Here is a 55,840-nt window from a genome sequence, read left to right on the forward strand (position 1 = left end):
GACTCCGACCGGCACGCGGACTCCGACCGGCACGCGGACTCCGACCGGCACGCGGACTCCGACCGGCACGCGGACTCCGACCGGCACGCGGACTCCGACCGGCACGCGGACTCCGAACCGCACCTGGACTTGGACCAAAACCCGCACGCGGACTCCGACCGGCACCCGGACTCCGAACCGCACCCGGACCCGGACCATAACCCGCGCGCGGACTCCGACCGGCGCGCGGACTCCGAACCGCACCCGGACCAAGACCCGCACCCGCCCGCCCGGAAACCCGCTGCCACCGCGAACGACGCGGACCGAACCGACACCGTCTCCGCCTCCGACCTCGTCTCCTCCTCCGACCTCGTTTCAACCTCGGGCTCAACCTCGGGCTCAAGCTCCGGTTCCCACCCCCTCTCCCACGCCGCCGAAATCCCGGAGGCGCACCCGCCGACGGTCCTCGGCGACCGCGCGGGCGACGAGACGCCCACCCCCTCTGCCTCGGCCGACCCTGCCGACCCGACCGCCCCCTCCACACCCGCCCCCTTCGCCCCGACCCCCGACACCCGCCCCGCCGACCTCGCCCGCGAAGCACTGCGCGCCGCCCGGCGTGAACGGCAGGCGGAGGCGGAGGCGACGCGGGCGGAGGTACGCCGGTCCCGTGTGGACGCACGAGCGGGCGACGCCGAACCCTCGCGCCTCCCTTCGCCCTCGCCAACGCGCCGACCCGCGCCCGCGCCGTCGCCCGTGCCCTCGCCCGTGGCGGCGGCCCGCGCCGCGACGGCTGCCGCCCGCCCTCGCCGGGCCCCGACCGCCCGCGCGTCCGAAAGCAGGCGCTCGCGCACCGCGGGGGAGTCACGCGCCGACGTCGTGAGCACCCCGTCCTCCCCGGCCGCCCCCCATCGCGACGGCGACCTTCGCCGCACCTTCCCCGCCTTCCCGCCCCGCCGGAGGGAGGACGACGCCCGGTTCGCCACGACCTGGTGGGGCAACGCCTGGATCACGGCGCTGGAGGACGGCGCGCTGGACGCCAAGCGGCTGGCGCGCGGACGCCGTTACGCCGAGCAGGGCCATGTGGCCGCCATCACGGTCGAACCCGGCCTGGTGCTCGCCTACGTACACGGCAGCCGCCCCCGCCCGTACCGCGTCCAGGTGCGGCTGCGGACGCTGGACGACGCGGACTGGGAGCGGTTCCTGGACGCCGCGGCCGACCGGCCGGGGCACATCGCCGCGCTGCTGGACAAGGAGGTGCCCCACTCCCTCGCCGAGGGCGACGTGCCCCTGCTGCCCGGCCCCGGCGACCTGGACCCCCGGTGCAGCTGCCCCGACAGCGGCCACCCCTGCAAGCACGCCGCCGCCCTCTGCTACCAGACCGCGCGGCTGCTCGACGCCGACCCCTTCGTGCTGTTCCTGCTGCGCGGCCGGGGCGAACGCCCGCTGCTCGACGCGCTGTCCCGGCTCAGCGCCGCGCGCGCGGCCCGTGCCGCCCAGGACCGCGCCCCGGCCCAACTGCCCGGCGTACGCGCCACCGAGGCCCTCGCCCCCCGCGAACTCCCGCCGCTGCCGGCCCCGTCGCCCCTGCCCCCGCACCCGGGACAGCCGCCCGTCTACCCGGCGGCGCCGGGCGGCCCGGACCCCTTCGCGCTGGACCAGCTCGCCACCGACGCCGCGGCCCGCGCCCACGCACTGCTGGCCACCGGACGCGACCCGGTCGGCGAACTGACGCTGTGGCAGGACGCCGTACGCCTCGCCGCGGCCCGCCCCGGTTCCGGCCTCACCGCGGGCACCCGCACCCTGTACTCCTCGCTCGCCGCCGCGGCCGGCCGCACCCCGGCCGAGCTGGCACGGGCCGTCGCCGCCTGGCGGCAGGGCGGCCCCGAAGGGCTCGCCGTCCTCGAGGAGCCCTGGGACCCGCCGGCCGGCCGCTTCGACCGCGCCCGCCCGCTGCTGCTCGCCGCCGACCTCCCCGCCTTCCGCCCCTGGCGCAACCGCCTCACCCACCCCTTGGGCCACGTCCAGCTCAGACTCGGCCGCGACGGCCTCTGGTACGCGTACGAGTCCGACCCGGGCCAGGACGACTGGTGGCCCCGCGGCACTCCCGACACCGACCCGGTCGGCGCCCTGACCGGCCTCGGCGCTCCGGGGCCGTGACCACCGCGCGTCGCGGACCCCACCGGTAGGGGCGCGTGCGCGTGGGTACTCGCGGCGGCGTGGCGCTCATCCGCGCCCTCACCGGAGGAAGGACACGGAGGCACGATGACCACGCGCGCACGCACCCCCGACGCGACCCGCTCCGGGACGGCACTGTGGGCGGTCGCCGCGGGACTCGCCGCCGGGGCCGTCGTCGTCATGCGGCGTTCGCAGGCGGGCCCCGCGGACCCCTCGGCCGCGGACCGCTGGCTGACGGTGACGGTCAACCGCGACCCGGTCGACATCCGGCCCGGCACGCTCCCGCCGCCGCTGCGGGAGTACGGCGACCGGATCGAGACACGGATCGGCCCGGCACCCGGCGACCGGGGGACGGAACTGGCGATCCGGCTCAGGGAACCCCGGCAGGGCGCCGCGCACGGCTTGGCCGCACGTCTCGCCGGCCGGGACCCGCGCCAGGACCTGCGCCGAGCCCTGCGCGACGCGAAGTCGCTGCTGGAGACGGGCGAGGTGCTCGAACCCGACGCGCCGCCCACCACCCGCGAAACACCGGGCGGGAAGCTGGTCGGGCTGCTCACCCGACGCGCGGGCGGGGAGGGAGTGCTGTGAAGGCGCTGTGCTGGGAAGGCGTGAACAAACTGGCCGTGGAGGAGGTGCCCGATCCCGTCCTGCGCAACGACCAGGACATGATCGTACGACTCCTCGCGGGCACCACCTGCGGCTCCGACCTGCATCTCATCGGCGGCTACATCCCCTTCATGCGGGCCGGGGACGTCATCGGTCACGAGTTCCTCGGCGAGGTCGTCGAGGTCGGCCCCGAGGTGCGCCGGCACCGGGCGGGCGACCGGGTGGTGGTCTGCTCCTTCGTCGGCTGCGGCCGCTGCTGGTACTGCGCCAACGACCTGTGGTCGCTGTGCGACAACACCAACACCAACCCGGGCATCGGGCAGGCCCTCTACGGCTCCGACACCGGCGGCATCTTCGGCTACTCGCACGCGATGGGCGGACTGCGCGGCAGCCACGCCGAGTACGTGCGCGTGCCCTTCGCGGACTACGGCGCCTTCCCCGTCCCCGAGGGCGTGGACGACACGAGCGCCCTGTTCGTGTCGGACTCCGTGCCGACGGGCTGGATGGGCGCCGACCTGGCGGGCGTGAAGCCGGGTGACGTGGTCGCCGTGTGGGGGTGTGGCGCCGTCGGCCAGATGGCGGCCCGCGCGGCGATCCTGAAGGGCGCCGAACGGGTGATCTCGATCGACCGGATTCCCGAGCGGCTGGCGATGACCGAGCAGTACATCGGCAGCGAGGTCATCGACTACACGGCCACCGACGTCGGCGCCGAGCTGCGTGAGCGCACCGGCGGCCGGGGTCCGGACGTGTGCATCGAGGCGGTCGGGATGGAGGCGCACAGCGACACCCCGGTGCACCTGTACGACCAGGCCAAGCAGCAGCTGCGGCTGCAGACCGACCGCCCCACCGCCGTCCGCGAGGCCGTCCACGCCTGCCGCAAGGCCGGCACGGTCTTCGTCCTCGGCGTCTTCGCCGGCGCCGTCGACAAGTTCCCGCTCGGCGCGGTGGTCAACAAGGGCCTGACCGTGCGGGGCGCCCAGATGCACGGGCAGCGCTACATCCCGATGCTGCTGGAACGTCTGGCCGCCGGGGAGCTGAGCACGGCCCATCTGGCCACCCACGCCGTGCCGCTGGAGGAGGCGCCGCGGGCGTACGACATGTTCAAGAACAAGACGGACGGCTGCGTGCGCGCGGTCATCCGCCCGGGCGGCTGAGGGCCGGGGAGCGGGGAGACGGATGCGGGCGGAACGGCCGGCGCCACAGCCACAGGGCAGGCGGACGCGACCTGGACGGTGCGCGCGGCCGGGACGGTGGTCGCGGCCGGGACGGTGGTCGCGGCCGGGACGGCGGATGAAGGCGCCCGCACCGGGTACCCGGCGGGACATGATCGAGCGGGCAGTGTGGCAAGGACTGGTCGCCGGCGCCGCCGGCGCCGTCGTGATGACCCTCGGCGAGAAGATCGAGCAGGCCGTCACCGGCCGGCCCGACTCCCATGTGCCCGCCCGGGTGCTGCAGCGTCTGACCGGACTGCCCGAACGCCCAGGGGCCCAGCCGCTGCCGGTGAACTGGGCCATGCACCACGGCCAGGCCGCCCTTCTCGGCGTGCTGCGCTCCGCCATGGCCCAGGCCGGGCTGCGCGGACCGCTCGCCTCCGCCCAGTTCGCCGTCGTACGTCTCACCAACGACCAACTGCTGGAGAACGCGACCGGCGTCGGCGCCCCGCCCTCCACCTGGCCCCGCCGCGAACTCGTCGTGGACCTTCTGCACAAGGCCGTCTACGCCTTCGCCACCGGGGTCGTCGCCGACGCCCTCGCCGCCCGCGACGGACCAGGCCCGGGGCAGCGCCACGCAGCCCTGCGCCCGGGCCGCCGCACCGGAGTGGGGCCCCTTCCCCGCAAGGACGCGCACACCCGGTGAACCCGAAGGGAGCCGCCATGCCCGGCACCATCAAGGACCAGACCGTCGAACAGCTGGGCGGCCAGGGCAGCGTCCTGGCCCGCCAGCGCCGCGACCACGCCGAGATCGACCGGCTGATGGACCGCTATCACGCCGCCGACGGCGACGACGAGGAACGCGCACGCATCTTCGGGGAACTCACCCAGCTCGTCTTCAGCCACGCGTTCGCCGAGGAGACCGTGCTGTGGCCGGTGGTGCGGCGCTCGGTCGCCGACGGGGAGGAGCTGACCGCCCGCGTCGAGGAGGAGCACCAGCAGATCAACGACCTCGTCGCCGAGGTCGAGCGCCTCGACCCGGGCGACCCGCAGCGCGAGGAACGGGTGCGCCGGGTCTTCGCGCTGATCCGGGAGGACATCCGCGACGAGGAGGACTTCCTGCTGCCCCGGCTCCAGGAGGCCCTGGACCCCGCCGCCCTGCGCCGCCTCGGCACGGCCTGGGAGACGGTGCGCATGAGCGCCCCCACGCACCCGCACCCCGCCATCCCCCGGCGCCCGCCCGGCAACGCGCTCCTCGGCGTGCCCCTCAGCGTCTACGACCGCATCCGCGACGCCCTCCGCCTGCCCCTTCCCGCGGCCGCGATCCGGAAGGTCCTCGGCGCGCTGAGCGCGGTACTGCTCTCCGTGGCCGCGGCCGCCGTCCTGCGCAAACGGCGCTGAATCCCGGCATGAGCGGCGCACCCGCCGAGCCGCCCCCGGCGCCCGGCGCCCGGTCCGAGCCGCGCAGGTCGACGGCGGTGTGGGCGGTGATCGGCGCGGCGGTGACGGCCGCGGTCGACGAGATCGTCTTCCACCAGATTCTCGGCTGGCACCACTTCTACGACCGCTCCACCCCCGCCGTGGGCCTGCTGTCCGACGGGCTGCTGCACAGCGCCGAACTGCTGGCCCTGGTCGCGGGTTTCTTCCTCCACGCCGATCTGCGCCGCCGCCACGCCCTCGCCCCGGCCCATGCCCGCGCGGGGTTCTTCCTGGGCGCCGGGGGCTTCCAGCTGTTCGACGGGATCGTGGACCACAAACTGCTGCGCCTGCACCAGATCCGCTACGGCGTGGACGTCACGCCCTACGACTGGGCGTGGAACCTCGCCGGCCTCGCGCTGTTCCTGACCGGCGTGACCCTGGCCGTCCGCGCGACCCGCCGCGGCGGAGCGGGAGCGGGTCCTTGACGCTCGCGCACGCGCACCCCGGCCCCGCCGCGGGACCCGGCCTGTGGGAACCGGTCGCCGTGGCGGTCGCGATGGTCACGGTCGCCTGCTGGGCGGCGGGCGCGACCCGGCTGCGGCGGCGGGGAGACCACTGGCCCTGGTGGCGGGACGTCTCCTTCACCGCCGGGTGCACCGGCGCGGCCTGGGCGGTGGCGGGTCCGCTGCCGGGCGGGCCGTTCACCGCGCACATGGTCCAGCACGTGGCCGTCGGCATGGCGGCTCCGCTGCTGCTCGTCGTGGCCCGGCCGCTCACCCTGGCCCTGCGCGCCCTGCCACCCGGTCCGGCGCGCCGGGCGCTGCCCGCCCTGGCACACTCCCGCGTCGCGGGCCCGCTGCTCTTCCCGCCCCTGGCAGCCCTGCTCGACGTCGGCGGGCTGTGGCTGCTGTACCGCACGGACCTGTTCGCGGCCGTGCTGCACGAACCGTGGCTGCACGCCGCCGTGCACGCGCACGTCCTCGCCGCCGGGCTGCTGTTCGCCTTCACCGTCTGCGGGCTCGACCCGGTGCGCCGCCGCTGGGGCCTGCCGCTGCGCGGGGCGACCCTGCTGGCCGCCGGCGCCGCCCACGCCGTCCTCGCCAAGACCCTGTACGCGCAGCCGCCGCCCGGTACCGCCTTCGCCGCCGCGGACCTGCGCGTCGGGGCGCAGGTGATGTACTACGGCGGCGACCTGGCCGAGGCAGCCCTCGGCGCGGTGCTGGCCCTGACCTGGTACCGGGCGGGCGGCCGGGCCCGGCGCCGCCGCAGGCCGGCGACGGAGCGGTCCGGACCGCCAGCCGTGCACGGGCCGGGCAGGCCGACTCTGCGGGGAGCCGGGTAGTCCCTCCCCCATCCCCGGCGCCCGGGTCGCCGGCCCTCGCCGCGCCTCACGCGAACGGGTTCCTCGCGCAGGGATGTCGGGAAACGGCGGTGCCCGGCCGGCGCCGCGGTGCGGCCGGGTGAAGAGTTCAGTGATCACAACGAAAACGCTCATGTCCGCGACGTTAGCGCGGTCGCCGGGGTGGCGGTTGACGAATCGCGCACGGTTACCGGCCGGATCGGAAACGCGTTATCAGAGGTTTCGATTGATGTAGAGAACCGGCCTGCCGGCGTGTTCACATATCGAAGGACCAGCGGAGGAGCCGCATACCGGAGTCCCAATCATTCGGGGGGTTCGATGCAGCATGTCGATATGCCACGTTTCCGCCAGGAAACCCTCCTTGGGAGGGCGGCCTGCGAGCCGCAAAGCCGTTTGCACATCGTCCGGACCCACGACGAGGAAATGGAAGGGACCACATCCTCTCGGCAGTTCGGCCGGGTGCGGGTTTCCATTGTCGAGGGCGGGCCGTACGAACTGATCGGGAATGGCCGGATGATCGGGAACGGCGCCGAGCCGTTCGTCGGGGTGTGCCGGCCGCTCGTCGGTGAAGTGCAGGTGTTCCAGGACGGCCGGTGGTCGGTGGCCTCCGGATCGCGCATTGTCTGCTACGACAGCTCCCGTCCCTACCGGGTCCTCATGCCGGAGCCGTTCCGCATCGTGACGCTCCGGCTGCCGCACCAGCTGATCGGCCTCACCGCCAAGGAGGCCGAACTGCTCACCGCCAGGGCGTGGTACGGCTCCCAGGGCCTGGGGGCCCTGATGTCGGACCTGCTCGTCGGACTGGAGCGGTACGGCGAGGAGATCGAGACCGCGATCGACCTCCTGGGCGGCAGCGTGGCGGGTCTGGCCGCGGCCCTCTTCGCGGAGCGAATACGCGCGGTCGCCGCCGAACAGGGCGTCGACAGAAATGCCTTGATGCTCACCATTCAGGGCCATATTCGAGCGCGGCTCGCCGATCCGGATCTCAGTCCGCTGACCGTGGCGCGGCATCACAATGTGTCGCTGCGCTATCTCCAGAAACTGTTCCACGAGCGCGGTACCAGCCCGGCCCGGTGGATCAGAAGCGAAAGGCTGGCCCGATGTCGGTCCGAACTGGACGACCCGGGGCTCGACCATCTCTCCATCGCGTTGATCGGGGAGCGGTCGGGATTCTACGAGGCCTCCCATTTCAGCCGCCTGTTCCGGGAGGAGTACGGCATCAGCCCTCGAGAATATCGCAAGAACAAAAGGTCGGTCGCGTTCGCCGGCTGAATCATCGAGCGAAAGGTGATGCGTTGTCCAGTTTCGAATTCCCTGGTGAGTACTACGAGATCATACGGCGGAGTTTTCGCGATCTCGCCGCCGAAACCGATTTCCTCGCGTCGTACGTGCCGGACGGCGGCCGGGTGCTCGACCTCGGCTGCGGAACCGGTACCACTCTGCGCGAGCTCGGCGCCCGCGGATTCTCCTGCGTGGGCGTGGACCAGAGCGCCCGCTTCATCGACTACGCCCGGCGAGCGGGCGGCGAGGGCGTCGCGTACGTCCACGAACGCGCCGAGCGGTTCACCTCCGAGGAGGGGTTCCACCTCGTCTACAGCCTGTTCATGACGCTGAACCAGCTGCCGCGGACCGAGCTGCGCCAGGTCCTGCGCAAAACGGCGGAGCAACTGCTGCCGGGCGGCCATGTCGTCCTGGAGTTCGGGCACCTGCTCAACTTCGTGGAGAGCTACCAGCAGCACACGGTGGCCCATCACCGCGGCGACGGCGTGCTCATCACCCGGCTCGCCCGCCAGTCGGTCAACCCGCACGCGGCGACCTGGCGCAACGAGGAGACGCTGCTGGTGCGCGACGCCGACGGGCAGGTGTCGCTGTACGACAACTTCTTCGACCAGGCCGTCCTGACCGGACCGGAGGTCCGTGAACTGCTGGCGGACGCCGGGCTCGCGGTGACGGCCGAGTACGGCGGGTTCCGCAAGGAGCCGGCGCCCGGCCACGGGCGGGGCCCGCTGGTGATCGTGGCCTCCCGCGCGGGAGAGGGGTCGGCATGACGGGCACGGATCTTTCCCGGCTGGACGGCGGCCCGGCGGCCGAGCCCGACGTCCGGGACCTCGGCGAGGCCCTGGTGCGGGCGGCGACGGCGCCCGGACCCGACGGGGGGCTGCTCCTGATCGGGCCGGACGGCTCCGAGCGTGCGCTGACGTACCGGCAGCTGCTGGACGAGGCCTCGCGCCTGCTCCGCGGCATCCGCGCCGCCGGGGTCGCGCCGGGCGAGACGGTGATCCTGCAGACGGCCGACGACCGGGAGCTGCTGGCGGCGTTCTGGGGCTGCGTGCTGGGCGGTTTCGTCCCGATGCCCGTCAGCGCGGGGGCGACCGCGGACCAGCGCGCGGCGGCGCCCGAACTGCTGCGCCGGGTCTGGAACGGCCACGGCAAGCCGAAGGTGATCACCGGGACGGGGCAGCGGATCGTGCCCGAGGTCACGGCCGACCCGCTGTGGGCGTCCGCGTGGCTCGGCGACGTCGGCGGCCTGCTGTCCCACCCGCCCGACACCGCCCGGCACCGGGCCTCCCCCGACGACACCGCGGTGCTGCTGCTCACCTCCGGCAGCACCGGCGTGCCCAAGGCCGTGGTGCTCAGCCACCGCAACGTGCTCAGCCGCACCGCGGCCACGGTCCGGTCGAACCGGCTCGACGGCACGACGCGCAGCTTCAACTGGATGCCGCTGGACCACGTGGGCGGGCTGGTCATGTTCCACGCGCGGGACGTGTATCTGGGCTGCCACCAGGTCCACGCCCGGCTCGAGTGGGTCCTCCAGGACCCGCTGCGGTGGCTCGACGCCATGGACCGGCACCGGGTGGACACCACCTGGGCCCCCAACTTCGCCTTCGGCCTCATCAACGACCAGGCCGGCCGGCTCCACGGGCGGTCCTTCGACCTCGGCCGCCTGCGCTACATCATGAACGGCGGGGAGGCGGTCCGCAGCGGCGTGGTCCGCCGCTTCCTGGAGCTGCTGTCCCCGTTCGGCCTGCCGAGGGACGCGATGCACCCGGGCTGGGGCATGTCGGAGACGTCCTCCGGCGTGGCCGACTGCGAGTTCTGGTCGGTCGGCGCGAAGGACGACCGGCACGTGCCCGTGGGGCGGCCGCAGCCGGGGACGTCCGTGCGCGTGGTCGACGAGCGCGACACCCCCGTACCCGTCGGCGTCACCGGTCACCTCCAGGTCACGGGCGCCTGCGTGACCGCAGGCTACTACCGCAACAGCGAACAGAACCGGCGGTCCTTCACGGCCGACGGCTGGTTCCGCACCGGTGATCTGGCGTACGTCGAGAACGGCGTGCTGACGGTCACCGGACGGGCCGACGACGCGATCCGGCTGGGCGAGGTCACCTACCACGGCCATGAGATCGAGGCCCGGGTGGAGGAACTGGACTTCGTGACGCCGTCGTACACCGTGGCGTCCCTCGTGACGGGGGCGGACGGGCGGGGCGAGGAGCTGGCGGTCTTCTTCCACCCGCGCGGCGGGACCGAGGTGTCCGAGGCCTGCCGCCGGGTCCGCGACCGGGTGGCCGAAACGCTCGGGATCGCGGTCGGCCATGTGGTCCCGGTCCCCAAGGAGGACATCCCGAAGACCGGCATCGGCAAACTGCGCCGGGCCCAGCTGCGGGAGCGGTTCGAGGCGTCACGCACGGCGGCCTGAACCGACCCCCTCACTACTCATCCGCGAATCAGTGGTTGCACGGACGCTGTCCTAACCCCTAAAGTCTGGATCGCCAGTTACTCATGGGGGTTCAGTCACGTGCACCGGACCGCGCTGCGCCATGTACGGACGTACCAGATCGCGTGCGCGATCACGCGACGGCCACGGCGCGGTCGTCCCTAGCGTGAGGGCGCGTGGAGCGAGGGCGGAGGGCATCGGCCGCCCCGCACCGGACCGGCGGACGCCGGCGCACCCGACATCCGAACGACGAGAACACCGGCACGCATGAGGAGCCTTCCATGACGATCACCGAGACCCCCACCCCCGCCCCCGAGACCTTCACCCCGGAGACGATCCTGGCGCGTGCCCGCGCGGCAGCCCCCCTGCTGCGCGCGCGCTCCGAGGAGATCGCCCGCAACCGGCACCTGCCCCAGGACGCGGTGCAGCTGCTGCGCGACACCGGCGTCTTCCGCATCGGCATGCCGCGCGCCTGGAACGGCCCCGAACTCACCTTCGCCCAGCAGACCGAGGTCATCGAGGCGCTCTCCTACGGCGACGCCGCGGCCGGCTGGTGCGCCATGATCGGCATGGACACCTGGATCTACGCGGGATACCTCGACGAGGCGGTCGTCGAGGAGATGCTCGCCGACCCCGACGCCATCACCGCCGGCCTGATCTTCCCGGTCGGCCGCGCCGACCGCGTGCCGGGCGGCTACCGCGTCACCGGCCGCTGGCCGTTCGGCAGCGGCGTCACCCACGCCGACTGGGTCGTCGGCGGCTGCGTCGTCCACAGCGACGGCGAGCCCGAGCCCGGCGCGGACGGCGCCCCCGTCAACTGGCGGCTGATGCTCGTCCGCCGCGAGGACGTCGAGATCGTGGACACCTGGCACACCACGGGTCTCGCCGGCAGCGGCAGCATGGACTACCGGATGACCGACCTGTTCGTCCCCGAGGAGCGGTCGTTCGACTTCACCGCCCCGCGCGGCGTCGGCCCGTTCGCCGCCCCCGACGCCTTCCTCGGCAACGTGTCCGGCGTGCCCCTCGGCGTCGCCCGCGCCGCCCTCGACCACGTGCGGGAGCTGGCGGCCGAGCGGACCGAGAAGGCCACGGGCACGCCGTGGGCGGAGACCTACCGGGTGCAGACGGCCATCGGGGAGTGCGAGATGGAGCTGGCCGCCGCCCGCTACGCCGTCTACGGCACGCTCGAGGACCTGTGGGAGCGGCTGGAGTCCGGCACCGCGCCGACCCCGGACCAGCAGGTCTCCTCCGCGCTCGCGCGCGTCAACTCCTTCCGCACCGCGCGCAGGATCGTCACCCGCCTGTGCGACCTGGTCGGCACGGCGTCCATCTACCGCGGCTCACCGCTGGACCGCTGGATGCGCGACCTGCAGACCATGTGCCAGCACATCCTCGCCCAGGAGCAGATCGTGCAGTCCGCGGGCGCCCACCTGCTCGGCGGGACTCCCTACGCGCCCTTCCCCCTGGGACTCAAGGGCTAGCCCCGGCGTCGCGCCGAACCACCCGACCCCACTCAAGGAATCAGGACAGTTCATGGCAGCTTCCGGAGAAGTGCAAGTCGAACCGACGGTCCCGGACCGGAAGGAGGGCCAGGAGGCCACCGCATCCTGGGGATTCCGCCAGTGGGGCCTGCTGGTGAGCGTCTGCGCGGCGTTCTTCCTCGACGCGCTCGACAACATCATGGTCGGCATCGCCGTCCCGCCGATCCAGGCGGAACTCGGGATGTCCACGGCGTCGGTGCAGTGGGTGGTCAGTTCGTACGTCCTCGGATTCGGCGGCTTCCTGCTGCTCGGCGGACGCATGGCGGACCTCCTGGGCCGGCGGCGGATCTTCCTGATCGGCGTGGCCGTCTTCGCCCTGGGGTCGCTGATCGGCGGGGTGACCGACGAGGGCATCGTGGTGATCGCCGCGCGGTTCGTGATGGGCGTCGGCGCGGCGTTCACCGCGCCGGCGAGCCTCTCGATCATCGTCACCAGCTTCCCCGAGGGCTCCCAGCGCAACCGGGCCCTCGGCATCTACACGGCGTGCGGCGCCGTCGGCTACTCCACCGGCGTCATCGTCGGCGGCGCGCTCACCGAGATCAGCTGGCGCTGGACCTTCCTGCTCCCGGTCGCCGTGGCCGCCCTCGCGTTCGCCGGCGCCGTGGTGCTGGTGCCGCGGGACGTCCGCGCGCAGCGGGGCGAGGGCGGCTTCGACGTCGCCGGCGCCGTCACCATCACCGCCGCGATGCTGCTGCTCGTCTACGGCATCGTCGAGGCGCCGAACGCGGGCTGGCTCGCGGCGCGCACGCTGCTGGTCCTCGCCGCGGCCGCGGTGCTCCTGCTGGCCTTCGTCGTCATCGAGCGGCGGGCGGCGCAGCCCCTGCTCCGCCTGGGCCTGCTGCGCAACCGGGCGCTGGTGGGCGCGAGCCTGGTCGCCGCCGCGATCCTCGGCACGTACATGAGCTTCCAGTTCATCGGGGGCCTGTACCTCCAGTCGCTGCGCGGCTGGTCGCCGATGGAGATGGCGCTGGCCTTCCTGCCCATCGGCCTGCTCATCGCCACCATCGCGCCGCGGGCCGGCAAGCTCATCGGCAGGTTCGGCGTCCAGTGGATGATCTTCATGGGCTTCGTCGCCTACACCGCCTCGTACCTGCTGTTCCTGCGGATCGACGAGACGTCCTCCTACCTGTGGGTGATCCTGCCGAGCATCCTGCTCATCGGCGTGGCGTTCCCGTTCTCCTTCCCCGCCGCCAACGTGCAGGCCACCACCGGCGTGGACGACGGCGAACAGGGCGTGGCGGCCGGTGTGCTGCAGACCGGCTACCAGGTCGGCGCGGCGGTCGTGCTCGCCCTGGTGACCGCCGTGATGGCGGCGGACCACACCGGCGGCGGCGAGGCGGCCACCTCGCTGTCCGGCTACCACGACGGCCTGTGGGTCATCACCGGCCTGTCCGCGGTGACCGTGGTGCTCACCCTGGTGGCGGCGCTGCGCGCCTCGTCCCGCCGCAAGGCGGCCGTCGGGTAGCGGCCGCCGGCCCTCGGCACCGGGGCCCCGTCCCACTCCAGGCGCAGGAGTGGGACGGGGCCCCGGCTTTTCTGCGCCCGGTCACCGGCCGGATACCGGACCGCCGGCGGATTCCGGACCGTCGGCCGAAATTCCGGATCCGAATGGACCGAAGCACATTCCGGCCAGCGCCGGTGCGCGCCACAACAAATTGCGGGTGAAAGCAATCTGTAGAGTCGGCGATATCGGCCCGCCTCGGAGAGGATTCATGATGGGCGAGATATCCGCAACACATCCGGAAACAACGGCAGTGAAAAAGGACCTGCGTTCCGCCATGCGTCATTTCGCCACCGGAGTGTGCGTGGTGAGCACCTTCACCGATACGCCGTCCGGGCGGCGGCACAGCGCACTCACCGTCAACTCCCTGACCTCCCTCTCGCTGGAACCGCCCCTGGTGTCGCTGAGCATCCGCCGCGGGTCCGGGTTCCTCGACGACCTGATGGCGTCCCGGCTCTGGGCGGTCTCCGTACTCGACGCCGGCTCGGCCGACCTGGCCAGGATCTTCGCCCGGCCCGAAGCCGAGCGCAGGCGGGCGCTCGACAGCCTCCCGGCCGAACCGGGCCCGCACACCGGCGCGCTGCTGCTCGACTCGGTGGCCTGGCTGGAGTGCCGCTACTGGAACCACGTCCCGGCCGGCGACCACGAGCTCGTCATCGGAGAAGTCGTCGGCCTCGGCATCCGGGACTCCCTTTCGCCGCTCATATTCCTGCACGGCGGATTCCATCGACTCGTCGCCCCGACGACCGGCAACAGGTGACCCATGGCTGGAATATCCATTGGCGTGATAGGCGGCGGAGCGTCCGCGGTATGTCTGATCGACGCGCTCGCCCAGGCGAAAGGCGAGCCGGGCAGCATTACGGTTTTCGAGCCGTCGCCCCATTTGTGGCGGGGCCGCGCCTATCAAGTGGACAGTGAGTGCGTCAAGGTCAACGCGACCCCCGACGACATGTCGGTGCGCGCCGGCGACCCCGGCCACTTCGAGCGCTGGCTCGACGGCCGTACGCGCCTCGTCGGGGACGGCCCCGCCGCCGATCCCTTCTCCGGAGTGCGGTTCGCCCCACGGACCGTCTACGGCGAGTACCTGGAGCAGACGGCCTACGCGGCGCTCGCCGAACTGCGGCGGCAGGGCTGGCGGGTGGACCTCGTCGGCGCCGCCGTCACCACGGCGCGGCGGATCTCCGGCCGGGTGCTGCTGGGCACCGAGCACGGCGCCACCGACACCTTCGACTACGCCGTGCTCTGCGTGGGCGGCGACAGCCCCAAGGACGTCTACGGGCTGCGTGGCGCACCGGGCTTCGTCCCGGACCCGTACCCCGTCACGCAGAAGCTGCGGCCGGTGGGCCCGGACGAATCCGTTGCCGTCATCGGCAGCGGGCTGACGGCCGTCGACATCGTTCTCTCCCTCGTCGCCCAGGGGCACCAGGGGCCGATCAGCCTGCTGTCCCGGCGCGGCGCGCTGCCCGGCGTTCGGCAGCGTCCGCTGCCCTTCCAGCCGCGCCATCTCACGCAGGAGCGGATGAGGGAACTCGGCCGCGGGCGCCGTGAGATGTCCCTGCGCGAGCTGACGGACCTCGTCGGGCGGGAGGTCCGGGAGGCCGGCGCCGACCTCGACGCGCTGTACGAGGAGATCACCGGCCTCGACAGGGAGGCCCCGGTGGACCGGCTGCGGCGCCAGTTCGCCGCCGTGGACGCACCGGACCGAGGGCTGCGCATCCTCCAGCACGCCGTCCCCGACATCGGCCCCGACGTCTGGCCGCTGCTGCGGGAGAAGGACCGGGCCGAGATCCTGCGCTCCCACTACCGCACCATCATGAGCCTGTGCTGCCCCATGCCGCCGGGCAGCGCGGCCCAGCTGCTCGACCTCGTCGACGCGGGCCGGCTGGAGATCCGCGCGGGCCTCGGCGGGGTCGCCGGGCGCCCGGGCGGCGGATTCGACGCCGTCCTGTCGGACGGGTCGGTCGTCCACGCACGGACCGTGGTCAACGCCGTCAGCGCCTCCGAGAGCCGGATTCCCACGCGCGCCCTGCCCCTGGTGAACGCCCTCGTCGACAGTCGTGCCGCGAGCCCCCACCCGCACGGCGGGCTGCGCCTGGAGCGGGCCACGAGCCGGCTCGTCAGCGCCGGCCTGCCCGACCCGCGCCTGTACGGGCTCGGCACCATCGGCGCCGGAGCGCTGTTCTTCACCTTCGGCGTCCCGTCCCTGGTCGACCGGAGCGTGGACATCGTCGCCGCCATCCTGCGGCACGCCGCGACCGAGAACACCGCCCCTGCGCGGGACGCACTGCTCCCCGCCTAGCCCGGGCGGCACACCCGAAGACCCAGCGGAGCCACCACCGAGAAACGGAGCCCTCATGACCACGATCAGCGACACGATCCCTCCGGCCGCGGACCGCGACACCACGGCCGCCGCCCCCCGCGCCGAGTTCCTCGCGGACACGGCGACCGGCCTGCCGATCCCCGGCGAGCCCGAGTTCGACACGATGGAGGAGGCCCGGCGCCACCGCAAGCAGCGCCTCGCCGCCGCCCTGCGCCTGTTCGGCAAGTACGGATTCGGCGAAGGCATCTCCGGACACATCTCCGTCCGCGACCCCGAGCACCACGACCGGTTCTGGGTCAACCCGTTCGGCGTGTCGTTCAAGCACGTACGGGTGGCCGACCTGATCTGCGTGGACTCCGCCGGACGGGTCGTCCACGGAAGACACCGCGTCAACCCCAGCGCCTTCGTCATCCACTCCCAGATCCACGAACTCCACCCCGGCGCGACCGCCGCCGCCCACGGCCACACCGCGCACTCCCGCGCACTCGGGGCGCTCGGCCGGCTGCTGGAACCCATCGACCAGGAGTCGGCGGCGTTCTACGGCCGGCAGGTCCTGTACGGGGAGTACGAAGGCCCCTCCGTCTCCCTCGAACAGGGCCGGGACATCGCGCAGAAGCTCGGGGACAACCGGGCCGTCCTGCTGCGCCACCACGGGCTGATCACGGTGGGCGGCTCGCTGGACGAGGCCGTGCACTGGTTCTTCACCTACGACAGCTGCGCCCAGGTCCAGCTGCTCGCCCAGGCGGCCGGCACTCCCGAGCGGCTGACGCACGAACAGGCGCTGGCCGCCGGCCGGGGCTTCGGGGACGAGCAGCTCGGCTGGTTCAGCTTCCAGCTGCTGTGGGACGAGATCGTCGCCGAGCAGCCCGACCTGCTCGACGAGTGAGACCGATGAGACGAGTGGGGACAAGGGCGACCTGTGAGGCATGGGCGCCCCGTGCGGCGAGGACGACCCGTGAGACGAGTACGACGGTGCGACCAGTGAGACGAGCAGACGGGATGAGCGGACGCGGGACGGGCCCGCCCGGCTCCGTCGACCACCGGAGGAAACCATGATTCACACAGCGGCGGTGGTGGGCACCGGCCTGATCGGCACGTCGATCGCGCTCGCCCTCAGCCGCAGCGGCGTCACCGTCCACCTCCTCGACATCGACGAGTCGGCGGCCCGCACGGCCGCCGCGCTCGGCGCCGGCACGGTGGGCGCGCCCGGCGGGACCGTCGACATCGCCGTGCTGGCGGTGCCGCCCGGCAGGGTCGGCGAGGTGCTCGCCAAACAGCAGGCCGAGGGACTGGCGCACGTCTACACCGATGTGGCGAGCGTCAAGGAGCGGCCGGGGCGGGACGTCCTTTCCCTCGCCGATCCGGCGGGATTCATCGGCGGACACCCGATGGCGGGCCGGGAGCTGTCCGGCCCGCTGGCCGCGTCGGCCGCCCTCTTCGAGGGACGGACCTGGGTCCTCACCCCGACCCCGGACACCGCGACGGCCACCCTGAACCGCGCGTTGGAGGTGGTGGCGCTGTGCGGTGCGATCCCGGTCGTCATGGACGGCGCGGCCCACGACCGGGCGGTCGCGCTCGTGTCGCACACCCCGCACGTGGTCGCCGCGCTCATGGCGGCACGGCTGGAGCACATGGAGGGCGACGCGGCGCGTCTCGCCGGACAGGGTCTGCGGGACGTCATCCGGATCGCGGGGAGTGATCCGGGTCTGTGGATCGACATCCTGGAGGCGAACGCCCCGGCCGTCGCCCAGGTGCTGTCCGACCTCGCGCAGGACCTCTCCCTCGCCGTGGCCGCTCTGCGGGCCCTGGCCACCGGTGACTCCGGGCAGCGGGCGGACGGCGTGCGCGGCGTCACCGATCTGCTCCGCCGCGGCGGCAGGGGACATGCGCGCATACCGGGCAAGCACGGGGAGAGGCCGTCGAACACGGCGCCGGTGCGCGTCCTCATCGGCGACCAGCCCGGAGAGTTGGCCCGTCTGCTGGCCGCCGTCGCGGGAACCGGCGTCAATGTCGAGGAGGTGTCCATCGATCATTCGCCCGCCGAGCGCAGCGGCCTCGTCGAGCTGCTGGTCGATCCGGCGGCGGTCCTGACCACGGCCCAGCGGCTCGCCGACCACGGGTGGAGCGTCCGCCCCGGAACCGACCGGCCGCTGTCACGGCAGCCCTGAGCCGGGCAAGCGCGAGGAGCGGAGCGGTCCCTACCCCGGGGGATGTCGGTACGGACCGCTCCGCTCGGCTTCTCGGGCGGCAGCCGGCGCCCCTGCCGCCGGGGCGGGGCCAGGGCTGCCGCATCGGGGAGCAGCCGTCGGCCGTCCCGTGGCCGGGACGCCGGTGAAGGCCGCTGAGACCGGGCCGGCGAAGCTTCTGAGAACTGGGGGGCGGGCGCCCGGGTGGACCGGGCGCCCGAAGGGCCAGCGGGCTTCCTAGAAGAAACCGCAGGTGGGGGCGCCCGGGGTGGGGGCGGCGGCCGGGTCGGCACCGGTGGGGGCGTAGATCTCCAGGCGGATGCCGTCGGGGTCGGTGAAGAAGATGCCGCCGGACGTGCCGTTCTCGCCGTGCGGGACGACGCCGTCGTAGTTGAACTCGGCGCCCAGGCCGCGCAGCACCTCTTCGGTGGCCTTGACCTCGTCGATGGTCTCCACCTGGAAGGACAGGTGGTGCAGACCCGGCAGGTCGGTGGGGAACGCACCGGAGCTCTGCTGCCACAGCGCCACGAACATCCGGTTGTCGCGGCCGAGGAACGCCCAGCGACGGTCGTCCTCCTTGCCCTCCGCCATGATCTCGAAGTCGAAGACGGCGCGGTAGAAGGCGAGGGAGCGCTCGAGATCGGTGACGTTCAGTCCCACGTGACCGGTCTGCAGGGTTTTCGCCTTAGCCATGGTCAATCACATGCCTTCACTCATCGTCACGAGCCTCTCTCGTGACCGATGAAAATGACTTTAGAGGTTAGAATTCGGCAGTGTCAACCCGTGATCACTGGATGACCGGTTATGGTTGTCGTGTGACCCTGCCGCCACCGCAGAGGAAGGACGCCGCGCCGTGCCGCCAACCCCGGGGGCCGACCCCCGCCCACTGACCGACGAGCCCCTCGGCATCGACCTGCTCAACACCCGCTGGATCGACTCCTCCGGCCGCCACGACCTGCTGGACTCGCTCGACGGGCTGGCGACCTGGCTCGCCAGCCCTCTGGTGAGCCAGGCCCTCGACGGCGCGTCGATCCCGGTGGACGACGAGACGCTGGAGCGGCTGCTCCTGGCCCGCGCCGCTCTGGACGAGGCGATCACCAGCCCGCAGCGCCCGCATCCCGGCGCGATCGAAGCCCTCAACGACGTGCTGGCGCGCGGCCGGACGGGCCACCTGCTCCGCCCGGACGGGCCGGGCACCTTCGTCGAGGTGGACGCCCCGTCCTGGCTGCCCGCGTGGCGGGCGGCCGAGGACTATCTGCGGCTGCTCGGCGAACGGCCGGAGCGGATCCGGGCGTGCAGCAACCCGGAGTGCATCCTCCACTTCTACGACGTGTCCAAGAACGGCACGCGCCGTTGGTGTTCGATGGCCGGCTGCGGCAACCGGGCGAAGGCGCAGCGCCACTACGCACGCCGTAAGAGGGCCTGACCGCGCAAGAGCACCGGGCGGACCCTCCTGCGGCCCGGCAGGGTCCGTCAGTCCTCGGGCGTGCGGGTCGGCGCATCAACTCCCTGTCACCCGCGCGCACTCCTTGTGCAGTATTCATGTGCCACGGAACACGCTAGGGAGGTTCACTCCGGACGGTTCCGCGAGAGAACCGATGCCGAGCATCGGTATTTCCGATGGGGCCGTTTGCCCGCCCCGCCCACCGAAGAGGAAGGGCGGGCGGGGCGGGCGGGACGGATCGCGGATGTTCCGCTTCGCGTCCCGCCCGCCCCGCGCGGGGCGTGGCGTCGGGCGCGCGACGCGCGGTCAGGCCGTCTGCACCGCCCTTTCCCGGCCGACCTGCGTGGCCACGCGGCAGACGGCGGTCACCGCCGACAGCGCGAACTCCGGCCCGGCCCACAGGGCCCGCACGGGCAACCGGAGGCGCGGGAGTCCGGGCAGCACCGCCAGGCCGTCGGGCTCCTGCGTCTGTCCGACCGACTCCACGGGGAGCATCGCGACGCCGTGGCCCGCGCGCGCGAGTTCCCGCGCGCCGGCCACCGAGCCGGCCTCGACGACCTCGGGTTCGACGCCGTGTTCCCAGCGCAGGGCGGCGACCAGTACCTGATGGGACGTGCAGTCGGGGTCGACCACGAGCACGCGCGGCGAGGCCGGCGCCGGCGGGAGGCCGGGGGAGCCGAGGAGCGCCGCCGAACCGACGGGCACCACCTCCAGGTCGGGGAGTTCCACGACCGTGATCCCGGCGGCGGACCACTCGTCGGGGACGCAGCCGCCGTGGACCAGGGCCAGATCGACCTCGCCGTCGCGCACCGCCTCCCGGGCGCGGCCGATCGACAGATGGCGCGGGGAGACATGGACCCTGGGGTACCGGTACCGGCAGTCGCGGATCAGCGGACCGATCCGGCTCTCCAGCAGGAGCGCGGAGGCGCCGACGGCGGTGCGTCCTTCCGCCTCGTCCGACGGATTCAGGGCGGTGGCCATCTCGTCGACCACGTGGAAGATCCGTTGCGCGTACTCCTGGAAGATCTTCCCGGAGTGCGTCAGGCGGACGCCGTGGGGTAAGCGGTGCACCAGCTGCATCCCGACCCTGGACTCCAGGGACCGGATGTGCGACGTCACGCTCGACTGCGCGTACCCGAGGCTGCGAGCGGCCTTCGTGAAGCTGCCGAGCCGGGCCACTTCGCGAAAGGTTCTGAGCTGGTAGAGAGCGAGATCCAACGACACGTTCGTCCCCCAGGAAACAAATCCACTGTGACCCGGGCACGTTCAGCCGCTGCTTCATCGGGGTGGCCGACAGCGCTCCGGGAAATCGTTCAATCTCCGACAACCCAGCCCTCCCCCGGAGGACCCTCTGACGGGCCGCTGCCGGACTAACGGTTAACAGAGCAGTTGTACGTTAGGTTCTCGATCTAACCACGAGCCAGAACCGGCCACAAGACCGCCTGTTGCCGCCCTCGACCGTCCCGTGAGGAGCAAAATCTAACGGGCCAGGGGAATGACGCCGTTAGAAAAAGATGCTCATTCGGGGGCCCTGCCATGCGCACGGGGCCATCGGACTTACCGATGGCTGGCATCTGCGGATCCCTCGGTGACGAGCCACATCGGCGCAATACCTTCCATAAGGAGATGGAATCGCCGTGGTCGGCGTGCCTGTCGGCGTCCCCCCGCGCACAGCCCCGGGGACGAAACGACCCGAGGCAGTCGGCCCACCGACGCCGGGTGACCACTCCCGTGGCCGATGTGTGCACGTCTCCCGGCGCCGACCGACCGACACCGAGGAACTCTCATGACTCGCCCTCGCACGCCCCGCCGCGGACTGCCGCACCCGAGCCGGCTCGCGTCCCTCGCCGCCGGATACCAACGCCGGGAAACGGCTGTCCTGCGCGTGAGCGTGGGAGTGCTGTACGTGTGGTTCGGCGTGCTCAAGTTCTTCCCCGCGCTGAGCCCCGCGCAGGACATCGCCACGCTCGTCATGAGCGTCCTGACGCACGGCATGGTGCCGGCGGAGGTCTCGCGGCCCTGCCTGGCCCTCATGGAGGTGCTGATCGGGGTCGGACTGATCACGGGGCGGCTGCCGGCCCTGGTACTGGGGACCTTCTTCGTCCACATGGCGGGCGTGTTCGCCACCCTCGTGATCGTCCCGGCCCAGGTCTGGAGCCACCCGCTGATCCCCTCGCTGGAGGGGCAGTACATCATCAAGAACCTGGTGCTGGTGGCGGCGTGCCTGTCGGTCGCCGCCGCGGCCGCCCGCGTCCCCGCCGGGACCGGCATCGTCCCGGAGGAGGAACTCCGGCTCGCGCGTTGTCCGTCGTGCCGGTCGGCGAGCCCGGAGACCGGGACCTCGGCCCCCGTGTGACCCGTGGTCCGGGAGCAGCAGCTCCGAACGCCCCTTCGCCTGCTCCGTTCCGCACCGCATGCTGCCGTCGACTCCCGCGGGGTGGGCGCGGATCCTCCGCTGCCGAAGGGGCGTGAGCGTGTGCACGGGACCGTGCGCGTCGACGTGCGAGGATCCGGAGGGACGGCGCCGGGACGGGGGACGGGCGCGGCGCAGCTACTTCCGAGGGGACTGGCTGAAGCGCAGCAGGTTGCCGGCAGGGTCGCGGACGGCGCAGTCGCGGACGCCGTACGGCTGGTCGAAGGGCTCCTGCAGCACCTCGGCGCCCGCGGCGCGCAGGCGCTCGAAGGTGGCGTCGCAGTCGTCGGTCTCGAAGATGACGCCGGGCAGCAGCCCCTTCGCCAGCAACTGCTCCATGGCCTGCTTGTCGGCGGACGAGGCCTTCGGATCCGGGAGCGGCGGTTCGAGGACGATGTTCACGTCGGGCTGCGACGGTGAGCCGACGGTCACCCAGCGCATCCCCTCGAACTCGACGTCGTTGCGCACCTCCAGGCCGAGAACATCCCGGTAGAAGGCAAGTGCTTTGTCATGGTCGTCGACGGCGAGGAAGCACTGTGAAAGCGAGATGCCCATGTGCGTCACGTTACCGGGGCGTGGCCGCGTCCATCCGTGCCTTGCGGACCGGTCGCGTGTGGATCTTCGCGATGCAGGCCGGGATGGCGACGCCCTGCTCGTGGCTGCGTGCCCGGTACGCGCTCGGGCTCTCGCCGACCAGCTCGGTGAACCGCGAGCTGAACGATCCCAGCGAGGTGCAGCCGACCGCGAAGCAGACCTCCGTCACCGTCAGGTCGCCCCGCCTCAGCAGCGCCTTGGCCCGCTCGATCCGGCGCGTCATCAGGTAGCTGTACGGGGTCTCGCCGAAGGCGGCGCGGAAGCTGCGCGAGAAATGGGCCGGCGACATGAGGGCGCCCCGCGCCAGGGCGGGTACGTCGAGCGGCTCGGCGTAGTCGCGGTCCATCCGGTCACGGGCCCGGCGCAGCCGGACGAGATCTTCCAGCGTCACCCGGCCACCATGCCACACGGCACCTGCCCGCGGCGCCACGAGGGAGAGTGGGAGGTGCGTCAGGCGCCGGTTTCCAGCTCCCGCTCGAGCATGCGCTCCACCGGGGTCAGGGCGACCTCCGGGCAGAGCCGCTCCGGATGCGCCGGCGGCGGACCCTCCAACTCTGCGGGCTCCCCCTCCTGGCGCCACGGGGCCGGGGGGACCAAGGCTCCCGACAGGTGGCTGGAGCCGTACGCCTGCAGGGCCGCGTACACCTCGCGCAGGAGACGTCTGATCAAGCCGGCCATGGGTGGATCGTCCCTCCGACGGCGTCGCCGCGGTGGCTCCCGTTTCGCCGTCTGCCGTCACTGTGCGGGCGGCCGATCGAGCCGCGTTCGAAGCCGACTCAAGCGCCCGGCGCTCGGGTCCCCACGCGGTGGGGGCGCGGGGCGTGAGGCTGCCCGGCCGGCCGGTTCGAGGCACGGCATTCCTCCTGGACATCACCTCGTCGGGCCGCAGGCGCACCCCCGCCCGGACCACGGCGCCCCCATGGGCGCGAGGCACGAGGCACGCCTGCTCCCGGAACAGGGCCACGGCATCACGGGTGCTCCGCCGGCCCTGTTCTCCCTGCACTCTCCCTTCACGGCTTCCGTCCCGGTCCGGTTGACGCGGCGGCCCACCGCGATGATCTCCTGGTGATCTGCCGGTGGGCTTGGAGGCGCCTACGGCAGGACGATGTTGCGGCCCGGTCCGCCTTCGAGGACGTCCTTCCCGGAGCCACCGCAGAGCAGGTCGTCGCCACCCTCGCCGTCCAGTGTGTCGCTGCCGGAGCCGCCGAGGAGGATGTCGCGGCCGTCCCCGCCCATGGCGTGGTCGTCGCCCGGGCCGGCGTACACGACGTCGTCGCCGCCGTAGCCCTCGATCATGTCGTCGCCCCGGCCGCCCCACATCTGCTGGTTGCCGCCGTCACCCATCAGATGGTCCATGCCGTCGCCACCGTGCAGGGCCGCGGGTCCCATGACCATGTCGTTCCCCGCGTCGCCCAGCACCGTGCGGGCGGTGTGGGCGTGCAGTTCGTCGTTGCCGGGGCCGCCCCGGACGGTGCCGACCCCGGGGGTGAAGGCGGCGATGGTGTCGTCGCCGTCGCCGAGGAAGACGTCGATCCTGTCGGGCCGGGGGCTGTCGGCGGGGAGTTCGCAGACGACGGAGGTGGTGTCATCGGGTCTCGAGTACGCACAGTGGTCACCCGGTTCGAGCGGCACCACGTCGCTGATGCCGATCCGCCGGATCCCGTCGCTGGTGTACATGGAGAATATGTTGAGGTCGTTGGTCTGACCTGCGGCGGCGGTGAAGACGATCGACTGAGTCGCCCAGTCGGCTCCGACGCGGGCCTTCGCCTCGGCGGCGGTGGCGGCGGCTGCCGGGCCGACGGCGAGGCCGACGGTCAACAGGGTCACGGCGACCGCGCTGACGGTGGCTCGGTTTCGGTTCATGAGACCTCATCTCGATGGGGGGTGACGGTCGCCCCGCTCGGCGTGGTGCTGCCGGGGACGGGCGGACGGTCGTGAGGGCAGTGTCCCCTGCTGTTCCGGAGGATTTGCAAGACCCCGAACTGACGAAACGTCATGGGGAGACGGAGTCCTTCCGGATGTGACGGGTGGTTTCTGCTGGTCGGACATGCTCCCGAGGCCGCCGTGGCAGGATTCGCGCTCTCAATTCTGGCTGCGCCACGCCACGTTGGCCGGTGCCGGTCCGACCGGGAGCCGCTCGTCGAGGCCCGAGGGGAGGGTTCCGGCCCCGGCTCACGGCGAGTTCCCTGCTCACCGCCCACATGTGTGATCAACTCCGCTTGTTTCATTGACATTTCACTCAGAATACGTACCGTTGGGAGCGCTCCCACGACAGTCCCCGCAACTGGAAGGAGTTCCCCCCACATGCCCAAGCAGAGCCCATTGACCGGGCGTACCCGGTCGGCCCTCCGCCGGCCTCTCCAGGCGCTCGTCATGCTGTTCGCCGTGGTTGTCGGCGCACTGGCCTGGTCGACCCCCGCCCAGGCCCACGGCACCATCGTCAGCCCCGCCTCCCGCGCCTACCAGTGCTGGAAGACGTGGGGCAGCAACCACACGAACCCGGCCATGCAGACCCAGGACCCCATGTGTTGGCAGGCCTTCCAGGCCAACCCCGACACCATGTGGAACTGGATGAGCCAGCTCCGTGACGGTCTCGGCGGCCAGTTCCAGGCGCGGACCCCCGACGGGACGCTCTGCAGCAACAACCTCTCCAGGAACGCCAGTGTGAACAAGCCCGGGCCGTGGAAGACGACCAACATCACCAACAACTTCACGGTCCACCTGTACGACCAGGCGTCCCACGGTGCCGACTACTTCAAGGTCTACGTGAGCAAGCAGGGCTTCGACCCCAAGACCCAGACCCTGGGCTGGGGCAACCTCGACTTCATCACGCAGACCGGCCGCTACGCCCCGGCGCAGGACATCAAGTTCAACGTCAGCACCTCGGGCTACACCGGCCACCACATCCTGTTCGTCATCTGGCAGGCCTCGCACCTCGACCAGGCCTACATGTGGTGCAGCGACGTGAACTTCGGCTGAGCCGGAGAGCGCCGCACACGGCACCGGCCCGTCCCGGGCGCCGGTAACCCGACGCCCGGACGGCCGAGCCCCGTCGGGGCAGGGGACCCATGTGGTCTCCCTGCTCCGACGGGGCTTCCTTCGCTCCCGGTGTGAACCCCAGCCGCCGGCTTCCCCCGGCTGTGTGAGATTTCGTGAGACGTGAGAGGGTGCGGGGCGTGAGTGAGACACCGTCGAACACCCTGCAATACCGCTTTGACGGGCCAGAAGAGGCCCCGGTCCTGATCCTCGGTCCCTCACTGGGCACCACCTGGCACATGTGGGACCGGCAGGTTCCGGAGCTGGCCAAGCAGTGGCGGGTCTTCCGGTTCGACCTGCCCGGCCACGGCGGTGCGCCGGCCCATCCGGCGCCCTCCGTCTCCGAGTTGGCCGCGCGGCTGCTCGTCACCCTCGACGGGCTCGGCGTGCAGCGCTTCGGGTACGCGGGCTGCGCGCTCGGCGGCGCCGTCGGCGTCGAGCTGGCGTTGCGCCACCCCGAGCGGCTCGCCTCGCTCGCGCTGATCGCGGCCTCCCCGCGGTTCGGCACCGCCGACGAGTTCCGCCAGCGCGGAGTGATCGTCCGCACCAACGGCCTCGACCCGATCGCCCGCACTGCGCCCGACCGCTGGTTCACCGGAGGTTTCGCCGCCGCCCAGCCCGCGATCACCGAGTGGGCCGTGCAGATGGTGCGCACCACCGACCCCGGCTGCTACATCGCCGCCTGCGAGGCGCTCGCCACCTTCGACGTCCGCCCCGAGCTGGGCCGCGTCGGCGTGCCCACGCTCGTGCTGGTGGGCTCCGAGGACCAGGTCACCGGCCCGGCCGAGGCCCGTACGCTGGTCGCCGGGATTCCGGACGCCCGGCTGGCGGTCGTGCCCGGCGCGTCCCACCTGGTGCCCGTCGAGCAGCCGGCGGCCGTCACCGACCTGCTGGTGACGCACTTCTCCACCGCCTGGGTGCCCGCCGTCGACCCCGGCACCGGCCAGCTGGCGATCGTGACACCCCAGGCCAGGCCGGTCGTCGCCGCGCCCCCGCAGTCCGCGCCGATCGCCGAGATCGCCCCGGCCGCCGCGGCGCCCCACCCGGCGGGGCGGTCCGACGCGTACGACGCCGGGATCAAGGTCCGCCGCGAGGTGCTCGGCGACGCGCACGTGGACGCGGTGCTGGCGCAGGCCGACGAGTTCTCCGGGGACTTCCAGGACTTCGTCACCCGCTACGCGTGGGGCGAGATCTGGGACCGGCCCGGGCTGGACCGCCGTACCCGCAGCTGCATCACGCTCACCGCGCTGGCCGCCGGCGGGCACCTGGAGGAACTGGCCTTCCACACCCGCGCCGCCCTGCGCAACGGTCTCACCCCGGCCGAGATCAAGGAGGTGCTGCTCCAGGCGGCGGTCTACTGCGGCGTGCCCGCGGCGAACAGCGCCTTCCGGGTGGCCCAGCAGGTCGTCCGGGAGGAGACCACCCCCGACGTGTGAGGCGGCGCGTCCGGGGCGCGCGGCAGGATGGGGGCATGGAAACGGGCATGCAGTTCACCAAGAAGTCGCACTCCTGCGTCCGCCTGGAGAAGGACGGCCGCACGCTGGTCCTCGACCCGGGCGGGTTCAGCGAGGAGGACGCCACGGCCGGCGCGGAGGCGATCCTCGTCACCCACGAGCACCCCGACCACTTCGACGAGGGCCGCCTGCGCGCCGCCCTGGAGGCCGACCCGGCCGTCGAGATCTGGACCCTGCGGTCGGTCGCCGAACAGCTCTCGGCGGCGTTCCCCGGCCGGGTCCACACGGTCGGCCACGGCGACGCCTTCACCGCCGCGGGCTTCGACGTCCAGGTGCACGGCGAACTGCACGCGGTGATCCATCCCGACATCCCCCGCATCACCAACGTCGGCTACCTCGTCGACGGCAGCCTCTTCCACCCCGGCGACGCGCTCACCGTCCCCGACCACCCGGTGGACACCCTGCTGCTGCCGGTGATGGCCCCCTGGAACAAGATCTCCGAGGTCATCGACTACGTCCGCGAGGTGCGGCCGCGCCGCGCCTACGACATCCACGACGCCCTCCTGACCGACCTCGCCCGTCCGATCTACGACCGGCAGATCGGCGCCCTCGGCGGCGCCGAGCACCTGCGGCTGGCCCCGGGCGACTCCGCGCGCCTGTGAGGCCGCCCCGGCCCCGGACCGGGTTGTCACAGGCGCCGGGTAGGTTGTGAGGCATGCGCATCGCCACCTGGAACGTCAACTCGATCACCGCCCGCCTTCCGAGGCTGCTGGCCTGGCTGGAGAGCAGCGGCACCGACGTGCTGTGCCTCCAGGAGGCCAAGGTCGCCGAGGAGCAGTTCCCGTTCGGCCAGCTGCGCGAGCTGGGCTACGAGGCGGCGGTGCACGCCACCGGCCGGTGGAACGGCGTGGCGGTGCTCTCCCGCGTCGGCATCGAGGACGTCGTCAAGGGCCTGCCCGGCGACCCCGGCTTCGACGGCGCGGTCGAGCCCCGCGCGATCTCCGCGACCTGCGGCCCGGTCCGCGTCTGGTCGGTGTACGTGCCGAACGGCCGCGAGGTGGAGCACCCGCACTACGCCTACAAGCTCCAGTGGTTCGAGGCCCTCACGGCCGCCGTGGCCGGTGACGCGGGCGGCAGCCGCCCGTTCGCGGTGATGGGCGACTACAACGTCGCGCCCACCGACGACGACGTCCACGACGTGGCCGCCTTCGAGGGCCTCACCCACGTCACCCCCGCCGAGCGCGCCGCCCTCGCCGCCCTGCGCGGGACGGGCCTGTCCGACGTGGTCCCGCGCCCGCTGAAGTACGACCGCCCCTTCACGTACTGGGACTACCGCCAGCTCTGCTTCCCGAAGAACCGCGGCATGCGCATCGACCTGGTGTACGGCAACGCGCCGTTCGCGAAGGCGGTCAAGGACGCCTACGTGGACCGCGAGGAGCGCAAGGGCAAGGGCGCCTCGGACCACGCGCCCGTGGTCGTCGACCTGGACGTCTAGGCGGCAGGCCCGTCACAGCGGGGTCCGTCGCCGCAGCGTCCGTCCCGGCGGGGCCGGTCACAGCGCTGTCAGGTCCACCGAGCGGGCCAGCGCCGCCAGACCCGCGTCGCCCGGATGCAGATGGTCCCCGCTGTCGTACGCGGGGGCCAGACGCGCCGGCGCCGACGGGTCCCGCAGCACCGCGTCGAAGTCGAGCACGCCGTCGAAGACGCCCGTCCGCCGGATCCAGTCGTTCACGGCGGCCCGCTCGGCCTCCACGGCCGCCGTGCAGCCGTCGCGCCCGCCGCAGGGCAGCAGCGTGGCGCCGAGCACCCGCAGACCCCGCGCGTGTGCCCGCCCGGCGATCCCCTCCAGCGCGTCGGTGACCGCGTCGGAGTCCGTGCCCGAGAGCAGGTCGTTGACGCCCTCCAGGACGATCACCGTGCGCACTCCGGTCTGGGCGAACACGTCCCGGTCGAGCCGGTGCAGCGCGCTCACCCCGGTGACCGCGGCGGACGGTCCGTCGCCGGGGTAGCGGTCGGTCAGCAGCCGGTTGCCCGCGATGCCCTGGTTGAGGACGCCGTAGCGCGGGACGGCGTCCTGCGCCCGCAGCCGCGCGGCCAGCACGTCCGGCCAGCGCCGGTTGGCGTCCACGGTGGACCGGTCGCCGTCGGTGATCGAGTCGCCGAACGCCACCACCGACCCGGGCCCACCGCCCACGTCCACCCCGGTCAGCAGGGGCCAGCTCGTGAGCCGCCCCGGGTACGCCGTCCCCGCCGCGTCCCTCGTGTGGTCGCCGGGCTCGCTGACGTACGACCGCTGCAGGGCCAGCGCGTGCACGGGCGCCGCCCGCACGGTGCCCGGCAGATGGAAGCTGACCAGCAGATCCGCGCCCGCGGGCACGGCGAAGGCGAGCGGATCGCTGTACGCCTGCGCCCCCGCCGGGATCTCCACGCCCGCCGCCCCCTCGAAGCGCACCGGCGCCGGCGTGCCCGCCGCCGCGGCCCCGCTTCCGCGCACGGCCACCGTCGCCCGCCCGATCCGCACCGGCGTCCCCGCGAAGGTGTTGTCGAACCGCAGCCGCACCCGCTCCCCGCCGGCCGAGGCGCGCACCACCAGCCGCAGCGTCCGGTCGGTCCACGGGCCCACCGTCGGCCGGCCCGACGTCGCCGCCGCCCAGGAACCGGTCCAGCCGTCCGCCGTCGCCCGCACCGACAGTGCGAAGACGTGCAGCCCGGCGGCCCTCGGCAGCGTCACCGAGGCCACCTCGCGCCCCCGCGGCAGCGGCACGGTGACGACGTACAGCCGCGCCCGCTCGGACAGCTGCCCGCACAGCGTGTTGACGTGCGGCACGGCGACCGCCTTGGTCGCCGGCGGTCCCCGGCGCCAATCCGGCGCGGTCAGTTCGTAGCGGGACGTGCCGCCGCCGGCGTACGCGACCGTGCCCGTGCCACTGACGTCGCGGCCGGCGGTGCCCGCGACGAGGAAGGCGAGCGCGTCGCCCCGGCCGCGCAGCAGCACGCGCTGCCCGTCGGCGACGACGTTGTCCGCCTCGCCCGGCGCCCGGTCCGGCCACCGCAGCCGGGCGCCCTGCACGGTCAGGGTCCGGCCCGGCGACCAGCCGGCGGCGGCGAGGTCCCGCGCCGGAAGGGACGCGCCGCGGCCGTCGAAGTCCGCCTCCTCGGGGCGGGCGTCGTCGCTGACCGCCGTGTTGTCGAAGAGCGACTCCAACGGCAGCGGCGGGCCCGGCGCGCCCCGCTCGCCGGTGGCGCGGGCCGAGGCCGCCGGCAGCACGGACGCGCACAGCAGGAGGACGACGGCGAGCCTGCGCACTCCTCGGACTCCACGGCGTGTCAACGGCTCCTCCGGCCCTCGGGCTTGGTGCGGATCGCACGCACGGCGTCCCGTGAAGCTATGGAGGAGGTCTCGCGGGGTCAACGAACCATGCGCGAACGAGGCGTGAAACCGCCCGGACGACGGGACGCGATCGCCCGCGCGCCTGTGGTGCGCACGCGGGTGCGAATGACACGCTGTCGGTATGAACATCCCTTTCCTGGGTCACCGGCGCAAGCGACCCGGGGTGCCCGACGCCGCGGGCATCGCCGAACTCCTGGCCGAGTGCGAACTGCTCCGCTCCCAGGCGGGCCTGGAGGGCGTCCGGCTCGACGACACGGCCGAATCGCTGGAGGCGCTCGACCAGCTGCTGCCGCGCTGGCGGGACGACGCGGAGATCCTGCCCTGGCTGGGCAACGACGCCGGGCTGTACCTCGGCACCGTCATCGTGCGGACCGTCCCCGGCGCGGCCTGGGAGCTGTGGCCGGACGGCCAGCCGGTGGTACGGCTGGCCTCCGGGCGCGAGTTCGACGTCGTGGCCTCGGGGCAGGAATGGGCGGCCAACGGCGCGCCCGAGCTGTCCCAGCTGTACGCGGAGGTCGCCGAGTCCTGACCCGCCCCGGAGTTCGGCCCCGCCCGCACCCCGGTGTGCGGGGAGTGCGCCCCCCGCTCGCCTCAACGTGGCCCACAGGCCTTAGAGTCGTAACCTCCCCGAGCCGGTTCGTTCCGGCAGCGGCCGGAGATCACTGCTCGCGCGGCGGCGCCGACACGTACGACGGGTCGTTCGCCGGCGAGGAGAAGGTCAGCCGCGCGCCGGACGGGTTGTGCTCGAAGCAGAGCGGGTCGACCGTGTCGACGACCAGGGCGGGCCGGTGCCCGGCCGGGACGTCGTGGGCCGCGGAGGACATCTCCGGGCCGACGGCGGACGGCCGGCCCGGTGTCCCGCCCGTGGAAGGTGAACGGGGCGAGGACGACCGGCTTGCCGAGGCCGGGCGGGCCCCCGTCGCGCAGGACGCGACGGGGGCCCGCTCTCCTCGGTCGGGGTGGGCGGCGGTGCGTGCGGCTGGGCAGGCGCACGCCCAGCGCCGTCGGCGTGGCGAACCGCGCACCGGGCGCGCCCGGTCAGGGAAGGCCGCGGGCGGCCGGCTCGTCCGCGCACTCCTCGGGAACGGCGACATCGAACGCAAACGTCCCGCCTTCCCGGCGCCGGTACTCGGCCTCCGCCGCGGCCCGGTCCGCCGCGATCCCGTCCGCGATGCGCTCGCAGTCCACGACCGCCGTCCGGGCCGTGTTTCCGGTGTCCTCCGGCTCCGGCCCGCCGCCGTCGGCGGGGCCCGGCTCCAGTGCCGACGTCGCGGCGAGCCCGCCGAGGCAGAGCGCCGCCCAGAGTCCGACGGCCGTCCTGCGTCCGTTCACCGGTCCGCGCCGCCGGAGGCGTCGGCGCTCTCCGCCGCGGGAGCAGGCGTCCGGGCCGCCCGTGTCACGTCCGCGACCAGCTCCACCACGTCGGGCCCGTACGCCTGCGAGTTGACGACCTTCAGCAGCAGGACGAAGGCGTCGTCGCGGTACTTGCGGGCCAGCTTCTCGTGGTGGCGGGCCAGATAGCGGGTCGCCGCCTGGTTGGTGATGGCCCGCTGACCGCAGAACAGGAACACGGGCCGCGCGTCGCGGCGGTCGCCGACGGTGAGCCGGGCCAGCAGCACGTACTCGGTGACGCCGTGGTCCATGCGGTAGTGCTCGCCGCCGATGCGGAAGGAGGCACGGTCCGGGCCCGGTTCGGGATCGGTGTTGACCTGCACGCCGGGCAGCATGGCCGACATGTGCGCCGCCATCCGCCGACTCGATCCCGGCCCGCCCACGCAGAACTCCGTGCGCTCGCCGAAGCCCTGGTGGACCGTGTCCTGGGTGACGACCTGGATGTGCGCCCCGCAGTCCTTGATCAGCGCGGACAGCTCCAGCATCGCGAACACGTCGAAGCGGTGGACGGCCGGTTCGGAGGTGGCGGGGTCCCGGTTGACGACGAGCAGCGACTCGGAGTTGTCCGGCAGCCCGAAGAACGCCTGCTTGCGGCGGAGCCTGCGTTTCCACAGGTAGGTACGGGCGAGCCAGCCCAGCGCGGCACTGATGCCGGCGGCGACCACGCCGAGCACGATGTTGCGTACGTCGTCGGTCATGGGCGCGCATGCTAGCGGCCCTCGCCGTACCGGTGTTCGACAGGTGCGTGAAGACTTGAGCGTGAAGACTTGAGCTTGAAGTCGTGCGCGTGAAGTCGTGCGCGTGAAGTCTCGCTCACTCCACGGCGGCGGGCTTGTGGGGCCGGAAGTCAAGCCGTCCGTCGGCCACGTCCACCCGCACCCGGTCGCCCTCGCCGACCCGGCCGTCCAGCAGCAGCCGCGAGAGCCGGTTGTCGATCTCCCGCTGGATGGTGCGGCGCAGCGGCCGGGCGCCGTACTCGGGCTGGTAGCCCTGGCGCGCCACCCAGTCCACCGCCGCGTCGCTGAACTCCACGCCCACGCCCTGCGCGTGCATCAGCCGCCGTGTCCGCTCCAGCAGCAGATCGGTGATCCGGTGCAGTTGTTCGGGGGAGAGCTGCCGGAAGACCACGATCTCGTCGACGCGGTTGAGGAACTCCGGCCGGAAGTGCTCCCGCAGCGGACGCAGGATCTGCTCCCGGCGCGCCTCCTCGTCGGCCTCCGCGCCGCCCGGTCCGAAGCCGATGCCCGCGCCGCGCCGGGTGATCGCCTCGGAGCCGAGGTTGCTGGTCATCACGATCACCGTGTTGGTGAAGTCGACCGTGCGGCCCTGGGAGTCGGTGAGCCGGCCGTCGTCCAGCACCTGGAGCAGGATGTTGAAGACGTCCGGGTGCCCCTTCTCCACCTCGTCCAGGAGCAGCAGCGAGTACGGGTGCCGGCGCACGACCTCGGTGAGCAGGCCGGCCTCCTCGTGCCCGACGTACCCGGGCGGCGCGCCGACCAGCCGGCTGACGGTGTGCCGCTCCTGGTACTCGCTCATGTCGAGGCGGACCATGCGGTCCTCGCTGCCGAACAGCGCCTCGGCGAGGGCGCGGGCCAGCTCGGTCTTGCCGACGCCGGTGGGGCCGAGGAAGAGGAAGCTGCCGATCGGCCGGTCCGGGCTGGCGAGCCCGGCGCGCGAGCGCAGCACCGCCTCGGCGACGACGCGGACCGCCTCGTCCTGGCCGACGACCCGCTCGTGCAGATGCTGTTCGAGGCCGAGCAGCCGGTGCTTCTCCTCCTCGGTCAGCCGGCTCACCGGGATGCCGGTCAGCCGGGACACCACCTCGGCGATCGCCTCCGCGGTGACCTCCAGATGCTGTCCCTCGTCGGCCTGCCCGTCGCCGGCCGCCTCGGCGATCCGCTGCCTCAGCTCGGTGATGCGGTCGCGCAGCCGCATGGCCTGCTCGTAACTCTCGTCCGCGACCGCCTGGTCCTTGTCCCGCGCCAGCTGCTCGGCCTCGCGCTCCATGGCCCGTACGTCCGTCCCCTTGGTGCGGGCGTGCAGCCGTACCCGCGCGCCGGCCTGGTCGATCAGGTCGATGGCCTTGTCGGGCAGCCGGCGGTCGGTGAGATAGCGGTCGGACAGCTCGACGGCGGCGACCAGTGCCTCGTCGGTGTACCGGACCTGGTGGTGGGCCTCGTAGCGGTCGCGCAGGCCGCGCAGGATCTCCACGGCGTCCTCGGCGGTCGGCTCCGGGACGAGGATCGGCTGGAAGCGGCGGGCCAGGGCCGCGTCCTTCTCGATCCTGCGGTACTCCTCCAGCGTGGTCGCGCCGACGACGTGCAGCTCGCCGCGGGCCAGGGCCGGCTTGAGGATGTTCCCGGCGTCCATCGAGCCGCCTTCGCCGCCCCCGCCCGCGCCGACGACGGTGTGCAGCTCGTCGATGAAGACGATCAGCCGGTCGGAGTGGGCGCGGATCTCGCCCACGATGTTGTTCATCCGCTCCTCGAAGTCGCCCCGGTAGCGGGTGCCGGCGACGACGCCCGTCAGGTCCAGGGCGACCACGCGGCGTCCGCCGAGCACGTCGGGCACGTCCCCGTCGGCGATCCGCTGGGCGAGCCCCTCCACGACGGCGGTCTTGCCGACGCCCGCGTCGCCGATCAGCACGGGGTTGTTCTTGCCGCGCCGGGAGAGCACCTCGATGGTCTGCTCGATCTCGTCGTCCCGCCCGATCACCGGGTCGATACGGCCCTGCCGGGCGAGGTCGGTGAGGTCCCGGCCGTACTTGTCGAGCGTCGGCGTGCCGGTGGGCCGGGGCTGCTCGGTGCGCGTCCGGGCGGCCGGCGGGGCGTCGGGGGCGTCCGGCGCCTGCACGCCGTCCGGGCTGAAACGGGCCGCGTTCAGGATGTGCCCCGCGGCGGAGTCCGGGTTGGACGCCAGGGCGCTGAGCACGTGCTCGGGGCCGATGTATCCGGCGCCGGCCGCGCGGGCCAGGTCGTGCGCGTCGAGCAGGGCGCGCTTGACGGCGGGGGTCAGGGACAGGGCCGAGGGCGGGGGGACGCCGGCGTCCGGGTACTGCACCGGGCCCGAGCGCTCGTCGATCTCCGACGCCAGCGAGTCGGGGTCCGCGCCGGCCCGGCTCAGCAGACTGCGGGTGGGCTCCTTGGCCAGGGCCGCGCGCAGCAGGTGCTGGGTGTCGAGGTCGCGGCTCCCGTGCTCGGCCGCGTACTGGGCCGCGCCGCGCACCAGCTCCCGGGCCGGATGGCTCAGCAGCCGGCCGATGTCGATCTGGCGCGGGCCCGGGCGGGGGCCGCCGAAGAAGCGGGCCAGGAACTCGCTGAAGGGGTCGGGGCCGTAGCCCTCCGGGCTGGTGAAGCCGCTGGTCATGGGCGTGTGTTCCATTCCCTCGACTGCGCTGCCGGGTGCGACCAGTGCCCGGGAGGGGCGCCGGTCACACCCACCTTCGCACGATCGGGGGAGGGTCGCCTGTGGGCGGGGCGGGGTGTTCGCGCGGTTCCCCCCGAGCCCCTGGGGCCGGTCGTGGTGGGCCGGTCGCGCAGTTCCCCGCGCCCCTTGGCGGCGTCTGCGTGGGGGCCCCGTCGCCCGGTCGCCGCGTGTCCGTCGGCGGCGTTCCCGTGCCCGCGGGGCGTCCGGCTCCCCGCGTGCCCCTGCCGCTGCTCCTCTACCGCTCCGTCAGGATGCGAGGGCCCGAGTCCGTGATCGCCACCGTGTGTTCCACGTGGGCCGCCCGGGAGCCGTCGTTCGTACGCAGGGTCCAGCCGTCCGCGGCGGCGTGGTAGTCGTCCGTGCCGCCGCCGATCAGCATCGGCTCGATCGCCAGCACCATGCCGTGCCGCAGCCGCATCCCCCGGCCCGGCCGTCCCTCGTTCGGGACCGGCGGGTCCTCGTGCATGCGGCGGCCCACCCCGTGTCCCCCGAAGTCCTGCGGGATGCCGTAACCGGCGGCGCGGCACACCGTGCCGACGGCGTGCGCGATGTCGCCGATCCGGTTGCCGACGACGGCCGCCTCGATGCCCGCGGTCAGCGCCCGCTCCGCCGTCTCGATCAGCCGTACGTCCGCCGGGCGGGGCCTGCCCACGATGAAGCTGATCGCCGAGTCGCCCGCCCAGCCGTTCAGCTCGGCGCCGCAGTCGATGGAGACCAGGTCGCCGTCGCGCAGCCGGTACGTCGTCGGGATGCCGTGCACGATCGCGTCGTTCACCGAGGCGCAGACGACGGCGGGGAAGGGCGTGGGCGCGAAGGAGGGGCGATAGCCGAGGAAGGGTGACCCGGCGCCGGCCTCGCGCAGCACCTCGTGCGCCACTTCGTTCAGCTCCAGCAGTGACACACCCACGTCCGCGGCCTGCCGTACGGCTGTCAGGGCGCGGCCGACGATCCGGCCGGTCTCGTGCATCGCGTCGAGGGACGTGTCCGTCTTCAGTTCCACCATGCCAATTACTATACCGGTATTAGAATGGCGTCATGGTACGCACCCCACTGACCCCGGAAGAGCGCGAGCGCGGCGAGCGGCTCGGCATGCTGCTGCGCGAGGCCCGCGGCGCCCGCAGCATGGCGGACGTGGCGGCGAGCGCCGGCATCTCCGCCGAGACGCTGCGCAAGATCGAGACCGGCCGGGCCCCGACGCCGGCCTTCTTCACGGTGGCCGCCCTGGCCGGCGCGCTCGGCCTGTCGATGGACGAACTCGCCGGGAGGCTGGCGCCGTTGACGCTCTGAGGCGCATGCGCGCGGTGGAAAACTCCCCGTAGCGAGTTCGTAACACGACTGGTGTTGTCTGACGGACCGGAGTGCTCCGGTCTATCGGGGGTCGGTCGATGGCGGTGGAACAACTCCCGGGCCGGGTACGGGAGTTCGCGAACTATCTGAACGGTCTGCTGACGCGCCTGGATCAGGGCGGCGGATGGTGCGCGGTCTTCTGGCAGCGCGATCCCGACGGCATGACGGCCTGTCTCGAGGGACGCGAGGTGCCGCCGTGGGACGTGGTCGAGGCGCTGCTCCAGGATCTCGCCGCCGCGCACGGGCCCGAGGCCGCGCACCGCGAGCGGGAACACGCCCGGCCGCTGCACGGCGCCGCGCTGGCGGCGTACGACGACCGGCCCGGCGGCCGGGACGCCCTCGCCGACCGGCTCGACGTGATGCTCCGCGAGCAGCGGTACGCCGCCGAGCGCATCGCCGCACTCGGCCGAGCCCTGGCCTCCGCGGCCTCCCGGCAGCAGGCCGACGCCCTCCGTCTCGACCTCGCCTGGGCCCGCGACGACCACGAGCGCGCCACCGCCCGCTGCGCGGAACTGCGGGCCCGGATGGAACGCACGGCCCACCGCCCACCCGGCGCCCCGTCCCCAGGCGGAACCGGCGTGGTCCCGCGTCCGCAGCCCGAGGACACCCCGGCGGTCCAGGAGCCCGCGTCGGCCCCCCAGTGGCCGGTCCCCCGGCAGGCGAGGGCCGGGCACCGGCCCGCCGGTGACGACGGCCGGGCCGGCACCGCCCGCCCGGAGGCAGGCGCCGAGCAGGCCCCCCGCGACGTCCGGGCCGCGGACGGCCGGCCCGGCGACGGCGTCCGGCGGACCCCGTACACCCCGCACACCCGGCCGGCCCTCGGCGACCACGCCGTCCAGCGCCCGTCGCCCCACCGGCAGGCCCCGTCCACGGCCCCCGCCCTCCCGGATCCCGCCCAGGACGCTCCCCGAACCGCCGCGCGGCCCACCCCCGCCCCCGCCGACCCCTCGCCCTCCGTCCCCAAGCAGCGCAAACGCCGCCGCGGCAGTGCGCGCTTCGCCGGAATGGAGGAGGAAGCCGTCGCCCCCTCCGTCGCGCCCCCGGAGGCCGCCGCACCGGCGTCGGCCGCGCCGCGTGCCGCCGAGGGGCGGACGCCGCGCGGGGCCCGGTTCGCCGGCGCCGCCGCCGACGAGGCGGCGGAGGAACGGGCGCGACCGCGGGCCGAGCCCGTCGACGCACAGGCCCGGCGCGAGATCGCCGCCACGGTGGGGGCGCTGCACCGGCTGCGCGCCGAGGGACGCAGTGGCGAGGCGCACGCCCTGCTGGCGGAGACCGCCCACTGGCCCGCCGCCCGCTATCCGCTGCTCGCCGCCGAGATGGAGCGCGCCGGGCTCGGCGCCGACTGGGCGACGCTGCTGTGGGAGGCCGCCTCGCTGCCCGCCGACCGGCTGGTGGAGGCCGCCGACGCGCTGGTCGCCGCGGGCCGGGGCGGGGACGGCGAGCAGATCCTGCGGCAGGGAGTCGTCCGGCCTGCGTACGAGATCGGCGAGACCGTGCGCGCGCTGGCCGCCGAGGGGCGGCTGCGGGAGGTGCGCGCGCTGCTCGACGCATACGTCCGGATGCGCACGCCCGAGGAGGCCGCGCACAGCGCCGAGCACGACCCGGTGACCCTCGTGCCGCTGCTGCTGGAGGCCGCTCGGGGCGTCTCGGCGGAGCGGCACTGGGATCTCGTGCACGCCCTCCGGGTCGCCGGCCTGTCCGCCTGAACGCCCGGCGATCACCCACCGGAGTGTGAAACGCGACCGACCCCGCGGGTTAACGACGATGGTCTTGGCAAGGCCCTTCCCGAGGCATACGTTCATCCCTCTACGGCCCGCCTCTACGGGCGTAGAGGCTCTGACGTCCCGTCGAAGGAGCAGCTCATGGCGAACGTCGTCCGCGCCGCTCTGGTCCAGGCGACCTGGACCGGCGACACCGGGTCCATGGTGGCGAAACACGAGGAGCACGCCCGGGAGGCGGCCCGGCAGGGCGCCCGGGTGATCGGCTTCCAGGAAGTGTTCAACGCCCCCTACTTCTGCCAGGTCCAGGAACCCGAGCACTACCGCTGGGCCGAGCCCGTGCCCGACGGGCCGACCGTGCGTCGCATGCAGGACCTCGCGCGCGAGACCGGCATGGTGATCGTCGTCCCCGTCTTCGAGATCGAGCAGTCCGGCTTCTACTACAACACCGCTGCCGTCATCGACGCCGACGGCAGCTACCTCGGCAAGTACCGCAAGCACCACATCCCGCAGGTCAAGGGGTTCTGGGAGAAGTACTACTTCAAGCCCGGCAACCTCGGCTGGCCGGTCTTCGACACCGCCGTCGGGAAGATCGGCGTCTACATCTGCTACGACCGTCACTTCCCGGAGGGCTGGCGTCAACTGGGCCTGAACGGCGCCCAGCTCGTCTACAACCCGTCCGCCACCCACCGCGGCCTCTCCTCCCACCTGTGGCGCCTGGAGCAGCCGGCCGCGGCCGTCGCCAACGAGTACTTCGTCGCCGCGATCAACCGCGTCGGCGTCGAGGAGTACGGCGACAACGACTTCTACGGCACGAGTTACTTCGTCGACCCGCGCGGACAGTTCGTCGGCGACACCGCGAGCGACAAGGAGGAGGAACTCGTCGTCCGCGACCTCGACCTCGACGTCATCGAGCAGGTGCGGCAGCAGTGGGCCTTCTACCGCGACCGCCGCCCCGACGCCTACGAAGGGCTGGTGCAGCCGTGAGCGACGAACTGCTGGGACGCCACCGGGCCGTGCTGCCGGACTGGCTCGCCCTCTACTACGACAAGCCCCTGGAGATCACCCACGGCGAGGGCCGCCACGTCTGGGACGCCGCCGGCAACAAGTACCTCGACTTCTTCGGCGGCATCCTCACCACCATGACCGCGCACGCCCTGCCCGAGGTCACCAAGGCGGTCGCCGAGCAGGCCGGGCGGATCATCCACTCCTCCACCCTGTACCTCAACCGGCCGATGGTCGAACTGGCCGAGCGCATCGCCCACTTGAGCGGCATCCCGGACGCCCGGGTGTTCTTCACCACCTCCGGCACCGAGGCCAACGACACCGCGCTGCTGCTGGCGACGACGTACCGGCGCAGCAACACGATCCTGGCCATGCGCAACAGCTACCACGGCCGCTCCTTCGGCACCGTCGGCATCACCGGCAACCGCGGCTGGTCCCCGACCTCGCTCACCCCGCTGCAGACCCTGTACGTCCACGGCGGCGTCCGCACCCGCGGCCCCTACGCGGCGCTGGACGACCGGGAGTTCATCGCCGCCTGCGTCGAGGACCTCACCGACCTGCTCGGCCACACCCGTCCGCCCGCCGCGCTGATCGCCGAGCCCGTGCAGGGCGTCGGGGGTTTCACCTCCCCGCCGGACGGCCTGTACGCGGCCTTCCGCGAGGTGCTGCACGAACGCGGCATCCTGTGGATCTCCGACGAGGTGCAGACCGGCTGGGGCCGCACCGGCGAGCACTTCTGGGGCTGGCAGGCGCACGGCCGCAGCGGCCCGCCGGACATCGTCACCTTCGCCAAGGGCATCGGCAACGGCATGTCCATCGGCGGGGTCGTCGCCCGCGCCGAGATCATGAACTGCCTGGACGCCAACAGCATCTCCACCTTCGGCGGCACCCAGGTCACCATGGCGGCCGGCCTGGCCAACCTCGCCTACCTGCTGGAACACGACCTCCAGGGCAACGCCCGGCGGGTCGGCGGCCTGCTCATCGAGCGGCTGCGGGCCGCCGCCGCGCAGGTCCCCGCCGTACGCGAGGTGCGCGGGCGGGGGCTGATGATCGGCATCGAGCTGGCCCGGCCGGGCACCGACGAGGCCGACCCGCAGACCGCCGCGGCCGTGCTGGAGGCGGCCCGCGAGGGCGGGCTGCTCATCGGCAAGGGCGGCGGCCACAACACCAGCGCGCTGCGGATCGCGCCGCCGCTGTCGCTCACCGTCGCGGAGGCCGAGGAGGGCGCCGCGATCCTCGAACGCGCCCTGCTCGGCGTCGCCTGACCCCGCCGTCCGCACCGACCACGCAGGAGGGAAGGCAGCAGCATGAGCAGCCGTACCGTCATCCGCGGCGGTCTCGTCGTCACCGCCTCCGACGAGACGCACGCGGACGTCCTGATCGAGGACGGCCGGATCGCCGCCCTCGCCGCCGCCGGCACCCGGGCCGCCGAGGCCTGGACCGCACAGAACGTCCTCGACGCCACCGGGAAGTACGTCATCCCGGGCGGCGTCGACGTCCACACCCACATGGAGCTGCCGTTCGGCGGCACCTTCGCCTCCGACACCTTCGAGACCGGCACCCGCGCCGCCGCCTGGGGCGGCACCACCACGATCGTGGACTTCGCGGTGCAGAGCGTCGGCCGCTCCCTGCGCGAGGGCCTGGACGCCTGGCACGCCAAGGCGGAGGGCAACTGCGCGATCGACTACGGCTTCCACATGATCGTCTCCGATGTGAACGAGGAGACGCTCAAGGAGATGGACCGGCTGGTGGAGGAGGGCGTCACCTCCTTCAAGCAGTTCATGGCGTACCCCGGCGTCTTCTACTCCGACGACGGCCAGATCCTGCGCGCCATGCAGCGCTCCGCCGAGAACGGCGGGCTGATCATGATGCACGCCGAGAACGGCATCGCCATCGACGTCCTCGTGGAGCAGGCGCTGGCCCGCGGCGAGACCGACCCGCGACACCACGGCGAGGTCCGCAAGGCGCTGCTGGAGGCGGAGGCGACGCACCGCGCGATCCGGCTGGCGCAGGTCGCCGGGGCGCCGCTGTACGTCGTGCACGTCTCGGCGGCGGAGGCGGTCGCGGAGCTGGCCAGGGCCCGCGACGACGGGCTGAACGTGTTCGGGGAGACCTGCCCGCAGTATCTGTTCCTGTCCACCGACAACCTCGCCGAACCGGACTTCGAGGGCGCCAAGTACGTGTGCAGCACGCCCCTTCGGCCCCGTGAGCACCAGGAGCGGCTGTGGCGGGGGCTGCGCACCAACGACCTCCAGGTGGTCTCGACGGACCACTGCCCGTTCTGCTTCGCCGGCCAGAAGGAACTCGGCCGCGGGGACTTCTCGAAGATCCCCAACGGGCTGCCGGGCGTGGAGAACCGGATGGACCTGCTGCACCAGGCCGTGGTCGAGGGGCGCATCTCGCGCCGCCGCTGGATCGAGATCGCCTGCGCCACCCCGGCCCGGATGTTCGGCATGTACCCGAAGAAGGGCACCATCGCCCCGGGCGCCGACGCCGACGTGGTGATCTACGACCCGGGCGCCGAACAGGTCATGTCCGCCGAGACGCACCACATGAACGTCGACTACTCGGCGTACGAGGGCAAACGCGTCACCGGCCGGGTCGAGACCGTGCTCTCGCGCGGCGAACCGGTCATCACCGAGCGGGAGTTCACCGGCCGCGCCGGGCACGGCGTCTACACCCCGCGCTCCACCTGCCAGTACCTCCTCTAGGAGCGGAGCCCATGGACTTCGGACTCGTTCTGCAGACCGACCCGCCGGCCTCGCGGGTCGTCTCCCTGATGCAGCGCGCCGAGCGCAACGGCTTCACCCACGGCTGGACCTTCGACTCGGCGGTGCTGTGGCAGGAGCCCTTTGTGATCTACAGCCAAATCCTCGCCAACACCACGAAGTTGAAGGTCGGCCCGATGGTCACCAACCCGGGCACCCGCACCTGGGAGGTCACCGCCTCCACCTTCGCCACCCTCAACGACATGTTCGGCAACCGCACGATCTGCGGCATCGGGCGCGGCGACTCCGCGATGCGCGTGGCCGGCCGCAGGCCCAACACGCTCGCCCGGATCAGCGAGGCCATGAAGGTGATCCGGGCGCTCGCCGGCGGGGGCGAGGCCGACCTCGGCGGCACCGTGATCAGGTTCCCGTGGATCGGGCCGGACGCCGAACTCCCCGTCTGGATGGCCGCGTACGGGCCCAAGGCGCTGAAGACGACCGGCGAGGAGGCCGACGGGTTCATCCTCCAGCTCGCGGACCCCTACCTCACCGAGTACATGGTGAAGGCGGTCAAGGACGCGGCCGTCGCCGCCGGACGCGACCCCTCGGAGGTGACCGTGTGCGTCGCCGCGCCCGCCTACGTCACCGAGGACGACTCGCCCGAGGCGCTCGCCCACGCGCGCGAGCAGTGCCGCTGGTTCGGCGGCATGGTCGGCAACCACGTCGCCGACCTGGTCGCCAAGTACGGCGAGCACTCCGCCGCCGTACCCGGCGCACTCACCGACTACATCAAGGCCCGCCAGGGCTACGACTACGCCCACCACGGGCGCAGCGGCAACCCGGACACCCGGTTCGTGCCGGACGAGATCGTCGACCGGTTCTGCGTCATCGGCACGGCCGAGGCGCACATCGAGAAGCTGACCAGGCTGCGCGAGCTGGGCGTCGACCAGTTCGCCGTCTACGACATGCACGACGCGCAGGAAGCGGTGATCGACGCCTACGGCGCTCGAGTCATCCCCGCGATCAACGACTGATCGCCCAGGACAAGGCCCCGCACGGCTCTCCCCGCCCCACCCCGTCGATTGGCCTGCCCATGACCGAAACAGTCCCCACGGGGGCGCCGGCCGACCGAACCGCCGCCGCCGCCGACGGCCGGATAGAACTCGCCCCCCAGGCGTTCCCCGCCCACAGCCCCTTCGCCAACGAGGACCTGCGTCCGGTCCCGGTCGCCGAGCGCACCTGGACGACGTACAACTTCGCCGCGCTGTGGATCTCCATGGCCCACTGCATCCCCAGCTGGACCCTCGCCTCCGGCCTGGTCGCGCTCGGCATGGACTGGAAGCAGGCGGTGTTGACCATCGCCCTCGCCAACGTCATCGTGCTGCTGCCGATGCTCGCCACCGGCCACGCCGGACCCAAGTACGGCATCCCCTTCCCCGTGCTGGCGCGCGCCTCGTTCGGGCTGCGCGGCGCCAACGTCCCCGCGCTGATCCGGGCGGCCGTGGCCTGCGGCTGGTTCGGCATCCAGACCTGGATCGGCGGCAGCGGCATCTTCGCCCTCGGGTCGAAACTCACCGGCGGGGAATGGGAGGCCGCCGGACGGATCGCGGGCCACCCGTGGCCGCTGTGGCTGTGCTTCCTGTCGTTCTGGGCCGTCCAGATGGCGATCATCCACCGAGGCATGGACTTCCTGCGGCACTTCGAGAACTGGGCCGCGCCCTTCGTCATCGTCGGCGCGTTCGTGCTGCTGGTCTGGATCGCGGTGAAGGCCGACGGATTCGGCCGGTTGCTGTCGCAGCCCTCCGAACTCGGCTGGGGCGCGGACTTCTGGCCGGTCTTCTTCCCCTCCCTCATGGGGATGATCGGCTTCTGGGCGACGCTGTCCCTCAACATCCCCGACTTCACCCGCTTCGGGGCCAGCCAGCGGGCGCAGACCTGGGGCCAGTCGCTCGGACTGCCCACCACCATGACGCTGTTCGCGATCCTCGCCGTGCTGGTCACCGCCGGCAGTCAGGTGGTGTACGGCGAGGCGATCTGGGACCCGGTCGCGCTCGCCGCCAAGGCCGACAACGCCTTCGGCCTGCTCTTCGCCCTGGTGACCGTCCTGGTCGCCACCGTCTCCGTGAACATCGCGGCCAACGTCGTGTCACCCGCGTACGACCTGGCCAACCTCGCGCCGAAGCTCATCACCTTCCGTACCGGCGCGCTGATCACGGGCGTCGTGGGCATGCTGATCCTCCCCTGGAAGCTGATCTCCACGCCCGAGTTCTACATCTTCACCTGGCTCGGCGTCGTCGGCGGCCTGCTCGGCACGGTCGCGGGCATCCTGATCGCCGACTACTGGATCGTCCGCCGCACCGTGCTCGACCTGGCGGACCTGTACACGCCGGGCGGCCGCTACTGGTACGCCGCGGGCTGGAACTGGCGTGCCCTCGCCGCGTTCGCCGTGGGCGGCGTCCTCGCGGTCGGCGGCTCCTACTCGACCGTCGGCGCGGACGGCACGGCGTCCGGACCGTTCCCGGCCGACGGACTGATCCCGTTCCTCAAGCCGCTCGCCGACTACGGCTGGGCGGTGGGCCTGGCGGCCTCGCTGCTGCTGTACGTCGCCCTGATGCTGCCGCGCGAGCGGAAGGCGGAGCGGGAGCGGACGCCGACGCGCGAACGGCCGGCCGCCGGCTGACGGGCGGGCGCGGCCGACGGAGGGCGGCCGGTGGGCGGCGCCGGCGCGGTACGGCGACCTACTGGCCGCTCTCCAGGGCCGCCACGGCCTCCTTGGCGGCCTTGATGGCCCCCTTGTTGATCTCGTCCGCGCTCGGCGCGTCCTTCGTCTCGAAGTCGGAGCCGTTGTACGTGACGACCACCAGCGCGTTGGCGGCACGCACCAGCACCACGCCCTCGCGCGTCTTCTGCTTGTCCTCGGAGACGAGGTTGACGACGGAGTACGCCTCGTCGCCGACGCCGGGCACGTCGCCGCCGCCGCTCTTCTCCTCGACGCGGGCCCGGAACTGCGCCTCGGCCCGCTCGTCGGAGTCGCCGATCTCGAAGGAGACGTCGAGCCAGCGGTAGTCGTAGCCCTTGAGCGCGTTCCACGAGCAGGTGCGGCGCACGGACTCGTCAGTGGAGGGGATCTCCTTCCCCGAGGTCTTCGCCCCCGGCACCAGCGCGGAGATCGTGCCCTTGGCCAGGCTGGTGCAGGGCGCGGGCGCGGCGGTGTACGTCTTCACGGCCGCCGTCCGCGAGGGCGCGGTGGCGGACGGGCTGCCGCCCCTGCCGGCCGCCTTGTCCTGGGCGGCCGGGGCGGAGGTCTGCGGGCCGGAGCTGAGCGCCCAGCCCGCGCAGGCGAGCACGGCGACCGGGGTCAGCCGGGTGATGAGAGCGAGCGGCAGGGGAAGAGAACGCACGACGCACTTCTCGTGGGGACGGTGCGGAAGGAGTCCGCACTGCGGACGGGACGCCAGTTTCACACGAGTCCCGGTGGGGGGAAAGGGCCAACTCGCTCCGTGCCCGGGCGGTGACTGTGGCCCATCGTCGATGGGCTGAATGCGGTGTTATGTCCGGTCAGGCGGTGGGGCCGTCGTCCGCACGGAAGCCGGCTTCCGTCTCGGCTCCCAGCAGTTCCCGGAACGCCTCGCTCCCGGCCGGCGTCACCTTCACCGCGCGTCCGGAGCCGATCCGCCGTACCCAGCCCCGCTCCAGCGCCGTCGCGCACAGCGCGGCTCCCAGGGCGCCGGCGAGGTGGGGGCGGCGTTCCGTCCGGTCCAGGCAGCCGCGGACCAAGGGGCGCCGTGCGTCCGCCGGGTGCCGGTGGCCGAGGGCGTCGGCGAGCCAGGCCCGGCCCGCCGGGGTGACGGCGAGCCCGGAGTCGTCGGCGACCAGGCCCCGGGCGAGCAGCGCGTCGGCCAGGGTCACGGCCAGCCGCCCCGCCAGGTGGTCGTAGCAGGTGCGGGCCATCGCTTCGGCGCCGAGCCGTGCCGACTCGCGCAGGCCTCCCGGGCGTGCGGCGTCGGGGGCGAAGGAGGCGACGGCCTCGACCAGGGCCGCCGCTTCGGGGCCGGCCAGCCGGACGTAGCGGTGCCGGCCCTGGCGCTCCTCGGCCAGCAGCCCGCCCGCGACGAGGCGGGAGAGGTGCTCGCTGGCGGTGGACGGCCGGACCCCGGCGTGCCGGGCCAGCTCGCCCCCGGTCCACGCGCGGCCGTCGAGGAGGGCCTGGCAGAAGGCGGCGCGGGTGCGGTCGGCGAGCAGACCGGCGGTCTCGGCGAGCGGGGACATGCGGTCATCATCCCGCCCGGACGGTTCGGCCCGCGTCGAACCGTCCCGGCTCTGGCGTCGGGACCGTGACGCACCCGCGCCCTCCCGCCGCACCCCTCGCAACCCCCTTCGGCCGCCCGCACCACCGGTCGGCCCCGCTGCTGCCCAGCCGCGTCTCGCCCGCTGGAAACAGGCGGGTGCCGACGGGGTGCTCGTGCCGGGGCTGTCGGACCCGGCCGCGATCGCCGCGCCGACCCGGACCCTCACCGTGCCGCTGAACGTCCTCCACACCCCGGACGGACCCGCCCTCGCGCAGCTCGCCGCGCCGTGCGCGCGCCGGGTCGGCCTCGGCCCGCTGCTCCACCGCACGGCCCCGGTGGCGGCGGTGGCCACCGCGAGGGCCGTCCGGGGCGGGGAATCGGCGGAGCCGCCCGCCGCCACGCATGCCGAGGTCCAGCGGCCGGCGACGGGCGACCGGCGGCGTTCATGGTGATTCCACCCGGAGTGCACCGGCCGGGAGGGGAATGTCAGTGGCCCGTGGTCTCATGGAGGCATGATCGAAGACAGTGAAACCATCGACGGGTTTCTCGCCCGGCATGCCGGCGACGTGGAGGAGGCGGTCCGCAAGGCGGCCGCCGCCGAGATCATGCCGCGGTTCCGGCGGCTGGCCGCGCACGAGATCGACGAGAAGAGCGGGCCGCACGACCTGGTCACGGACGCCGACCGCAACGCCGAGCGGCACCTGACCGAGGCGCTGTGCCGGCTGCTGCCCGGCTCCGTGGTCGTCGGCGAGGAAGCGGTGCACGCCAACCCCCTGTCGTACGAGGCGATACGGGGCGCTGCCCCGGTCTGGATCGTCGACCCCGTCGACGGCACCCGGCAGTTCGTGCACGGCGACGACGGATTCTGCACCCTGGTCGCACTGGCGTGGCGCGGCACGGTCCTCGCGTCCTGGACCTACGCCGCCGCCCGCGACCAACTCGCCACCGCCGTCAGAGGACAGGGCGCCTTCCTCGACGGGCAGCGCCTGTACGCCGGGCCCGCCCGGCCCGCTCGGGAGCTGAGGGTCGCCGTCTCGCACCCCGACTACACGACCGACGAGCAAAAGCGCGCCCTGCTCGGGCTGTGGACCCCCGGCGTCGCGCCGCGCTCCTGCGGCTCGGCCGGCCTGGAGTATCTCGCCGTAGCCCGCGGCGAGTCCGATGCCACCGCCTTCTCCTGGGAGGCGGCGTGGGACCACGCGGCCGGGCTGCTGCTGGTCGAGGAGGCGGGCGGCACCCATCTCACGCTCACCGGCGAGCCGTTCCGCATCACCGGGGGCAACGCCCTGCCGTTCACGGCCGCGAGGGACGCGGCGACCGCGCGCCGGGTGGCCGGGCTGCTGGGCGCGACGCAGTGACCCGGAGCGTCGGTGCTCCGGCATATCCTGGCTCAGTGGCCATCGGCTGACGAAGGGGTCCGAAGGTGCCGTCGATGCTCGATGCGGTCGTGGTGGGGGCGGGGCCCAACGGGCTGACCGCCGCCGTGGAGCTGGCCCGGCGCGGCTTCTCCGTGGCCGTCTTCGAGGCCCGTGAGACGGTCGGCGGGGGAGCCCGCACCGAGGAACTGACCCTGCCCGGCTTCCACCACGACCCGTGCGCAGCGGCCCACCCGCTCGGCGTCAACTCCCCGGCGTTCCGCGCCCTCCCGCTGGAGCGCCACGGCCTGGAGTGGCTGCACCCCGAGCTTCCCATGGCGCACCCCTTCCTCGACGGCACCGCGGCGGTCCTCGCCCGCTCGGTCGGCGAGACGGCCGCCTCCTTCGGCCCCCGCGACGCGGGCGCGTACCGGCGGCTGGTCGAACCCTTCCTGCCCAAGTGGGACACGCTGGTACGGGACTTCATGTCCCTGCCCCTGACCGCGCTGCCCCGCGACCCGGTCACCCTGGCCCGGTTCGGCCTCGCCGGGCTGCCCCCGTCCACCTGGCTGACCCGCCGCTTCCGCGACGAACCGGCCAAGACCCTCTTCGCCGGCCTGGTCGCCCACGTCATGGCCCCTCTCAGCGGTTTCGCCACCGGCGCGATCGGCCTGGTCTTCGCCCTCGCCGCGCACGCCCGCGGCTGGCCGGTGGCCCGCGGCGGCTCCCAGGCCGTCTCGGACGCCCTCGTCGGGCTGCTCCAGGAGTTCGGCGGCACGATCCACACCGACTACGAGGTCAAACGCCTCGACGACCTGCCGCCCGCGCGCGCCTACGTCTTCGACACCTCGCCCACCGCCCTCGCCCGCATCGCCGGCCTCGGCAGCCACTACGCCGGGTACCGCTACGGCCCCGGCGTCTTCAAGATCGACTACGCGCTGGACGGCCCCGTGCCGTGGACCGCCGAGCAGGCACGCCGGGCCGGCACCGTGCAGATCGGCGCCGACAGCAAGGAGATCGGCGCCGCGCTGCGCGCCGCCTCCCGCGAGGGCCGCGCCCCCGACCCGCCGTTCCTGATCACCGTGCAGCCCAGCGTCGTGGACCCCGGCCGCGCCCCGGCGGGCAAGCACGTCTTCTGGGCGTACGGCCACGTCCCCAGCGGCTGGACCGGCGACCTCACCGACGCCGTCGAACGCCAGCTGGAGCGCTTCGCCCCCGGCTTCCGCGACCGTGTCCTCGCCCGCGCCACGGCGGGCCCGCCCGAGATGGCCGCCCGCAACGCCAACTACGTCGGCGGCGACATCGGCACGGGCGCGGTCTCCGGGCTCCAGACCGTCCTGCGCCCCAAACTGTCCCTGTTCCCGTACGCCACCCCGCACCCCGCCGTCTTCATCTGCTCCTCGGCCGCCCCGCCCGGCCCCGGAGTCCACGGCATGTCGGGTCACAACGCGGCCAAGGCCGTATGGCGGAGGCTGCGTCAGACATGACCGCGATCACCCTCGTCCAGGGCGACATCACCCGGCAGCGCGTCGACGCGATCGTCAACGCCGCGAACTCCTCCCTGCTCGGCGGCGGAGGCGTCGACGGCGCGATCCACCGGCGCGGCGGCCCGGCCATCCTCGAGGAATGCCGCCGGCTGCGCGCCTCGCGGTACGGCAAGGGCCTGCCCACCGGCCGCGCGGTCGCCACCACCGCCGGGGAACTGGACGCCCGCTGGGTGATCCACACGGTCGGTCCCGTGTACAGCCGGGAGGAGGACCGCTCCGCGCTGCTGGCCTCCTGCTACCGCGAGTCGCTGCGCGTCGCCGACGAGCTGGGCGCCCGTACGGTCGCCTTCCCCGCCGTCTCCGCCGGGATCTACGGCTGGCCGATGGACGACGCCGCGCGGATCGCCGTGGAGACCGTCCGGGCCGCGGGGACGGCCGTCGAGGAGGTCCGGTTCGTGCTCTTCGACGAGCGGGCGTACGCGGCGTTCGCGGCGAGGGCCGGCGTGCGCGAGTAGCAGGCCCGGCCTGCTCGTCGGGTCCTCCCCGCGCGCCCCACTGGCGAACCTCCCGGCCGCGAGTTCCGACGCCGCGCCCACCCCTCCCGTCCCGGACGGCGTACTGCGCACCCCCGCCCTCGGACGCATGACCGAACAGGTCCCTCGAACGGGCACGTGTCGGACACGGCACGGGGGAAACCCGGTGCACGGCGCACCAGCGGTGGGCGCCGACGTGGAAAGGGGCAGCAGCCATGCGTTTCCGTGACCGGGCCCATGCCGGCCGTGAACTGGCCGAGCACCTGCGCATCCTGCAGGAGAAGGGGACGCTGCCGGACCCGGTGGTGCTCGCCCTGCCCCGGGGCGGTGTCACGGTGGCCCGCGAGGTCGCCCGCGCGCTCGGCGCCCCGCTCGACGTGCTGGTCGTCCGCAAGATCGGCGCGCCCCTCCACGAGGAGTACGGCGTCGGCGCCATCGCGGGCGACGGGCCGCCGCTGTTCGACGCCCGCGCCCTGGCGCAGCTCGGCCTGGACGAGGAGGAACTCGCCCCGGTGGTGGAGCGCGAGCGCACCGAACTGCACCGCCGGGAACACCGCTACCGCGAGGACCGACCAGCGCCCGACCTGCGCGGACGCACCGCGATCCTGGTCGACGACGGGCTGGCCACCGGCGCCACCGCGCGCGCCGCCGTGCGGGCCGTGCGCCGTCAGGAACCGGAGCGGGTCGTCGTCGCCGCGCCGGTCTGCTCGCACGAGGCGTCCGACCTGCTGCGCGCCGAGGCGGACGACGTGGTGTGCCTGTCCCGGCCGAGCCCGTTCCACGCGGTGGGCCTCTGGTACGACGACTTCGACCAGGTGACCGACGAAGAAGTGCTGGACGCCCTGCACGGCGGCTGACCTTCCCAGCTCCAGGAGATTTCATGACCAGGCATGTACGTGACGTGATGTCGCCCGGCGCGGCCACGGTGGAGCCGATGACCTCCGTCGCGCGGGCCGCCCGCATCATGCGGGAGCGGGACATCGGCGACGTCCTGGTGGCGTACGACTGCGACCTGTTCGGCGTCCTCACCGACCGCGACATCGCGGTACGGGCCGTCGCCGAGGGCCGCGACCCGAACACCACCAGGGTCGGCTCCCTGTGCACCCGCCCGCCCGTGGCCACCCTCGGCCCCGAGGACACCACCGACTACGCCGTTCAGCTCATGCGCCGGCACGCGGTGCGCAGACTGCCCGTCGTGGAGCGGGGCGGCTGCCCGGTCGGCATGGTCAGCCTCGGCGACCTCGCCGCCATCGAGACCCCGAACTCCGCCCTGGCCGACATCAGCCGGGCCGTCCCGAACCACTGAAGCGGCACGGCGCCCGTCGAGGGGAGACACGGACCGTGGTCCAGCGCACCGGAACCGAGCCGCGCACCGCACGCAGCGCGCTGCGTCTGCGCGCCCTGCTGACCGGCGTCTTCCTGCCCGTTTTCGTCGCGGCGGCCGTGCTGTTCGGCCTCTGGGCCGCCGACTCCTCCGCCGGCGACACCCCGGGCTCCGGCGTGCTCACCGGCCTCGCCGTCGCCTGCGGCGCCCTCGCCGTGGTGGCGGCCGTCGACGCGCTCGTCGTACGCCGCCGGATGCGGCAGGAGCGGGCGGAGCGGGGCCCCGGCGGCGGTCGCTGAGATCGGCGTTATGGCGATCAGTGTGGCGGGGGCCGGCGCGGAGCGGAAGAATTCCCGTGCACCGTGCGCCGGCCCCGGCGCACCGCGCACCCCGGTCTTCACCGCACCGGACGTCACACCGGAAGGGACCTTCGCATGGCCGAGCAGGTCGAGCTGGACGAGCGCTTCGACGTCGTGGTCCTGGGCGCGGGCCCGGGCGGCTATGTCGCCGCCATCCGCGCCGCCCAGCTGGGCAAACGCGTCGCCGTCGTCGAGGAGAAGTACTGGGGCGGCGTCTGTCTGAACGTCGGCTGCATCCCCACCAAGGCCCTGCTGCGCAACGCCGAGCTGGCGCACATCGTCACCCGCGAGGCCAAGACCTTCGGCATCAAGGTGGACGGGCAGATCTCCTTCGACTACGGCGAGGCCTTCCGGCGCAGCCGCAAGGTCGCCGACGGCCGGGTCAAGGGCGTCCACTACCTGATGAAGAAGAACGGGATCACGGAGTACGACGGCCGCGGCGCCTTCCTCGACCCGCACACCCTCCAGGTCACCGGCTACGACGGCGAGACGCGCACCATCGGCTTCGAGCACTGCGTCATCGCCACCGGCGCCACCCCGAAGCTGCTGCCCGGCACCAAGCGCAGCGCGCGCGTGGTGACCTACGAGGAGCAGATCCTGGCCGATGACCTGCCGCAGTCGATCGTCATCGCGGGCGCGGGCGCGATCGGCATCGAGTTCGCCTACGTGCTGCACAACTACGGCGTCAAGGTCACGATCGTCGAGTTCCTGGACCGGATGGCCCCGCTGGAGGACGCCGAGGTCTCGGCCGAACTGGCCAAGCAGTACCGGCGTCTCGGCATCGACGTGCTCACTTCCACCCGGGTCGAGTCGATCGACGAGTCGGGGCCACGGGTGCGGGTCACGGTCACCGGCAAGGACGGCTCGCAGCAGGTGCTGGAGGCCGACAAGGTGCTCCAGGCGATCGGGTTCGCACCGAACGTCACCGGCTACGGCCTGGAGAACACCGGCGTCCGCGTCACCGAGCGCGGCGCGATCGACGTCGACGGCCGCTGCCGCACCTCCGTGCCGCACATCTACGCCATCGGCGACGTCACCGCCAAGCTGATGCTCGCCCACGCCGCCGAGGCGATGGGCGTGGTCGCCGCCGAAACCCTCGCGGACGCCGAGACCATGGAGCTCGACTACGCGATGATCCCGCGCGCCACGTACTGCCGGCCGCAGATCGCGAGCTTCGGCTACACCGAGGCCCAGGCCCGCGAGCGGGGCCACGACGTGAAGGTCGTGAAGTTCCCGTTCACCGCCAACGGCAAGGCGCACGGTCTCGGCGACGCCACCGGGTTCGTGAAGCTGATCAGCGACACCCGGTACGGCGAGCTGCTCGGCGGCCACCTCATCGGTCCCGACGTCACCGAGCTGCTGCCCGAGCTGACGCTCGCCCAGCAGTGGGACCTCACCGTCCACGAGGTCGCCCGCAACGTCCACGCCCACCCGACGCTGGGCGAGGCCGTCAAGGAAGCGGTGCACGGGCTGGCCGGTCACATGATCAATATGTGAGCGCCCGGCAACGGAAGCGGCTGAGGCGACTGTCGCGCCTCAGCGCGGGGCGCCCATGATCTGGGTCCACCAGAGACCGGATCCGTGGCCGGAGCCGTAGCCGGAATCTCCACCGGAATTGCCGCCGGAATTGCCGCCGGAATCATCTGCCGTGATTCCCACGCCGATCTCCCGGAATGCGCAGGAGAGAATATTGTGCCGGTGCGGCCTGCTTTTCATCCAGGCGGCGACGGCGCTCTCGGCGTCCGGATAATCGCGGGCGATGTTTTCCGCCGCCTTCCGCCCGTCGTACCGCACGTCTTCGAGGCGCTGCGCCAGTGATGTCCCGCCGGGTCCGTCGTGGGAGAGAATTCCGGTGCGGGCCATATGGGCGCTGTGTCTCTGGGCGGCCTTGGTGAGACCCGGGTGGAGTTCGAGGGCGGGGCAGCCGGCTTTGGACCGCACCGTGTTGACCAGGCGGACGACCCGGGCTCGCTCGCCGGCGGTGTCCGGCCGTGGCGCCGTGGTGCCGCCGGAGGGAGCGGGGGGAGCCGGCGGCGGCGTCCCGGCGCCGGCGGTGGGGGAGCGAGGGCCGTGCGCGGGCGGTTCGTGGGAGGCGGCCGTGCCCATCAGGGCGGTCACCGCGACCGCGGCGGCGGTCAGGGCGGGCAGCAGTGCGGAGCGGACGGGACGTGGGCGCCCACGGTCCTGTCGGCGGTGACGGGCGGCGTCGTGCGGCATGTCCCTCCTTCTGGGTGTGCGGTTGCGGTTCCCGGCCGTACCCCGCGCGGCGGCGGTACCGCGGCGGGGACGGCAGCGGGGGACGAGGCCGAGCGTCTCGTCCCCCGCTGCTCCGGGTACCGGCCGGGGTCGCTCCGGTACCCGGACGTGCCTGCGTCGGCAGTCGGCCGGCTCGCTGCCGACGTCTCAGCAGCGGCACTCCGGCGCCCGTGGGCGTACCGGGCCTACGGGCGGAGCGCCTCCGTGGACGGGGCGGTCAGGCGGTCAGTCCCCGGTGTTGGTGGCCCACACCGGCTGGTTGTTCGCGTCGTAGATGACGACGTTGCCGTCGTCCTGGACGACGAGCCGCTCGCCCTTGTGCCAGGTGTTGGAGTGCCACACCGGCCTGCCGTTCGCGTCGTACAGGACGAAGTTGCCGTCCTCCTGGAAGACGGCGCAGTTGCCCTTCGGCCAGGCGTCCTTGGCCTGCCACACCGGTCGGCCGTCCTTGTACAGGACGAAGTTGCCGTCCTCCTGCACGCGCAGCACGGTCCTGCCGTTGCCCGAGGTCAGTGCCTGGTTCTTGCAGATCTTGGTGCCCTTGGGGAAGGAGGCGTCGGCCAGGGGAGTGGCCTCGTTCTCCAGGTCCGCCGCCTGCGTGTGCTGGGTGGGGGCGGCGGTGGCCGCGGTGGCGCCGGCGGCGGTTCCGCCGGCCAGCAGCATGGCCGCAACGGCAGCGACGGCCAGGCGGCCGAAGTTCTTGTCCACGGGAGGACCTCCTCGAATCGATGGGGCGCTCCGGAACGGAACGCTCAATGCGAGGAATCCCCGGGGAATTCCGGCGCCAATCCAGGGAATGAGGGAGGCGGGTGAATTCTGGTCGGGTGGGCGGGCGTCTGAAGAATGGTTCATGCGGTGACCGGCCTGCGGGAAGGATGCGGCCGTGAATTTAATGCAATTGACGGAATTCATGTGGTGAATTCCTATAATAGCAATTATCGAGCTCTGGCTGGAAGTGGTCGGTGGCCTGCTCGCCGGTTCCGGAAAAACCCACCCACCGGTCGTTTTTCCCCGTCCGTCATCACCCACACTCGCACCAGGACGCGACTTCGGGCTCCCGGGCGGGGGCGTGGTTGACGAAGGCGCGGTCTTCCGTCCGTCCGAGGCCCGCTCGGCCCGCTGGGCCGGCCCGCTCTACTCGGTCGCGTCGCTGATTCCGAGCCGCAGATGCTCGACGTGGTAGACGGCCTGGTCGAGGAGTTCGGCGACGTGGTGGTCGTGCAGCGCGTAGACCACCGACCGGCCGCGCCGCTCGCCGACGACCAGGCCGAGGTTGCGCAGCAGTCGCAGCTGGTGCGAGCACGCCGACTGCTCCATGCCGACCTGGGCGGCCAACTCCGTGGCGGGTAGCGGCCCTTCGCGCAGCCGGGCGAGGATCAGCAGCCGGGACGGGGTGGACAGGGCCTGGAGGGTGGTGGCCACCTTGGCGACGTTGTCCGCGTCGAGGCGTACGCGCTCCGGTGCGCCTTGCGTGGTGGTGACGGCTCCATGACCCATGGCGTCATCCTACTCATCACCCATGAACACTTGAACGAGTCTTCATGTGTTCCTGTATGGTGTCCGCGTGTCCGCGACTCTCGCTCCCACCACGTCCCCCGCCCGCACCCCGGCGCCGCCCCGCCGCCGTACCCGCGTCCTCGCCCTGCCCGAGGCCCGCTGGGCGCTCGCCTCCCTGGCGGCCTTCCTGCCGGCCCTCGTCCTCGACCTCGGCGGCGCACCCGCCTGGGCGTACGGCCCCCTGTACGCCGTCGCCTACGTCGCCGGCGGCTGGGAACCGGCCCTCGAAGGGCTGCGCGCACTGCGCGAGAAGACCCTCGACGTCGACCTGCTGATGATCGTCGCGGCACTGGGCGCGGCGGCCATCGGGCAGGTCCTGGACGGCGCCCTGCTGATCGTCATCTTCGCCACCTCCGGCGCCCTGGAGGCCCTGGCCACCGCCCGCACCGCCGACTCCGTGCGCGGCCTGCTCGACCTCGCCCCGGGCACCGCGACCCGGGTCACCCCCGACGGCGCCGAGGAGACCGTGCCGGCCGCCGAACTCGCCGTCGGCGACGTGCTGCTGGTCCGCCCGGGAGAACGCATCGGCGCCGACGGCCGGGTCCTGGACGGCAGCGGCGAGGTCGACCAGGCCACCATCACCGGCGAACCCCTGCCCGTCCTCAAGAGCCCCGGCGACGAGGTCTTCGCGGGCACGCTGAACGGCACCGGGGCACTGCGCGTGCGCGTCGGACGCGACCCCGCCGACTCGGTCATCGCCCGGATCGTCGCCCTGGTGGAGGAGGCGTCCCGCACCAAGGCGCCGACGCAACTGTTCATCGAGAAGGTCGAACAGCGCTACTCCGTCGGCGTGGTCGCC

General features: G+C 73.1%; 55 protein-coding genes and 1 pseudogene (1 of these 56 only partly in view). 39 read left to right on the plus strand and 17 right to left on the minus strand.

Annotated features, from left to right (window positions below):
- Positions 1-129: 129 nt before the first annotated feature.
- The 16 genes from ABZY13_RS07020 (at position 130) to ABZY13_RS07095 (ending at position 17,935) form a co-directional block, all read left to right on the plus strand.
- A complete protein-coding gene (locus ABZY13_RS07020; protein ID WP_356627961.1) occupies positions 130-2,136 on the plus strand; it encodes an SWIM zinc finger family protein in 2,007 nt (668 codons plus the stop codon).
- Positions 2,137-2,241: 105 nt separating this feature from the next.
- Positions 2,242-2,742, plus strand: coding sequence for a hypothetical protein (locus ABZY13_RS07025; protein WP_356627842.1), 501 nt, complete (start codon positions 2,242-2,244; stop codon positions 2,740-2,742).
- A complete protein-coding gene (locus tag ABZY13_RS07030) occupies positions 2,739-3,914 on the plus strand; it encodes a zinc-dependent alcohol dehydrogenase (RefSeq protein ID WP_356627843.1) in 1,176 nt (391 codons plus the stop codon). Before ABZY13_RS07025 ends, ABZY13_RS07030 begins: the two co-directional genes overlap by 4 nt.
- Positions 3,915-4,083: 169 nt before the next feature.
- On the plus strand, positions 4,084-4,617 hold the full coding sequence (locus ABZY13_RS07035) for a hypothetical protein (protein WP_356627844.1): 534 nt from the start codon (positions 4,084-4,086) through the stop codon (positions 4,615-4,617).
- A gap of 17 nt (positions 4,618-4,634) precedes the next feature.
- On the plus strand, positions 4,635-5,312 hold the full coding sequence (locus ABZY13_RS07040; protein ID WP_356627845.1) for a hemerythrin domain-containing protein: 678 nt from the start codon (positions 4,635-4,637) through the stop codon (positions 5,310-5,312).
- An 8-nt stretch (positions 5,313-5,320) separates the two neighbouring features.
- Positions 5,321-5,815: a DUF2243 domain-containing protein gene (locus tag ABZY13_RS07045; protein WP_356627846.1), complete on the plus strand. Its 495-nt coding sequence runs from the start codon at positions 5,321-5,323 to the stop codon at positions 5,813-5,815.
- Positions 5,812-6,672: a cytochrome c oxidase assembly protein gene (locus ABZY13_RS07050; RefSeq protein ID WP_356627847.1), complete on the plus strand. Its 861-nt coding sequence runs from the start codon at positions 5,812-5,814 to the stop codon at positions 6,670-6,672. Before ABZY13_RS07045 ends, ABZY13_RS07050 begins: the two co-directional genes overlap by 4 nt.
- Before the next feature lie 336 nt (positions 6,673-7,008).
- A complete protein-coding gene (locus tag ABZY13_RS07055) occupies positions 7,009-7,962 on the plus strand; it encodes a helix-turn-helix domain-containing protein (RefSeq protein ID WP_356627848.1) in 954 nt (317 codons plus the stop codon).
- A gap of 23 nt (positions 7,963-7,985) precedes the next feature.
- Entirely contained in the window at positions 7,986-8,738 is a 753-nt protein-coding gene (locus tag ABZY13_RS07060; protein ID WP_356627849.1) for a class I SAM-dependent methyltransferase, read from the plus strand.
- Entirely contained in the window at positions 8,735-10,387 is a 1,653-nt protein-coding gene (locus ABZY13_RS07065) for an AMP-binding protein (RefSeq protein ID WP_356627850.1), read from the plus strand. The genes ABZY13_RS07060 and ABZY13_RS07065 overlap by 4 nt, the downstream gene beginning before the upstream one ends.
- A 299-nt stretch (positions 10,388-10,686) precedes the next feature.
- Positions 10,687-11,886 carry an acyl-CoA dehydrogenase family protein gene (locus ABZY13_RS07070; RefSeq protein WP_356627851.1) on the plus strand — a complete coding sequence of 400 codons (1,200 nt, stop codon included), beginning with the start codon at positions 10,687-10,689 and terminating at the stop codon, positions 11,884-11,886.
- Between the two features lie 52 nt (positions 11,887-11,938).
- Positions 11,939-13,411: an MFS transporter gene (locus ABZY13_RS07075; protein WP_356627852.1), complete on the plus strand. Its 1,473-nt coding sequence runs from the start codon at positions 11,939-11,941 to the stop codon at positions 13,409-13,411.
- A gap of 313 nt (positions 13,412-13,724) precedes the next feature.
- Positions 13,725-14,207, plus strand: coding sequence for a flavin reductase family protein (locus tag ABZY13_RS07080; protein ID WP_356627853.1), 483 nt, complete (start codon positions 13,725-13,727; stop codon positions 14,205-14,207).
- Positions 14,208-14,210: 3 nt separating this feature from the next.
- Positions 14,211-15,746, plus strand: coding sequence for an FAD/NAD(P)-binding protein (locus ABZY13_RS07085; protein WP_356627854.1), 1,536 nt, complete (start codon positions 14,211-14,213; stop codon positions 15,744-15,746).
- Between the two features lie 55 nt (positions 15,747-15,801).
- Positions 15,802-16,653, plus strand: coding sequence for a class II aldolase/adducin family protein (locus tag ABZY13_RS07090; RefSeq protein WP_356627855.1), 852 nt, complete (start codon positions 15,802-15,804; stop codon positions 16,651-16,653).
- 169 nt (positions 16,654-16,822) lie between these two features.
- Complete coding sequence (locus ABZY13_RS07095) at positions 16,823-17,935, plus strand: prephenate dehydrogenase (protein WP_356627962.1); 1,113 nt, start codon at positions 16,823-16,825, stop codon at positions 17,933-17,935.
- A gap of 255 nt (positions 17,936-18,190) precedes the next feature.
- Here ABZY13_RS07095 and ABZY13_RS07100 read toward each other — a convergent pair whose 3' ends face one another.
- Complete coding sequence (locus tag ABZY13_RS07100; RefSeq protein WP_356627856.1) at positions 18,191-18,646, minus strand: VOC family protein; 456 nt, start codon at positions 18,644-18,646, stop codon at positions 18,191-18,193.
- Positions 18,647-18,806: 160 nt separating this feature from the next.
- Here ABZY13_RS07100 and ABZY13_RS07105 point away from each other — a divergent pair, with 160 nt between their 5' ends.
- On the plus strand, positions 18,807-19,379 hold the full coding sequence (locus ABZY13_RS07105; protein WP_356627857.1) for a CGNR zinc finger domain-containing protein: 573 nt from the start codon (positions 18,807-18,809) through the stop codon (positions 19,377-19,379).
- Between the two features lie 324 nt (positions 19,380-19,703).
- Here the strand turns inward: ABZY13_RS07105 and ABZY13_RS07110 are convergent, their stop codons facing one another.
- Entirely contained in the window at positions 19,704-20,621 is a 918-nt protein-coding gene (locus tag ABZY13_RS07110) for a LysR family transcriptional regulator (protein ID WP_356627858.1), read from the minus strand.
- Positions 20,622-21,183: 562 nt separating this feature from the next.
- Here ABZY13_RS07110 and ABZY13_RS07115 point away from each other — a divergent pair.
- Entirely contained in the window at positions 21,184-21,753 is a 570-nt protein-coding gene (locus ABZY13_RS07115; RefSeq protein WP_356627859.1) for a DoxX family protein, read from the plus strand.
- A gap of 195 nt (positions 21,754-21,948) precedes the next feature.
- Here ABZY13_RS07115 and ABZY13_RS07120 read toward each other — a convergent pair whose 3' ends face one another.
- The 4 genes from ABZY13_RS07120 to ABZY13_RS07135 all read right to left on the minus strand — a co-directional run bounded on the left by ABZY13_RS07120 (position 21,949) and on the right by ABZY13_RS07135 (position 24,267).
- Positions 21,949-22,365 carry a VOC family protein gene (locus ABZY13_RS07120; protein ID WP_356627860.1) on the minus strand — a complete coding sequence of 139 codons (417 nt, stop codon included), beginning with the start codon at positions 22,363-22,365 and terminating at the stop codon, positions 21,949-21,951.
- 10 nt (positions 22,366-22,375) lie between these two features.
- On the minus strand, positions 22,376-22,795 hold the full coding sequence (locus ABZY13_RS07125) for a helix-turn-helix transcriptional regulator (RefSeq protein ID WP_356627861.1): 420 nt from the start codon (positions 22,793-22,795) through the stop codon (positions 22,376-22,378).
- A gap of 59 nt (positions 22,796-22,854) precedes the next feature.
- Entirely contained in the window at positions 22,855-23,082 is a 228-nt protein-coding gene (locus ABZY13_RS07130) for a DUF6059 family protein (RefSeq protein WP_356627862.1), read from the minus strand.
- Between the two features lie 414 nt (positions 23,083-23,496).
- Positions 23,497-24,267 (minus strand): calcium-binding protein, encoded by a 771-nt coding sequence (locus ABZY13_RS07135; RefSeq protein ID WP_356627863.1) that lies wholly within the window; start codon positions 24,265-24,267, stop codon positions 23,497-23,499.
- Between the two features lie 510 nt (positions 24,268-24,777).
- On the opposite strand from ABZY13_RS07135, the gene ABZY13_RS07140 reads away from it, so the two are divergent.
- The 4 genes from ABZY13_RS07140 (at position 24,778) to ABZY13_RS07155 (ending at position 28,389) form a co-directional block, all read left to right on the plus strand.
- Positions 24,778-25,383, plus strand: a complete 606-nt coding sequence (locus ABZY13_RS07140; RefSeq protein WP_356627963.1) for a lytic polysaccharide monooxygenase — start codon at positions 24,778-24,780, stop codon at positions 25,381-25,383.
- A gap of 197 nt (positions 25,384-25,580) precedes the next feature.
- Positions 25,581-26,876 (plus strand): 4-carboxymuconolactone decarboxylase, encoded by a 1,296-nt coding sequence (pcaC, locus tag ABZY13_RS07145; protein WP_356627864.1) that lies wholly within the window; start codon positions 25,581-25,583, stop codon positions 26,874-26,876.
- A gap of 47 nt (positions 26,877-26,923) precedes the next feature.
- Positions 26,924-27,556, plus strand: coding sequence for an MBL fold metallo-hydrolase (locus ABZY13_RS07150; RefSeq protein ID WP_356627964.1), 633 nt, complete (start codon positions 26,924-26,926; stop codon positions 27,554-27,556).
- Positions 27,557-27,609: 53 nt separating this feature from the next.
- A complete protein-coding gene (locus tag ABZY13_RS07155) occupies positions 27,610-28,389 on the plus strand; it encodes an exodeoxyribonuclease III (RefSeq protein WP_356627865.1) in 780 nt (259 codons plus the stop codon).
- Positions 28,390-28,446: 57 nt separating this feature from the next.
- Here the strand turns inward: ABZY13_RS07155 and ABZY13_RS07160 are convergent, their stop codons facing one another.
- Entirely contained in the window at positions 28,447-30,201 is a 1,755-nt protein-coding gene (locus tag ABZY13_RS07160; protein WP_356627866.1) for an SGNH/GDSL hydrolase family protein, read from the minus strand.
- 205 nt (positions 30,202-30,406) lie between these two features.
- Between ABZY13_RS07160 and ABZY13_RS07165 the strand changes: the two genes are divergently transcribed.
- Positions 30,407-30,814 carry a DUF6278 family protein gene (locus tag ABZY13_RS07165; protein ID WP_356627867.1) on the plus strand — a complete coding sequence of 136 codons (408 nt, stop codon included), beginning with the start codon at positions 30,407-30,409 and terminating at the stop codon, positions 30,812-30,814.
- Between the two features lie 130 nt (positions 30,815-30,944).
- Here ABZY13_RS07165 and ABZY13_RS07170 read toward each other — a convergent pair.
- The 5 genes and pseudogenes from ABZY13_RS07170 to map form a co-directional block, all read right to left on the minus strand.
- Positions 30,945-31,212: pseudogene (locus ABZY13_RS07170) on the minus strand (acyl esterase); the annotation flags it as partial.
- Positions 31,213-31,323: 111 nt separating this feature from the next.
- The gene (locus tag ABZY13_RS07175) at positions 31,324-31,617 is read right to left on the minus strand and encodes a hypothetical protein (RefSeq protein ID WP_356627868.1); all 294 of its coding nucleotides are present in this window, start codon (positions 31,615-31,617) and stop codon (positions 31,324-31,326) included.
- Entirely contained in the window at positions 31,614-32,375 is a 762-nt protein-coding gene (locus tag ABZY13_RS07180; RefSeq protein ID WP_356627869.1) for a hypothetical protein, read from the minus strand. The genes ABZY13_RS07175 and ABZY13_RS07180 overlap by 4 nt, the downstream gene beginning before the upstream one ends.
- Positions 32,376-32,490: 115 nt before the next feature.
- Positions 32,491-35,043 carry an ATP-dependent Clp protease ATP-binding subunit gene (locus tag ABZY13_RS07185; protein ID WP_356627870.1) on the minus strand — a complete coding sequence of 851 codons (2,553 nt, stop codon included), beginning with the start codon at positions 35,041-35,043 and terminating at the stop codon, positions 32,491-32,493.
- A gap of 295 nt (positions 35,044-35,338) precedes the next feature.
- Positions 35,339-36,106: a type I methionyl aminopeptidase gene (gene map / locus ABZY13_RS07190; protein ID WP_356627871.1), complete on the minus strand. Its 768-nt coding sequence runs from the start codon at positions 36,104-36,106 to the stop codon at positions 35,339-35,341.
- Between the two features lie 32 nt (positions 36,107-36,138).
- On the opposite strand from map, the gene ABZY13_RS07195 reads away from it, so the two are divergent.
- The 7 genes from ABZY13_RS07195 (at position 36,139) to ABZY13_RS07225 (ending at position 44,561) form a co-directional block, all read left to right on the plus strand.
- The gene (locus tag ABZY13_RS07195; RefSeq protein WP_356627872.1) at positions 36,139-36,390 is read left to right on the plus strand and encodes a helix-turn-helix transcriptional regulator; all 252 of its coding nucleotides are present in this window, start codon (positions 36,139-36,141) and stop codon (positions 36,388-36,390) included.
- A 98-nt stretch (positions 36,391-36,488) separates the two neighbouring features.
- On the plus strand, positions 36,489-38,156 hold the full coding sequence (locus ABZY13_RS07200) for a hypothetical protein (protein ID WP_356627873.1): 1,668 nt from the start codon (positions 36,489-36,491) through the stop codon (positions 38,154-38,156).
- Between the two features lie 156 nt (positions 38,157-38,312).
- Positions 38,313-39,155: a nitrilase-related carbon-nitrogen hydrolase gene (locus ABZY13_RS07205; protein ID WP_356627874.1), complete on the plus strand. Its 843-nt coding sequence runs from the start codon at positions 38,313-38,315 to the stop codon at positions 39,153-39,155.
- Complete coding sequence (locus tag ABZY13_RS07210; protein ID WP_356627875.1) at positions 39,152-40,438, plus strand: aspartate aminotransferase family protein; 1,287 nt, start codon at positions 39,152-39,154, stop codon at positions 40,436-40,438. Before ABZY13_RS07205 ends, ABZY13_RS07210 begins: the two co-directional genes overlap by 4 nt.
- Positions 40,439-40,480: 42 nt before the next feature.
- Positions 40,481-41,884 carry a dihydropyrimidinase gene (hydA, locus tag ABZY13_RS07215; protein WP_356627876.1) on the plus strand — a complete coding sequence of 468 codons (1,404 nt, stop codon included), beginning with the start codon at positions 40,481-40,483 and terminating at the stop codon, positions 41,882-41,884.
- Positions 41,885-41,895: 11 nt separating this feature from the next.
- Positions 41,896-42,915, plus strand: a complete 1,020-nt coding sequence (locus ABZY13_RS07220) for a TIGR03842 family LLM class F420-dependent oxidoreductase (RefSeq protein ID WP_356627877.1) — start codon at positions 41,896-41,898, stop codon at positions 42,913-42,915.
- Positions 42,916-42,974: 59 nt separating this feature from the next.
- Complete coding sequence (locus ABZY13_RS07225) at positions 42,975-44,561, plus strand: NCS1 family nucleobase:cation symporter-1 (protein WP_356627878.1); 1,587 nt, start codon at positions 42,975-42,977, stop codon at positions 44,559-44,561.
- A 58-nt stretch (positions 44,562-44,619) separates the two neighbouring features.
- Here ABZY13_RS07225 and ABZY13_RS07230 read toward each other — a convergent pair whose 3' ends face one another.
- The gene (locus ABZY13_RS07230) at positions 44,620-45,282 is read right to left on the minus strand and encodes a hypothetical protein (protein WP_356627879.1); all 663 of its coding nucleotides are present in this window, start codon (positions 45,280-45,282) and stop codon (positions 44,620-44,622) included.
- Positions 45,283-45,439: 157 nt separating this feature from the next.
- Positions 45,440-46,150: a winged helix-turn-helix domain-containing protein gene (locus tag ABZY13_RS07235; protein WP_356627880.1), complete on the minus strand. Its 711-nt coding sequence runs from the start codon at positions 46,148-46,150 to the stop codon at positions 45,440-45,442.
- Between the two features lie 193 nt (positions 46,151-46,343).
- Between ABZY13_RS07235 and ABZY13_RS07240 the strand changes: the two genes are divergently transcribed.
- From ABZY13_RS07240 to lpdA, 8 genes are all read left to right on the plus strand, one after another.
- Positions 46,344-46,622 carry a hypothetical protein gene (locus ABZY13_RS07240; protein ID WP_356627881.1) on the plus strand — a complete coding sequence of 93 codons (279 nt, stop codon included), beginning with the start codon at positions 46,344-46,346 and terminating at the stop codon, positions 46,620-46,622.
- 60 nt (positions 46,623-46,682) lie between these two features.
- Positions 46,683-47,528 carry an inositol monophosphatase family protein gene (locus tag ABZY13_RS07245; RefSeq protein ID WP_356627882.1) on the plus strand — a complete coding sequence of 282 codons (846 nt, stop codon included), beginning with the start codon at positions 46,683-46,685 and terminating at the stop codon, positions 47,526-47,528.
- A gap of 74 nt (positions 47,529-47,602) precedes the next feature.
- A complete protein-coding gene (locus tag ABZY13_RS07250; protein WP_356627883.1) occupies positions 47,603-49,012 on the plus strand; it encodes an NAD(P)/FAD-dependent oxidoreductase in 1,410 nt (469 codons plus the stop codon).
- Entirely contained in the window at positions 49,009-49,527 is a 519-nt protein-coding gene (locus ABZY13_RS07255) for an O-acetyl-ADP-ribose deacetylase (RefSeq protein WP_356627884.1), read from the plus strand. The genes ABZY13_RS07250 and ABZY13_RS07255 overlap by 4 nt, the downstream gene beginning before the upstream one ends.
- A 233-nt stretch (positions 49,528-49,760) precedes the next feature.
- Complete coding sequence (locus ABZY13_RS07260) at positions 49,761-50,402, plus strand: phosphoribosyltransferase (RefSeq protein ID WP_356627885.1); 642 nt, start codon at positions 49,761-49,763, stop codon at positions 50,400-50,402.
- Between the two features lie 23 nt (positions 50,403-50,425).
- A complete protein-coding gene (locus ABZY13_RS07265) occupies positions 50,426-50,851 on the plus strand; it encodes a CBS domain-containing protein (protein ID WP_356627886.1) in 426 nt (141 codons plus the stop codon).
- Positions 50,852-50,886: 35 nt separating this feature from the next.
- Positions 50,887-51,168, plus strand: a complete 282-nt coding sequence (locus ABZY13_RS07270) for a DUF6343 family protein (RefSeq protein WP_356627887.1) — start codon at positions 50,887-50,889, stop codon at positions 51,166-51,168.
- A gap of 135 nt (positions 51,169-51,303) precedes the next feature.
- Positions 51,304-52,725: a dihydrolipoyl dehydrogenase gene (gene lpdA / locus ABZY13_RS07275; protein WP_356627888.1), complete on the plus strand. Its 1,422-nt coding sequence runs from the start codon at positions 51,304-51,306 to the stop codon at positions 52,723-52,725.
- A gap of 39 nt (positions 52,726-52,764) precedes the next feature.
- On the opposite strand, the gene ABZY13_RS07280 is transcribed toward lpdA, so the two are convergent.
- The 3 genes from ABZY13_RS07280 to ABZY13_RS07290 form a co-directional block, all read right to left on the minus strand.
- A complete protein-coding gene (locus ABZY13_RS07280; RefSeq protein WP_356627889.1) occupies positions 52,765-53,445 on the minus strand; it encodes a CAP domain-containing protein in 681 nt (226 codons plus the stop codon).
- Between the two features lie 264 nt (positions 53,446-53,709).
- Positions 53,710-54,192, minus strand: a complete 483-nt coding sequence (locus ABZY13_RS07285) for a hypothetical protein (RefSeq protein ID WP_356627890.1) — start codon at positions 54,190-54,192, stop codon at positions 53,710-53,712.
- A 426-nt stretch (positions 54,193-54,618) separates the two neighbouring features.
- Positions 54,619-54,981 (minus strand): metalloregulator ArsR/SmtB family transcription factor, encoded by a 363-nt coding sequence (locus ABZY13_RS07290; RefSeq protein ID WP_356627891.1) that lies wholly within the window; start codon positions 54,979-54,981, stop codon positions 54,619-54,621.
- A 67-nt stretch (positions 54,982-55,048) separates the two neighbouring features.
- Here ABZY13_RS07290 and ABZY13_RS07295 point away from each other — a divergent pair, with 67 nt between their 5' ends.
- Positions 55,049-55,840: the 5' portion of a heavy metal translocating P-type ATPase gene (locus tag ABZY13_RS07295; RefSeq protein WP_356627892.1), read on the plus strand. It continues 1,119 nt past the right edge of the window; the window shows 792 of its 1,911 coding nt (coding positions 1-792); its start codon is at positions 55,049-55,051; its stop codon lies off the right edge, out of view.

It is taken from the genome of Streptomyces sp. NPDC006610, from assembly GCF_040611575.1.
In the GTDB taxonomy this organism is placed as follows: Bacteria; Actinomycetota; Actinomycetes; order Streptomycetales; family Streptomycetaceae; genus Streptomyces.

Coding starts and splice junctions, on each gene's coding strand:
- ABZY13_RS07025 (WP_356627842.1), top strand. CDS start 2,242: ATGACCACGCGCGCACGCACCCCCGACGCGACCCGCTCCGGGACGGCA.
- ABZY13_RS07035 (WP_356627844.1), top strand. CDS start 4,084: ATGATCGAGCGGGCAGTGTGGCAAGGACTGGTCGCCGGCGCCGCCGGC.
- ABZY13_RS07040 (WP_356627845.1), top strand. CDS start 4,635: ATGCCCGGCACCATCAAGGACCAGACCGTCGAACAGCTGGGCGGCCAG.
- ABZY13_RS07045 (WP_356627846.1), top strand. CDS start 5,321: ATGAGCGGCGCACCCGCCGAGCCGCCCCCGGCGCCCGGCGCCCGGTCC.
- ABZY13_RS07055 (WP_356627848.1), top strand. CDS start 7,009: ATGCAGCATGTCGATATGCCACGTTTCCGCCAGGAAACCCTCCTTGGG.
- ABZY13_RS07065 (WP_356627850.1), top strand. CDS start 8,735: ATGACGGGCACGGATCTTTCCCGGCTGGACGGCGGCCCGGCGGCCGAG.
- ABZY13_RS07070 (WP_356627851.1), top strand. CDS start 10,687: ATGACGATCACCGAGACCCCCACCCCCGCCCCCGAGACCTTCACCCCG.
- ABZY13_RS07075 (WP_356627852.1), top strand. CDS start 11,939: ATGGCAGCTTCCGGAGAAGTGCAAGTCGAACCGACGGTCCCGGACCGG.
- ABZY13_RS07080 (WP_356627853.1), top strand. CDS start 13,725: ATGCGTCATTTCGCCACCGGAGTGTGCGTGGTGAGCACCTTCACCGAT.
- ABZY13_RS07085 (WP_356627854.1), top strand. CDS start 14,211: ATGGCTGGAATATCCATTGGCGTGATAGGCGGCGGAGCGTCCGCGGTA.
- ABZY13_RS07090 (WP_356627855.1), top strand. CDS start 15,802: ATGACCACGATCAGCGACACGATCCCTCCGGCCGCGGACCGCGACACC.
- ABZY13_RS07100 (WP_356627856.1), bottom strand. CDS start 18,646: ATGGCTAAGGCGAAAACCCTGCAGACCGGTCACGTGGGACTGAACGTC.
- ABZY13_RS07115 (WP_356627859.1), top strand. CDS start 21,184: ATGACTCGCCCTCGCACGCCCCGCCGCGGACTGCCGCACCCGAGCCGG.
- ABZY13_RS07120 (WP_356627860.1), bottom strand. CDS start 22,365: ATGGGCATCTCGCTTTCACAGTGCTTCCTCGCCGTCGACGACCATGAC.
- ABZY13_RS07130 (WP_356627862.1), bottom strand. CDS start 23,082: ATGGCCGGCTTGATCAGACGTCTCCTGCGCGAGGTGTACGCGGCCCTG.
- ABZY13_RS07135 (WP_356627863.1), bottom strand. CDS start 24,267: ATGAACCGAAACCGAGCCACCGTCAGCGCGGTCGCCGTGACCCTGTTG.
- ABZY13_RS07140 (WP_356627963.1), top strand. CDS start 24,778: ATGCTGTTCGCCGTGGTTGTCGGCGCACTGGCCTGGTCGACCCCCGCC.
- ABZY13_RS07150 (WP_356627964.1), top strand. CDS start 26,924: ATGCAGTTCACCAAGAAGTCGCACTCCTGCGTCCGCCTGGAGAAGGAC.
- ABZY13_RS07155 (WP_356627865.1), top strand. CDS start 27,610: ATGCGCATCGCCACCTGGAACGTCAACTCGATCACCGCCCGCCTTCCG.
- ABZY13_RS07165 (WP_356627867.1), top strand. CDS start 30,407: ATGAACATCCCTTTCCTGGGTCACCGGCGCAAGCGACCCGGGGTGCCC.
- ABZY13_RS07180 (WP_356627869.1), bottom strand. CDS start 32,375: ATGACCGACGACGTACGCAACATCGTGCTCGGCGTGGTCGCCGCCGGC.
- ABZY13_RS07185 (WP_356627870.1), bottom strand. CDS start 35,043: ATGACCAGCGGCTTCACCAGCCCGGAGGGCTACGGCCCCGACCCCTTC.
- map (WP_356627871.1), bottom strand. CDS start 36,106: ATGGTGGAACTGAAGACGGACACGTCCCTCGACGCGATGCACGAGACC.
- ABZY13_RS07195 (WP_356627872.1), top strand. CDS start 36,139: ATGGTACGCACCCCACTGACCCCGGAAGAGCGCGAGCGCGGCGAGCGG.
- ABZY13_RS07200 (WP_356627873.1), top strand. CDS start 36,489: ATGGCGGTGGAACAACTCCCGGGCCGGGTACGGGAGTTCGCGAACTAT.
- ABZY13_RS07205 (WP_356627874.1), top strand. CDS start 38,313: ATGGCGAACGTCGTCCGCGCCGCTCTGGTCCAGGCGACCTGGACCGGC.
- hydA (WP_356627876.1), top strand. CDS start 40,481: ATGAGCAGCCGTACCGTCATCCGCGGCGGTCTCGTCGTCACCGCCTCC.
- ABZY13_RS07220 (WP_356627877.1), top strand. CDS start 41,896: ATGGACTTCGGACTCGTTCTGCAGACCGACCCGCCGGCCTCGCGGGTC.
- ABZY13_RS07225 (WP_356627878.1), top strand. CDS start 42,975: ATGACCGAAACAGTCCCCACGGGGGCGCCGGCCGACCGAACCGCCGCC.
- ABZY13_RS07235 (WP_356627880.1), bottom strand. CDS start 46,150: ATGTCCCCGCTCGCCGAGACCGCCGGTCTGCTCGCCGACCGCACCCGC.
- ABZY13_RS07245 (WP_356627882.1), top strand. CDS start 46,683: ATGATCGAAGACAGTGAAACCATCGACGGGTTTCTCGCCCGGCATGCC.
- ABZY13_RS07250 (WP_356627883.1), top strand. CDS start 47,603: ATGCTCGATGCGGTCGTGGTGGGGGCGGGGCCCAACGGGCTGACCGCC.
- ABZY13_RS07255 (WP_356627884.1), top strand. CDS start 49,009: ATGACCGCGATCACCCTCGTCCAGGGCGACATCACCCGGCAGCGCGTC.
- ABZY13_RS07260 (WP_356627885.1), top strand. CDS start 49,761: ATGCGTTTCCGTGACCGGGCCCATGCCGGCCGTGAACTGGCCGAGCAC.
- ABZY13_RS07265 (WP_356627886.1), top strand. CDS start 50,426: ATGACCAGGCATGTACGTGACGTGATGTCGCCCGGCGCGGCCACGGTG.
- lpdA (WP_356627888.1), top strand. CDS start 51,304: ATGGCCGAGCAGGTCGAGCTGGACGAGCGCTTCGACGTCGTGGTCCTG.
- ABZY13_RS07280 (WP_356627889.1), bottom strand. CDS start 53,445: ATGCCGCACGACGCCGCCCGTCACCGCCGACAGGACCGTGGGCGCCCA.
- ABZY13_RS07290 (WP_356627891.1), bottom strand. CDS start 54,981: ATGGGTCATGGAGCCGTCACCACCACGCAAGGCGCACCGGAGCGCGTA.